Genomic DNA, 56859 nt, shown 5'->3' with positions numbered 1-56859 from the left:
ACCCGCATCGAGCCGGAGACGATGATCCGGCTCGCCGAGCACCCCCGGATCGTCGCGGTCAAGGACTGCTCCTACGACCTGCTCGGCGCCCAAAAGGTCCTGCACCGCACGGAGTTGGCGTACTACGCGGGCTGCGACGAGCACATCCTCGCCCTGTACGCGGTGGGCGGGACGGGCTACGTCAGCACGGTGGCCAACGTGGTCCCCGCCCAACTCCGGGCGGTCCTGGACACGTTCGAGGCGGGCGACACCCCCGTGTCCGCCCGCCTCCAACAACGGGCCACGCCGCTGATCGAGGCGATGATGTCGGCGGGTCTGCCCGGCACGGTCACGGCCAAGTCCCTCCTCAACGCGCTCGGTCTGCCCGCGGGCCCGGTCCGCTCCCCGCTGCGGCCCGCCGACCGGGAGACGGCCGACAGGCTGCTGGCGGAGTACGAACGGCTCGTGGCCGCCGCCTGATCAGGGCTGGGCGAAGAGCGGCTCCCATCGTCCGGCGTCCCCGTCGTTGCCCTGGCGGAAGCCGCTGAGCGGGACCTCCTTCTCGCTGCCGACGGTGACGAGCACGAGCCGCTGATGGAACTCGTTCTTGTCGTTCTTGCCGATGTCCCAGGCGATGAGCTGCCTGTTGCCCACCCAGGCGAGCAGTTGCTGGCCGCGCACCTCGGTCTTCGCGCCGGTCCCGGCATCGACGACGTACGAGGACGTCTTCCACTTCTTGCCCGCGAAGTCACCGGCGACGAGCTTGCCGTCGGGCGAGGTGCCGGCGTCGACGAACCACTCCAGGTACTTGTCGGCCGCCGGTGTGGAGACCTTGGTGCCCTTGAGGTCCCAGAACTCCTTGCCGATGTCGCCCATGGGATTCCCGGCCCAGACATGCCGGCCGTCACCGGTGAGGGCGAAGTCCTGGCGGGCGTTGAGGAAGGCATCGCCCGCGAGCTCGACCTCGCTCCAGGCGCCCTCCCCGGAGGCCACGTCGAGGACGTAGAAGCCGGTGCGGCTCGACGTCGAATCCGCGTCCCAGCCCTCGGAGCCCTGGCTCTTGACCCGCAGATCGGGGTTCTTGGCGTAGGTCGTCGCGACCAGCTTGCGGCCGTCGCGGGAGAAGGCGAGCCCGCCGACGCCGTGGTCGACCGGGATCCACCGCGCGACCTTGCCCGTGGCCAGGTCGAGCAGGCCGATCCGCGAGGCGGGCAGGTCCCGTTCGAGGACGGCGGCGGTCTTCCCGCCGGGGGCGACGGCGACCCAGGACCAGTCCGCGGCCTTGCCGTACGTGCCGCTCCTCGGGTTCAGCAGGTGGTAGGTGCGCTCGTACACAGCACTGTCCGCGCTCTTCTTGACCTGCTCCCCGATGGAGTACCCGACCAGGGTCGTGCCCCCGACGGAGATCCTGTCGCGCGGCGGCGACTGGTCCGGGTGGGACTCGACCTTCTTCGGGACCACGATGCCGCCGGAGGGCCGTACGTCCTCCTTGCCGGAGTCCAGCAGCGGTACGCACACCCCTACGGCGACCGCCACCACGGCGGCCACGGCGACGACCGCTGCCCTACGGGTCCGGCGGCGCCGCCGGACGGCGAGCACCCGGTCGGCGAACCCCGCCACCGCGGGGGGCTGTTCGGCGGCCTGCTCGCGCAAGGCGTCGCGCACGATGTCGTCGACGTTCACGGACGCACCTCCACGGGCGAATAGTCACGGGCGTCGAACCGCTCGGCCTCCGCGAGCCCGAGGGCGGCGAGTTCGGGAGCGAGCTGACGCAACCGGGCCAGCGAGCGGTGGGTGGTGGACCGTACGGTGCCGACCGAGCAGCCGAGCAGCCGTGCCACGTCGGCCTCGGGCAGGTCGTCGAAGTAGCGCAGCACGAGCACGGAGCGCTGACGTGCGGTGAGCCGGGACAGCGCCTGGCGCATCACCAGGCGCAGTTCGGCCGCGGCGGCCGTGTCGGCGCCGGGGTCACCGGTGCCCGGTGGCTCGGGCGGCTCGGCGACACTGACCTCCCGCCGGGGCCACTTGAGCCGCCAGCGGCTGACCTGCTGACGGTAGAGGATCCGCCGTACGTAGGCCTCGGGTTCGTCGATCCGCTGCCAGCGCCCGGCCGCCTTGAGCAGGGCGTTCTGGAGCAGGTCCTCACCGGCGTGCTGGTCTCCCCCGCACAGCAGCACAGCGGTCTTCAGCAGGACGGACGACCTGCTGTCGACGAAGTCCCGGAAACTCTCCAGCCCTTCGGCATTCATCGTCACCTTCTCTTCCCCGGCGACGCCTGTGCGTCACCCCTCCGCCTCTAGTGACGCGTGCCGTGGCCCGCCGCTATGCCACTGCCACGAAAAAAGTCGCCGCAGAGGAATGTGCTCCTCCACGGCGACTTCCGCAGCGTCTGCGCGGGCTCAGTTGTGGCTGTGCAGGACGTCGTTGAGGCCGCCCCAGACCGCGTTGTTCGGGCGGGCCTCCACCGTGCCGGTGACCGAGTTGCGGCGGAAGAGGATGTGCGAGGCGCCGTTCAGCTCACGGGCCTTGACGATCTGCCCGTCGGGCATGGTCACGCGCGTCCCCGCCGTGACGTAGAGCCCGGCCTCGACGACGCACTCGTCGCCGAGCGCGATGCCGACGCCCGCCTCGGCGCCGATCAGGCAGCGCTCGCCGATGGTGATACGGACGTTGCCACCGCCGGAGAGGGTGCCCATGGTGGAGGCGCCGCCGCCGATGTCCGAGCCGTCGCCGACCACGACACCGGCGGAGATCCGGCCCTCGACCATCGACGTGCCGAGCGTGCCCGCGTTGAAGTTCACGAAGCCCTCGTGCATCACGGTGGTGCCCTCGGCGAGGTGCGCGCCCAGCCGGACCCGGTCCGCGTCGGCGATCCGGACGCCCTTGGGGGCCACGTAGTCCGTCATGCGCGGGAACTTGTCGATGCTCGTCACGGCGAGGTGCAGACCCTCTGCGCGGGCGTTGAGACGCACCTTCTCGACGTCGTCGACGGCGACCGGGCCCAGCGAGGTCCAGGCGATGTTGGGGAGGAGGCCGAAGATGCCGTCCAGGCTCTGCCCGTGCGGCTTGACCAGGCGGTGCGAGAGCAGGTGCAGACGCAGGTAGGCGTCGTGGGTGTCGAGCGGCTTCTCGTCGAGCGAGGCGATGACCGTGCGGACCGCGATCACCTCGACGCCACGGCGCGCGTCCGGGCCGACCGCCTTGGCGGCGCCTTCGCCGAGCAGTTCCACGGCCGTCTCGGCCGACAGCCGCTCGGTACCGGCCGGGCCGGGTTCGGCGGAGAGCACGGGGGCGGGGAACCAGGTGTCGAGAACGGTGCCGTCGGCGGCGACGGTGGCGAGGCCTGCGGCGATGGCGCCGGTGGTGCGCGGAGCAGTCGTGTCGGTCATGAGGGCAACCTAACCGGCGGGGGGCGTGGGATGCGAACCCGTGCGCGGGGTGTCTCGGGTGGTGGGCGGCCCGCACTTCCCCGTGATGCGGGCCGCCCGGTTCACGGGGCGGGGTCAGCCGCGGTCGCCCGCCTTGTCGACCACGGCCCTGGCGAGGAGCGAGTTGCCGCCGACGACCTTGTCACCGACGACCAGGCGCATGCCGGCGATCCGGTAGGTCTGCGGATCGATCAGCCACTGGTCCCGCATCGTCTTTCCGGAGGTGGGGTCGGCGGGCCGCGTGTGGTAGGTCAGGGCGATCACCCGGCGGCCGGAGGCCGTTTCGACCAGATGGTCGGCGACCGTCCCGTCCGGCAGGGTCGCGAGCGCCCGGTAGAGCGAGGCCAGCCCCTTGGACGGCATCACGTCGGCGTCCAGGAGGACACTGATCTCGCTGTAGTCGTTCTCCGCCTGGGACACCCCTTTGGGGTCGGCGAGGGCGTTCTTCTCGCGCAGCACCTTCAGCGTCCCCGGGCCGTCGGCGGGCAGAGCGGCCAGGACCCGGTACATCTCGCGCGCCGACCGGTCGTCGCCCTCGGCGCCGTTCTCCAGCTGCATCGACCTGGTGCGGAGTTCGAGCTTCTCGCCCGTGTTGTCCAGCTCCATCGTGGCCATCGCGGTGCCGTCGTAACGCGTCCAGGTCTCCTGCGGTCCCGCCAGCAGCTTCATCGGGCCCTCGGCGTTCTGCGCCTGCTCGTCGAGCGGTTCCTGCGCCTGCTTGGTGTAGATCCACTGCTCGGCCGTCGGAGCCGGCCCGTCCTGCTCCGCGGCGACCACGTCCGCGGCCCGCCGCAGGAGCTCGGCCGCGCTCATTCCCTTCAGGGACACGGTGGGGGTGACGGCGGGCTGCACCTTCCGCCCACCACCGCCCCCGCCCACCAGCAGCGTCGCCGTCACGACGACGGCGGTCACCGCCGCCGCCACCGCGACGATCACGAACTCCCGTCGCCGCCACAGCGCCCGGCGCCGCTCCCCGGCTCGCGCCGCGTCGAGCAGCAGAGCCCGCCCCGGCGCGAGCCGCGCACGGTGGGGCACCGGCGCGTCGGCGCGCAGTTCACGCACCTTCGTCATCTCGTCCATCGCTACGCCACCTCCGCCGCGTCGCTCACGAATGCGGGATCGGCGCCCAGCGCCGTACGTACCTTGCGGCGGGCCCGGTTGAGCCGGGAGCGCACGGTGCCGACCGGGATGTCCAGCGCCTCGGCGACCTCCTGATAGGTGAGTTCGGCCCAGGCGACGAGCAGCAGGACGTGCCGGTCACCGGCCGACAGCGCGGCGAGGGCACCGGCCAGCGGGCCCTGTGCGGCTATCCTGCTGTCGGTGTCCTCGACCCAGGAGGCGCTCCAGGACGCGGCGACCGGGTCCTGACCGGTGCGGGCCAGCGCCCTGAGCGCCCGGACCTCGGCACGGCGCTGCTTCCCGATGAGGTTGCCCGCGATGCCGTACAGCCAGGGGCGGGCGTTGGGGCGCGCGAGGTCGTAACGGGAGCGGATCCGGAACGCGACAAGGAAGGTGTCCGACGTGATGTCGTCGGCCGCGCTGTCGCCGAGGCGGCGGGCGGCGTACCGGTGGATGTCCGGCGCATGGCGGTCGTAGAGCCGGGCGAACAGCTCCGGCTGCTCCAGCGACCGGGCGACGACCTCGGCGTCGTCCTCCGTCCGTGCCGTGGACGACGGTGGTCCACTCACAGGGCTCCCCCAGGTTCGTCGGTGTGTGCGTGACACCCCTTGTTTCCCGATGGACGGCGAAGAGTTCACGGACACCGCGAGGAAATCATCCCGGGCCGGTGATCACCCGGGACCGGATCATCCAGGACCGGTGGGGATCACCCGCGCCAGGACCTCCCGCGCGTACTCCTCGTCGTACGGCGCCCCCGTCAGCAGTACCTGAAGGCAGATCCCGTCCGTCAGCGCCACCAGCGCCCGTGCCGTGACCGGGTCCGTGCGGTGGGCGAGGCGTTCGGCGAGGTCGTCGGCCCATTCGGCGACGACGGGGCGCAGCGCGGGACGGCGCAGCGCGGCGAGATAAAGCTCGTACTCCAGCTCGACGCCGGCGCGGTCGCCGCCGAGCCAGTCGCCGAGGACCCGGGCGAGGTCTGCGGCCAGGTCGCCGCCGGGGTCGTCCAGGGCCCCGTGCGCGGCGACCGCCTTGGCGAAGCCCTCACTGGCCTGGCGGAGCGCGGCGACCATCAGCTCGTCGAGGCTCTTGAAGTGGTACGTCGTCGAACCGAGAGGCACGTCGGCCGCGGCGGCGGCACTGCGGTGGCTGAGCCCCGCGAGGCCCTTCTCGCCGACGACCCGAATGGCGGCGTCGATGATCCGCTGCCGGCGCTCGGGGTCGTGACGCCGCGCCATCAGTGTGCCCCTCCCAGGTTCAGCACCACGACCCCGACGATGATCAGCGCGATCCCGGCGGCCTTGGTGGCCGTCATGCCCTCCCCGAGGAAGAACATCCCGATCGCGGCGATCGCCGCGGTGCCGGCCCCGGCCCAGATCGCGTAGGCGGTGCCGACCGACACCGTCTTCAGGGTCTGGGCGAGCAGCGCGAAGGAGAGGACGTAGCCGAGCACGGTCAGCATCGAGGGCCCGAACCGGCTGAAGCCTTCGGTGTACTTCATGGCCGTGGTCGCTCCGACCTCGGCGGCTATGGCTCCGGCGAGCAACAGGTATCCCATGTGTACAAGCGTACATAACAGTTCGCCGAACCGGTGCCGGAAGAACGCCGTAGGGACAAGCCGGGGCAGAGGTGATCACATCGCCACACGGCCGTCGCCCCGGAGGCATATCCCGGGTCGGGCGAGAAGGGAATGTGGAAACCAGCCGGTTCAAAGGGCTGCTCGTGAGCCCCGGTAACCACTAGTGTTCCCCCGAAAGCACTAGCGTTTCACCATTCACATACCGTTCGCTCACCGCGCCACCACAGCAGCGGCCGCCGCATCCCGCCGCGCCGGAGGAACAGCGCATGCCCGAAGAAAAGCCCCGGCCGCCCCAGGACCGCCCCTGGGAGAACGGCTGGACGTTGGACACCGCCCGCACACCCGGCACCAGAAGGCTCTATCTGGCCGGGGCACTCGCGGTGGCCACGATCATCGCCTGCGTGGCCGCAGTGGTCGCCACGAACAACGCGATGGACACCCCGTCAAAAACCGCGCACGACGACGGCTCCGGCCTGATCTCCTTCACCTCGCAGCCCCCGACCACTGCCCCGGAGGGCGACAGCGGTCTCTCGTCGGTGTCGCCCAGCCCCCTGGACCCCCGACAGCAGGGCCCCAGCCCCACCGCCACCGTCACGGCCACCCCGAAGCCGCCGAAGTCGGCGCCTTCGAAGGGCACTTCGTTGAAGCCGAAGCCTTCCGCGACCTACCGCTCGGTCCGCTCGGTCAACTACCCCGACCGCTACTGGCACGTGACCCAGTACTACGTCGGCCTCGACGCGGTCCGCGGCTCGGAATCCCGCGAGGACTCGACCTTCAAACTGGTCAAGGGCCTGGCGAACGCCTCCTGTTACTCCTTCACCACGCACGACGGCAAGTACCTCCGCCACAGCAACTTCGTCCTGCGGGCCGCCCGCGACGACGGCTCGTCCCTCTTCAAGCAGGACGCCACCTTCTGCGCCCGCGACTCCTCGTACTCCGGCGCGAAGATGCTGGAATCGGTCAACTACCCCGGCTACTTCCTCCGCCACGAGAACTTCATAGTCCGCCTGGAACGCTTCGAGTACAGCCCCCAGTACCTCCAGGACTCGGCGTTCCAGCTGGTGGGCGGGCTGGCCTGAGCCGCGCATGAGCACGGGAAAGCGGCGGCACCCGAACAGGTGCCGCCGCTTTCCCGTGAACCCGTGAACGGGGTCTCTCAGACGTTGAACCCGAGCGCCCGAAGCTGCTCCCGGCCGTCGTCCGTGATCTTGTCCGGGCCCCACGGCGGCATCCACACCCAGTTGATGCGGAGTTCGTTGACGAGGCCGTCCGTGGCGGACTTGGCCTGGTCCTCGATGACGTCCGTGAGCGGACAGGCCGCGGAGGTCAGGGTCATGTCGATGGTCGCGATGTTCGCGTCGTCGACGTGGATGCCGTAGATCAGGCCGAGGTTGACGACGTCGATGCCCAGTTCGGGGTCGACGACGTCGTACAGGGCCTCGCGGAGTTCCTCTTCCGAGGCCGGCTTCATCTCAACGGTCTCGCTCATGCCGTCTTCCTTTCGGCGTCGGCGCCGGCGTCGAACGCCTGGGCCGTCGCGTCCTTCCACGCCATCCAGCTGAGGAGAGCGCACTTGACCCGGGCCGGGTACTTGGAGACACCGGCGAACGCGACCGCGTCCTCCAGCACCTCCTCCATCGCGTCGTCGGGCTCGATACGGCCCTTGGACTGCATCAGTTCCAGGAAGGTCTCCTGGATCCGCCGAGCCTGAGCCAGGTCCTTGCCGACCAGCAGATCGTTCAGGACGGAGGCGCTGGCCTGGCTGATCGAGCAGCCCTGACCCTCGTACGAGACGTCCTCGATCCTCGTGCCGTCGTACTTCACCCGGAGGGTGATCTCGTCGCCGCACGTCGGGTTCACGTGGTGCACCTCGGCGTCGCCGTCCCTAAGACCGCGCCCGTGCGGGTGCTTGTAGTGGTCCAGGATGACTTCCTGGTACATCGAATCAAGCTTCACGTCTCAGCCGCTCCTCAGCCGAAGAAGTTCCGTACGTGCTCCAGCCCGTCGATCAGTGCGTCGATCTCGGCCGGCGTGGAGTACAGATAGAACGACGCTCGCGTGGTCGCGGGAATTCCGTACCGCAGGCAGACCGGCCGCGCGCAGTGGTGGCCGACCCGGACCGCGATGCCCTGCTCGTCGAGGACCTGGCCCACGTCGTGCGGGTGGATGTCGCCGAGCGTGAAGGAGATCGCCGCGCCCCGGTCCTCGGCCGTGGTCGGGCCGATGATCCTGAGGTCGGGGACCTCCGTGAGGCGCTTCACCGCGTACTCGGTGATCGCGTGCTCATGGGCGAGGATCTTGTCCATGCCGATCGAGTTCAGATAGTCGATCGCCGCGCCCAGGCCGACCGCCTGCGCGATCGGCGGGGTGCCCGCCTCGAACTTGTGCGGGGCGGGCGCGTACGTCGACGAGTGCATCGACACGGTCTCGATCATCTCGCCGCCGCCGAGGAACGGGGGCAGGTCCTCCAGGAGTTCCTGGCGGCCCCACAGCACGCCGATGCCCGTCGGACCGCACATCTTGTGACCGGTGAAGGCCACGAAGTCGGCCTGGAGGGCCTGTACGTCCAGCGGCATGTGCGGCGCGGCCTGTGAGGCGTCGATGCAGACCAGGGCGCCGACCTCCTGCGCCCGGCGCACTATCGCCTCGACCGGGTTGACCGTGCCCAGGATGTTGGACACCAGCACGAAGGAGACGATCTTCGTCTTCTCGGTGATGATCTCGTCGATGTTGGACAGGTCGAGCCGGCCGTCGTCGGTCAGCCCGAACCACTTCAGCTTCGCGCCCGTGCGCTGCGCCAGCAGCTGCCACGGCACGATGTTGGAGTGGTGCTCCATCTCGGTGATGACGATCTCGGTCTCGTGGTCCACGCGGTAGGGCTCGTCGGCCCAGCCCAGCATGTTCGCCACGAGGTTGAGCGACTCGGAGGCGTTCTTGGTGAAGATCACCTCGTCGCGGCTCGGCGCGTTGATGAAGGCGGCGACCTTGTCGCGCGCTCCCTCGTACAGCGCCGTGGCCTCCTCGGCGAGCACATGCACACCGCGGTGGACGTTGGCGTTGTAGCGCTCGTAGTACTCGCTCAGGGCGTCCAGCACCTGGCGCGGCTTCTGCGAGGTCGCCGCGTTGTCCAGGTAGACGAGCTTCCGGTCGTCGTGGACCATGCGGTCCAGGATCGGGAAGTCCTTGCGGATCGCCTCTGTGTCGAGGAGGCCCGGCAGCTGTGTCACTCGGATGCGCCACCCTTCGTGTAAGCCTCGTAGCCCTCGTTCTCCAGCTTGTCGGCGAGCTCGGCACCGCCGGACTCGACGATCCGGCCGCCTGAGAAGACGTGCACGTGGTCGGGCTTGATGTAGCGCAGGATGCGCGTGTAGTGCGTGATCAGCAGGGTGCCGACCTCGCCGGTCTCGCGGACGCGGTTGACGCCCTCGGAGACCACCCGGAGCGCGTCGACGTCGAGGCCGGAGTCGGTCTCGTCGAGGATCGCGATCTTGGGCTTGAGCAGTTCGAGCTGGAGGATCTCGTGGCGCTTCTTCTCGCCGCCGGAGAAGCCCTCGTTGACGTTGCGCTCGGCGAAGGCGGGGTCCATGTGGAGACGCTGCATGGTCTCCTTGACCTCCTTCACCCAGGTGCGCAGCTTGGGGGCCTCGCCGCGGATGGCCGTGGCGGAGGTGCGCAGGAAGTTGGACACGGAGACGCCGGGGATCTCGACCGGGTACTGCATGGCCAGGAACAGGCCCGCACGGGCGCGCTCGTCGACCTCCATCGCCAGGACGTCCTCGCCGTCGAGGGTGACGGTGCCGCCGGTGACGGTGTACTTCGGGTGACCGGCCAGCGAGTAGGCGAGGGTCGACTTGCCGGAGCCGTTGGGGCCCATGATGGCGTGCGTCTCGCCCTGCTTCACGGTCAGGTCGACGCCCTTGAGGATCTCCTTCGTGGCGTTGTCGGCCTCGACGGTGACGTGCAGGTCGTGGATTTCAAGCGTTGCCATGGGTTCCTCAGGACTCCTGGTTGAGGGAGACGAGAACGTCGTCCCCTTCGATCTTTACGGGGTATACGGGGACGGGGCGCGTCGCGGGCAGGCCGGACGGCTTGCCGGTTCTGAGGTCGAACGCGGAGCCGTGCAGCCAGCACTCGATCTGGCAGTCCTCCACCTCGCCCTCGGAGAGCGAGACGTTCGCGTGGGAGCAGATGTCGTTGATCGCGAACACCTCTCCCTCGGTTCGGACGACCGAGACCGGCGTGCCGTCGAGTTCCACCCGTTTGGGGGTGTCCTCCTCCAGCTCGCTCAGCCCGCAGGCGCGTAGGTAGGCCATCAGACGGTGGCCTCCAGCTCCTCGTCGATCTTCACGAGAAGGCGCTCTTCGATGTCGGCGACGCCGATCTGCTGGACCAGTTCGGCGAAGAATCCGCGGACCACCAGGCGCCGGGCCTCGTCGGCCGGGATGCCGCGGGCCATCAGGTAGAAGAGCTGCTCGTCGTCGAAGCGGCCGGTCGCACTCGCGTGCCCCGCTCCGACGATCTCGCCGGTCTCGATCTCCAGGTTCGGCACGGAGTCGACCCGGGCGCCGTCGGTGAGCACGAGGTTGCGGTTCATCTCGTACGTGTCGGTGCCCTCGGCCTTGGCCTCGATGAGCACGTCGCCGATCCACACGGCGTGCGCGCCGTCGCCCTGGAGCGCGCCCTTGTAGACGACGTTCGACTTGCAGTGCGGGGTGTTGTGGTCGACCAGGAGGCGGTGCTCCTGGTGCTGACCCTTGTCGGTGAAGTAGAGCCCGAACAGCTCGGCCTCACCGCCGGTGCCGGCGTAGGAGACGCGCGGGTTCAGCCGTACGACGTCACCGCCGAAGGTGACGACGACCGACTTGAAGGACGCGTCCCGGCCGATCAGCGCGTTGTGCTGGGCCACGTGGACGGCCTTGTCGTCCCAGTCCTGGACGGAGACGACGGTCAGTTTGGCGCCGTCACCGAGGACGTAGTCGACGTTGGCGGCGATCACGGCGTCACCGGTGTGGTCGATGACGACCACGGCCTCGGCGAAGGCTCCCAGCTCGATCATCTGGTGGCCGAAGCGGGTGCCGCCCTCGCCGTGCACGGCGATCCGGATCGGCTCGGTGAGGACCGTCTCCTTGGGGACGGTGATCACGGAGGCCTTCTCGAACGCCGAGTACGCCTGGGCGGCGATGCGGTCCACCGGGGTGCCCGCCTTGCCGAGGCGCGCGTCGTCACGGCCGACGGTCTCGACGGTGACGCCCTCGGGGGCCTGGACGTCGACCTTCACGCCGTCGCCGGAGGCGATCGCGGTGCCGTCGTGCAGCCCGCGCAGGCGCTCCAGCGGGGTGAACCGCCACTCCTCCTCGCGTCCGTGCGGGACCGGGAAGTCCGCCACGTCGAAGGACGGGGGCGCGCTCATGCGGGTGGCGACGGTCGACTCGGCGGCCACCGCGATCGAGCCTGCGGTGGTGGAACCCACCGGGATGTTCTGAGCCTCAGCCATGGCTGTCGGTCTGCTCTCTTCCTACGTCAGAAATTCGCTAGCTGCTTACGAAGGCGGCCTCAGCCGACCGCGCCTTCCATCTGCAGCTCGATCAGCCGGTTGAGCTCGAGGGCGTACTCCATGGGCAGCTCCTTGGCGATCGGCTCGACGAAGCCGCGCACGATCATCGCCATCGCCTCGAACTCGCTCAGACCGCGGCTCATCAGGTAGAAGAGCTGGTCGTCGGAGACCTTGGAGACGGTCGCCTCGTGGCCCATGGACACGTCGTCCTCGCGGACGTCCACGTAGGGGTACGTGTCGGAGCGGGAGATGGTGTCGACGAGCAGCGCGTCGCACAGCACGTTCGACTTGGAGCCGTGGGCGCCCTCGCCGATCTCGACGAGACCGCGGTAGGAGGTACGGCCGCCGCCTCGCGCCACCGACTTGGAGACGATGTTGGAGGAGGTGTTCGGCGCCATGTGGACCATCTTGGAGCCGGCGTCCTGGTGCTGGCCCTCGCCCGCGAAGGCGATGGAGAGGGTCTCGCCCTTGGCGTGCTCGCCCATCAGGTAGACGGCCGGGTACTTCATGGTGACCTTGGAGCCGATGTTGCCGTCGATCCACTCCATGGTCGCGCCCTCGTACGCCACGGCGCGCTTGGTGACCAGGTTGTAGACGTTGTTCGACCAGTTCTGGATGGTCGTGTAACGGCAGCGGGCGTTCTTCTTGACGATGATCTCGACGACCGCGGAGTGCAGCGAGTCCGACTTGTAGATCGGAGCCGTACAGCCCTCGACGTAGTGCACGTAGGCGCCCTCGTCGACGATGATCAGGGTCCGCTCGAACTGGCCCATGTTCTCGGTGTTGATGCGGAAGTAGGCCTGGAGCGGGATCTCGACGTGCACGCCCTTCGGCACGTAGATGAAGGAACCGCCGGACCACACCGCGGTGTTCAGCGACGCGAACTTGTTGTCGCCGACCGGGATGACGGTGCCGAAGTACTCCTTGAAGAGCTCCGGGTGCTCCTTCAGCGCGGTGTCGGTGTCGAGGAAGATGACGCCCTGCTCCTCCAGGTCCTCACGGATCTGGTGGTAGACGACCTCCGACTCGTACTGGGCGGCGACACCGGCGACGAGGCGCTGCTTCTCGGCCTCCGGGATGCCCAGCTTGTCGTAGGTGTTCTTGATGTCCTCGGGCAGGTCCTCCCAGGACTCCGCCTGCTTCTCGGTGGAGCGCACGAAGTACTTGATGTTGTCGAAGTCGATGCCCGACAGGTCGGAGCCCCAGTTCGGCATGGGCTTCTTCCCGAAGAGCTTCAGGCCCTTGAGGCGCAGCTTCGTCATCCACTCCGGCTCGGACTTCTTGGCGGAGATGTCCTTGACGACGTCCTCGTTGATACCGCGCTTCGCAGAGGCGCCGGCGGTGTCGGAGTCGGCCCAGCCGTATTCGTACTTGCCCAGGCCCTCGAGCTCAGGGTGGGCAGTCTCCGTGGGGAGAGTCATGCGGGGTTCCTCCCGGCCGTGCTTGCGGATGCGTTGAGGGTGTTCTTGGAAATCTTGGGGATGAACGTCGTGCAGACGCCGTCGCCGTGGGCGATGGTCGCGAGCCGCTGGACGTGCGTGCCGAGGAGCTGGGAGAAGATCTCCGTCTCGGCGTCGCACAGCTGCGGGAACTTCTCCGCGACATGGGCCACCGGGCAGTGGTGCTGGCAGAGCTGCTCGCCGACCGGTGCGCTGCGCGCCGTAGCAGCGTACCCGTCCGCGCTCAGCGCCTTGGCCAGGGCTTCGGTGCGCCCCTCGGGGGCGGCGGCCTCGACGGCCTCGCGGTACCCGGCGGCCTGCTCGGCGATCCGGGCGCGGGCGAAGGCGACGACCGCCTCGTCCCCGCCGAACCGCTCCTGGATCCAGCGCAGGGCGTCCGCGGCGAGCTTGTCGTAGGACTGGTCGAAGGCGTCCCGGCCGCAGTCGGTGAGCGCGAAGACCTTGGCGGGACGGCCGCGCGTCCGCGCGCCGTACACCCGCTGCTCGCGCGCCTCGACGACGTCGTCGGCCACCAGTGCGTCCAGATGGCGTCGTACGGCCGCGTGCGTCAGGCCCAGCCGTCCGGCCAGCTCGGCGACGGTCGAGGGGCCGTGGTCCAGGATGGATCGCGCGACGCGGTTGCGGGTGGACCGCTCACCGGTCGCGAGCTCCTCCTGCGGGACCCCCGTGGGGGTCTCCCGAGCCTCGCCGACGTTTTTCACAACGCCATTGTTGCGTAATTCCTCAGGACCGGGCAAGCCGCGTCCCGCCCGCCGGACGGTGCCCTGCATCACTTAGGCACCCCTAACCTGACCTGCGGGAATGATCTTTGATCGATCAAACCGGTGGTTTTTCCGCGCCCGTTCGGGGACACTCCCGAAGCATGCCGAAACCCCCTCCCACCGGCCCTCTTGTCACCCGCGGCACCATCGCATCGGAGCTGCGTGAGCTGGGTGTCCGCAGCGGCGAGACCCTCCTCGTGCACTCCTCCCTCAGCTCCCTCGGCTGGGTCTGCGGAGGCCCCGTAGCGGTGGTCCAGGGACTACTCGACGCCCTGGCCCCGGACGGCACCCTCGTGGTCCCCACCCAGACCGGCGACCTCTCGGACCCGGCACTGTGGAGCAACCCGCCGGTGCCCGAGGACTGGTGGGACACGATCCGGACGGCGATGCCCGCCTACGACCCCCTCGTCACGCCCTCCCGCGGGGTCGGTGTGATCCCGGAGACCGTCCGCACCTGGCCCGGCGCCCTGCGCAGCGCGCACCCGCAGACCTCCTTCGCGGCGATCGGCGCCCGCGCCCACGAAGTCGTCGACGGCCACGCCCTCGACTGCCGACTGGGCGAGCACAGCCCGCTCGCCCGTCTGGAGGCCCTCCACGCGCGCGTGCTGCTCCTCGGCGCGGGCTACGACACGTGCACGAGCTTCCATCTCGCCGAGTACCGCGTCCCGACCCCGCGCGTACGGGTCGGCCGCCCGGGACCGGCCGGCTGGGAGGTGGTGACGGAGGTGTCGATCACCTCCGACCGCTTCGACGAACTGGGCTACGACTTCGAGCGGGACCGCGGGCCCGTCGTCACACAGGGGAAGGTGGGCGCGGCCGACGTGCGGCTGTTCCCGGTGGCGGACGCGGTGCGGTACGCGGAGCGGTGGCTGACGCTGCACCGCTCGCGGGAGGACGTGCCCGGGAATCCCCTCGGCGTGGACCCGGGTGGAGATCCTGCACCCGGCCGTCTGCGGCGCGAGCGGCGAACCTAGACTCGGGCCCATGCGAAGTGAGCCCGTGGTCCAGGTCCACGCCCTGGTGAAGCGGTACGGCACGAAGACCGCCGTGGACGGCCTCGACCTGGTGGCCCGGGCGGGCGTGACCGCCGTACTCGGGCCCAACGGCGCGGGCAAGACGACGACCGTCGAGACCTGCGAGGGATACCGCAGGCCGGACTCCGGCACGGTGCGCGTCCTGGGCCTGGACCCGGTGCGACAGGCCCGCGAGCTGCACCCCAGGATCGGTGTGATGCTCCAGTCCGGCGGTGTGTACTCCAGTGCCCGGGCCGACGAGATGCTGCGACACGTGTCCCGGCTGCACGCGCACCCGCTGGACGTGGACGCGCTGGTCGAGCGCCTGGGCCTCGGCGGCTGCGGCAGGACGACGTACCGGCGCCTCTCCGGCGGCCAGCAGCAACGCCTGGCACTGGCCATGGCGGTCGTGGGCCGCCCGGAACTGGTGTTCCTGGACGAGCCGACGGCGGGCCTGGACCCCCAGGCCCGCCACGCCACCTGGGACCTGGTCCGCGACCTGCGCGCGGACGGTGTCTCGGTCATCCTCACCACGCACCACATGGACGAGGCCGAGCAGCTCGCCGACGACGTGGCGATCATCGACGGCGGCCGGGTCATCGCCCAGGGCACGCCGGAGGAGCTGTGCCGCGGCGGCGCCGAGAACACCCTGCGCTTCATGGGCCGACCAGGCCTGGACGTGGGGTCCCTGCTCAAGGCGCTCCCGGCGGACTGCACGGCGGTCGAGCTGACCCCCGGCTCCTATCGGGTCGGCGGCAAGGTCGACCCGCAGCTGCTCGCGACGGTGACGTCGTGGTGCGCGCAGCACGGGGTGATGCCGGAGCGGATCTCGGTCGAACGGCACACGCTGGAAGACGTATTCCTGGAACTGACGGGCAAGGAGCTCCGCTCGTGACGGCCACCGGTCTCTACACCCCGAAGCCGGGGGCGGCACCCCTGGGACGCATGATCGCGACCCAGGCCGCCCTGGAGACGAAGATGCTCCTGCGCAACGGCGAGCAGCTCCTGCTGACGGTGGTGATCCCGACCCTGCTCCTGGTCCTGTTCAGCTCGGTGGACATCGTCGACACGGGCGCGGGCAAGGCCGTGGACTTCCTCGCCCCCGGCATCCTCGCCCTCGCGGTCATGTCCACGGCGTTCACGGGCCAGGCCATCGCCACGGGCTTCGAACGCCGCTACGGCGTCCTGAAGCGCCTGGCGTCCTCCCCGCTCCCCCGCTGGGCCCTGATGACCGCGAAAACGGCGTCGGTCCTGGTCACGGAGATCCTTCAGGTCCTGCTGCTGACGGTGATCGCCCTCGCCCTGGGCTGGAAGCCGCACGGCAACCCGCTCGCCGTCCTCCTGCTCCTGCTCCTGGGCACGGCGGCCTTCTCCGGCCTCGGCCTGCTGATGGCGGGCACCCTGAAGGCCGAAGCCACACTGGCCGCCGCCAACCTGGTCTTCCTGCTGCTGCTGGTCGGCGGCGGGGTGATCGTCCCCCTGTCCAAGTTCCCGCAGGGCGCCCAGGACGTCCTCGGCCTGCTGCCGATCTCGGCACTCTCGGACGGCCTGCGGGACGTACTGCAGCACGGGGCCGGAATGCCCTGGGGGGACCTGGGGATCCTGGCCGTGTGGGGGGTCGTGGGGCTGGCCGCGGCGGGGCGGTTCTTCCGCTGGGAGTGAGGCACGCGCCGTAGCGCAGACCGGCGCGCACGCGCGAACGGGCGTGAATGAGGGGCGCGGGCGCGGGGAAGACCTCCTCGTGGTCGAATCGGCGAACTCCCCGGCACCGCGGGCGCTGCAACCGCTCCTCCACGACGTGGTCATGTGTGTGGCCGCACCCGCGTTCGCGGCCTCACCACGCGATGGGCAACTGCGCGGCGACCGGGCCGAGGGCTTCTACGACCACGATCGGCGGCTGCTGCACACCCTGTGTCTCTTCCTGGACGAGCGCGAGCCGGAACCGATAGGCGTCCAGCCTCTGGGACCCCATCAGGTGAGATTCACCGCGGTGCACCGCTATGACCGCGACGGTACGAACGACCCCACGCTGATCATCGAGCGCGTCCGTACCGCCGGCGAAGGCGAGACGATCACCTTGCGGAACGTCGGCACGATCGAACGGCCCTTGCACATCGAACTGGCCGCCGCCACCGACCTGGCCGACATAGCCGACGTCAAACGTGGCAAGCAGCGGCCTCCCCTGGTGTGCACCGGTCACCCGCAGCCGCACGAAGAGACGTCACGAGCCTCGCTCAGTTGGACCGGGTCGACCGGACAGGCCCGGCTGACCGTCGCCACCGGCCCGGCTCCCGAGGTGTCCGCCGGTCCCGAGGGAGGCACCTTCACCTGGCCCCGCCTGGTCCTGTGTCCCGACGAGTCCTGGCAGGTCCAACTCGTCGTCACCGGGCAGGCGATCCCGGAACCCTCCGGTCACCCGGTGGCGCCCCGCGGACCGGCGCCCTGGAGCCGGCCCACGATCAAGAGCGACGACGTACGGCTGCGGGATCTCGTACGACAGGGGTTGTGGGACCTTGACTCCCTGCGCCTGGCGGATCCCCTGGGCGCTGTCGAACAGGGCGCCGAGGACCAGTTCATCGCCGCCGGATGCCCTTGGTACCTCACGCTGTTCGGCCGGGACAGCATCTGGGCCGCGCGGATGCTGCTCCCGCTGGGCACGGACATCGCCAAAGGGACCCTCTCGGCCCTGGCTCGGCGGCAGGGCCGGGTGAACGACGTGTTCCGGGAGGAGGCACCGGGCCGTATCCTGCACGAACTGCGCCCGGCGACCGCGCAGCACGGGAATGGACTGCTGCTGCCGTCGCACTACTACGGCTCCGTCGACGCCACCCCTTTGTTCGTGACGCTGCTCGTGGAGGCGTGGCACTGGGGCCTGCCCGACACCGAGGTCGACGCCCTGCTCCCGTACGCCGAACGCGCGATGGCCTGGGTGCGGAAGACCAGCGACAAGGACAAGGACGGCCTGCTGCGCTATCACGCGCGAGCCGGCGGTCTGCGACACCAGTCCTGGAAGGACAGCGAGGACGCGGTGCGCGACGCGGAAGGCCGGCACATCGGGCCACCGCTCGCCCTCTGCGAGGTCCAGGGGTATGCGTACGAGGCCGCCACCGGCCTGGCCACGCTGCTCACGGCACGTGGGCGTACGAAGGAGGCCGCGCACCTGCGCGACTGGGCGTGGGCACTGCGCAAACGCTTCGCCGAACTGTTCTGGATCCCCGCACGCACCGGGCCGGCACCGCGCTATGTCGCCATCGCGGTGGGGCAGGAGTCGAGACCTGTCAGCGGACCCGCGTCGAACATGGGGCAGTTACTGTCCACCGGCATCCTGGACGAGGACGGTTGCCGCGACACCGCGGCCTGGCTGGCCTCTCCCGGCCTGTCCTCCGGCTGGGGACTGCGCAGCCGGTCCAAGGACGTGCCCGGCTTCAACCCCCTCAGCTACCACGGCGGTTCGGTCTGGACCCACGACACGGCGATCGCCATCCGCGGACTGTGCGCGACAGGCCATCACGAGGAGGCGACGGTCCTGGCCGAGGGCCTGCTGGACGCGGCGACGAGCTTCGACTACCGGATGCCGGAGCTGTACGGCGGGGACGGCCGTACACCGGGCTCACCGGCGCCGCTCGCCTATCCCGCGGCGTGCCGACCACAGGGGTGGTCCGCGGCGTCCGGGGTGGCTGTGCTCTCGGCTCTGCTCGGTCTGCGGCCGGACATCACCCGACGGACACTCGTCGCGCAGCCCGCGGTGCCGGTGGCCATGGAGGTGCAGGGTCTTACCCTCGCGGGTCAGCGGCTGTCGGTGGCAGTCACCACTTCCGGAGAGTGCGCGTTTACCGAACTGCCTGACGGCTGGCGGGTCATGTCGGACTGAGGAGCACCGTCCAGCAGACGCTGGTACTCCGTGAGCATCTGGTCGACGTACACCTCTTCCAGATCGAAGTGCTTCTGCACATGCTCCCGGCCCCTGAGCCCGGCGGCCCTCGCCTCGGCCGGATCCATCAGCAGCTGCCACACCTCGTCCGCGAACCGCTGTACCAGCGCCGGCTCGTCGTCTCTCTCCTGGAACTCGACGAGAGCGCTGCCGCCCTCCCCTAGGCCCCCGATCCCGGTCGCCACGACGGGCCGAGCGGCGCACATGGCCTCCAGCGGCGCGAGGCCCATGGGTTCGTTGAACCGGGAAGGGTAGATAACGACAGAGGCTTCCTCGTAGAGGCCGCGCATGTCGTCGATGCCGGCGGCCCGGAATTCGACGTCGTCGCTTTCCAGGTCACGGCGCTTCATCAAATCGAGAAGACGCTCCTTGAACCCCCAGGCCTCGTCATGGAAGTCGACCGTGTCCCCTGGATTCGTGAGGACCAGGCGGGGGCGTAGTGCCCTCGCCGACTTCTTTGCACGCTCGATGAGTTCGGCCAGCATCTCGACCGCCACCACCGCGCCCTTGTTGGGAATCAGCCGAGCAGGCAGCAGGATCACCGGCCGGTTGTCGTTCTGCTCCAGCGGACCCACATCGAGGTAGGTGCTCGCGTCGATACCCAGATAGGTGCGGGTGACAGGCTCCTTCAGCTCTGTCAGCACCTCGGAGCATTCATGCACCAGGAAGTCCGACACCGCGTGATGGGCGTCCCAGACGGCACATTCGCGCGCCAGTTTCTCGTTGTCGGGATCCCGCCAAATGCTGTGGTACGTGTGTGGAAGGACCAGCCCGAGACGCCCGCGCAGGGAATCGAGCGCGAGCGCGGGGACGTTCGAGAAGTGGTGCAGATTGTGCCCGTGGACCAGGCGGACCGCCTGCCCGCCCGCGGTGAGGTGGTCGGCGAACCATTCGCTCAACTGCCGTACCGACGCGTCGCTGTCCACTCGGTCCACCGAAAGATCCAGCAGCGGGTGGTAAAACACGTCGACACCGGAACACGGGGGCCGGGAATCAGCCGTACCGGTGAAGATCGTGACCCGGTGGTTCCGGCGGGCCAACGCCCGCGAGTACTCCCAGAGATGGGTCTCCACTCCGCCGACGCTCGGCGGAAAGGCCCAGTGGACCAGCGCGATGTGCAGGCCGGACCCGTCCAGGCCCCCCGCTGGTGACTCACACTCGGATTGCTGCTGCTCCACCGCGCCTCCGCAGGCCGTTGTCAGTGTCGGAAACGCTGGGTCAACGACCTGTTACCAGGTAAGGACACTCGTGGACGCCGAACAGGTTCCGTGGGTTGTCTGGATGCCGGCGCACCCGACGAGGAAAATGGAGCGTACAGCGCCGCGTCGCTCAGGGGGATCACAATGGGATTACTGGACCGCATCCGCGTTCGCGTGGCCCGACGTCAACTCAGGAACGCCCTCAGTTGGGTCACCGCGGCCGGAGCGGTCTTCCTGTCCGTCATGGCCCAGGACACCGAGGGGGCCAGCCTGATGCTGCTGGCATCGAGCGCCGGTGTGCTGGGTGGGGTGTCCGCGATCTCCAGTTACTTCTCCGTCCAGCGCACGCGTGGCACACGATCCATCACACGCTCCACGGACGAGGATTCGGTGTACATACCGCCCTCCAACGTCCCGAACCCTTCCCGCTTCTTCACCGGCCGCAAAAAGGAACTCTCCGCGATATCGGCCGCGTTGAAGCCACGCGATCGCAACGGCGGCCTGCGCGTCGCCGTCGTCCACGGGCTCGGCGGCATCGGGAAGAGCCAACTCGCGGCCTCCCACGCGGAGGAGCGGCTGAAGGGGGACCGGGCCCTCGTGTGGTGGCTGTCGGCCACCAGCTACGAACGGCTCAGGAGCGAGTTGTTGGAGCTTGCCGCTTGTCTGGACATCCCCGGACACAAATCCAAAGCCGTGGTGTTGAACCGGCTTTGGGGCCATCTGCGTGACAATCCCGGCTGGCTCCTGATCTACGACGACGTACAGAACGACAGTCTGGGGCCGCTGCACGACGACCCCGACGACCCGCGCCCGTCCCTGCTGCCCCGGACCGGACAGGGCGAGGTCCTCGTCACCACACAACGCCGCGAGGGCTGGGACGAACTGCGCGCCAGGACGACGGTGATCGAGTTGCACGACCTCGGAGCGGAGGACGGACTGGCCTTTTTGCGCGCCAGGACGAAGGCGCCGCAGGCCGATGTCGAAGCCGTGCGGGAGCTGGGCAAGCAACTTCACTGGCTCCCGCTCTCCCTCGAACAGGCCGGCGCCTACATCGCACAGGCGCAGATCTCCGTGCGCGAGTACCAGCAGCGTCTGCCCGACCGTCCCGCCGACCGCGCCGCCGCCGCGTTCGGACTGGCCATCAAACGCGTGGCGGCCGTCGAGGAAGCGGCCGAGGACCTCATGCGGCTGTGCTGCCTGCTGGCCTCGGAGGACGTCAGGCGGGACAGGCTGACGGGCCGGCCGGAGATGATCCCGTCGCCGCTGCACGAGGTCGTCAGGGACCGGGCGGCCCTCGATCGCGTCGCACGGCGGCTGTCCGACTACTCGCTGCTGCGACGCACCGAGGACGAGGAGAGCGGCACCGTCGCGTACAGCATGCACCCACAGGTTCAGAAGTTCGTCCGGCAGCGCATGGACGAACAGGCCCGGCTGCTGTGGTCCCAGACGGCGGTCCGGCTGCTGGAGGCCGCGTTCCCCCAGGAGCCGAAGTGGTTCCAGCACCGGGCCGACTGCGAGGAGCTGATGCCACACGTCGAGGCGCTCATGGACGAGCTGGTGTGGGCCGCGGAGGACGGCGACCAGATCTACGGGGCGGCAGTCGATCCACACGCTCTGGCCCGGCTGCTGCACCGGGTGGGCGAGTACCAGGAGCATCGCTGCGACTGGTCGGGCGCTCTCGGCCTCTTCGAGCGGGAAGCGACGCTGCGCGAACTCTACGTCTACGACGCCGACGACCTCGGCCGCACCACCGCCCTGCTCGCCGTGGCCCGCCAACGCTATCTGCTCGCCGACCTCGACACCGCCGAGGAGGAGTGCCGCAAGGCTCTGGAGGAGTGCGTCGGGCACCAGGACGACCCGCGGTTCCTGCCCTTGCAGGCCGAGTGCCTGCGGCAGCTCGGTGACATCCTGCGCGAACACGTCCGCTTCGACGAGGCGCTGAGCGCGGTGAGCCGGGCCATCGCCATCTACGAAGGCCCCGGGGCCGACTGGGAGGGGCTCGACCGGGCCGTCGCCGAGCAGGAGGCGGGAATGATCCACCGAAACGCCGGTCAACTGCCCCAGGCGCTCGAACGCTACCGGCGCGCTCAGGACCAGATTCCCCAGACCGGCAGCGATGAGCCACGCGAACACACGGTCTTCAAGGCGATGCTCCAACGCGACATCGGTATCGTCGCCCAGGACCGCGGCGACCTGGACATCGCGGAGCAGGCACTGGACGACGCACTGAGGTCCTTCAGGACCCTTCGCTGGCCAGATGACTTCGAGACCTCCCAGATCGCGAAGTTCCTCGCCGACGTGATCCGGCGCCAGGGTGAGGAACTGCGTGAGCAGGCCCGGACTTCCCGGCGACCGCTTCGCCGCAACCACCTCACCCGGCTGGCCCGCGCCAAGCTGGACGCTGCGGACGCTCTACTCATCCCGGTCGTGGAACTGCATCGCAAGCGCCGCGACACCGAGAGGCACAAGTACGCGGCCTGCCTGAACAAACTGGGCTCCTTGCGCAATGCCCAGGGAAGGGCCGCCGAAGCGATCGACATCCTCCTGGAAGCGGAGAAGATCTACGTCGACACATACGGCCCGGATCACCACTACCGCGCCAAGACCCTCTCCCGTCTGGCCGCCGCGCTCATCACCACCGGCGGCACAGCCACCCTCAACACGGGCGAGGAGGTCAACGCCGAAGCAGCCCTGCGTCTCGCCGAGGAAATCTTCCGCACCCGGCTCGGCGACGCCCACCCTTCCCTCATCGCGGTGTACGAGCGGCTGGCCCTCTGCACCTCCGACGAAGCCGAAGCGGCAGAGCACCGCGCCCGGGCCCGCCATATCAAGGAGGCGCTGAGCAGCGACGCACCGACCCCGACACAGCCGACGGCACCCGTCTCGACCCCCTAGTGAACGCGTGCACAAGCGTCACCCCTACGATGGACGGGTGCCGAACGTGACCCGCGCCGACGCCGTAGCGGCTGTCCGCAACCCCCTCGCCTTCATCGCCGCACGCTGGACCCCGACGCCTCGGACGGTTCAGCGGGCGGCTCTCTCCGCGCTCGTCATGGCGGTGGTCATCGTGGTCACCGGCGGGGCGGTGCGCCTGACCGGCTCGGGGCTCGGCTGCCCGACCTGGCCCACGTGCACCGACACCTCGCTGACCACGACCAGCGCGATGGGGATCCACGGCGCCATCGAGTTCGGCAACCGGATGCTGACGTACGTGCTGTGCGCCGCCGTCGGGTGGGCGATCATCGCGGCGCGTTCCGAGAAGCCGTACCGGCGCAGCCTGACGCGGCTCGGCTGGGCGCAGTTCTGGATCGTGATGAGCAACGCGATCCTCGGTGGCATCGTCGTGCTCGTCGGGCTCAACCCGTACACCGTCGCGGCCCACTTCGTCGCCACGACGGCCCTGATCACGGTCGCCGCGGTGATGTGGCAGCGCACCCGCGAGGGCGACGAGGCACCCCGCCCGCTGGTCGGCAAGCCGGTCCAGCAGCTGGTGTGGTTCATGGTCGCGGCCGCCGCCCTGCTGATCCTCGTCGGCACGGTCGTGACCGGCGCCGGACCGCACGCCGGTGACTCCAGCGAGGTCGAGCGGATGCCGCTGGACTGGGAGACCGTGAGCAAGGTGCACGCGGTCCTGGCCTGGATCGTGGTGTCGCTGACGTTCGCCCTGTGGTTCATCCTCAAGGCGGTCGACGCCCCCAGGAACCCCCTGGACCGCACCCGCGACCTCTTCCTGGTCCTGCTCTCCCAGGGCGTCATCGGCTACGTCCAGTACTTCACCGACCTCCCCGAGTTCCTGGTCGGCCTGCACATGCTCGGCTCGGCCCTGGTGTGGATCGCGGTGCTCCGCGTACTGCTGGCCCTGCGTGAGCGGACCGGGGGCGAGCTGCCCGAGGTGCCCGCTCAGCCGTACGCCGCCACCAGCTCGTCGATCGCCGGGCCCAGGTAGGTCCGGGTCAGCGCCGCCCTGTCCTCGACGGTGGACACAGGACCGCCGTAGCGCCGCCCCCGGATGTCCTCGACGACCTCCACGGGCGCCCCGAGACCGGGCAGCAGTTCCAGTGCCTCGCGCTTCGAGATCAGTCGGCCCTCCCGCAGGGTCACGCTCGCGCGGGCGAAGGTCAGCAGCCCCAGGTCGACCCACACGTCCCGGGCCCACAGCGGGGCGTTGTCGAGGGCCGGTCGCCAGAAGTCGCGCTGGTCACGGACGACGAAGTCGGTGAGCTCGCGGTCCGACACCGGCGGCAGCAGTTCCGCGGGCGGCCTCCCGAGCAGCACCCGCCCGAACGCGTGCAGTTCGCGCCGGGTCACCGGGCTGACAGGGCGCTTGAACAGCTCCTCGTACCCCCAGGTGAGGTGACGGCGGCCCATGTCGGCCGAGGGCGTCAGGTAGGTGCAGTGGAGCTGCCCGGACAGCGGCTCCACCCGCAGCCGGGCGTGCGCCTTCGCCAGCCGCCAGACCGTGCGGGGTGTCAGCGAGGGCAGTACGGCGATCAGGTCCAGGTCGCTGCGGCCCTCCTGGTAGTCGCCGCCGGCCAGCGAGCCGTGGGCCCAGACGGCGACGGGGGCGAGCGGGGCCAGGCCGGTGACGAAGCGGTCCAGTAACACCTCGGTCTGCATGCACCCATCCTGTACAGCTCAGTCCAGCCCGTACACCCGGCGTGCGTTCCCCGCCGCGATCAGCCCGGCCACCCGCTGCGCGTCCGCCGACGACCAGGCGCCCTCCGTGACCCAGCCGCCCAGCACCCGGGCCAGCGCGTCACGGAAGAGGCGGGCGCCCACCACATGCAGTTCGGGCAGGCTGTGGGCCCCGCTGGAGAAGACGATCTTGCCGAAGGGGGCCAGCTCCAGGATCTCCGCGAGGACGGTCGCCGCGCGGGCGCCGGTGCGGACCAGGGCGGCGCCGGAGTCGGCGTAGACATGCGGGAACACACCGGCGAGGTGGGCCGCGTGCCGGTGGTAGGGGTAACTGTGCAGCAGCACGAGATCGGTGCCGAGGCCGGCGGTGGCCCGGACGAAGTCGGTGAGCAGGACGGGGTCGGTGCGGTCGATGCGCAGGCCCGGTTCGCCGAGCCCGGCGTGCAGTTGGAGCGGCAGGCCCGAGGCGACGGCGATCCACAGCAGGTGTCGTAGGAGGACGGGGTCGGACAGCTCACCGCCCACCCGGCGGCCCGCGAGCCACCGGCCCGCCGCGCCCCGCACCTCGCCCGGCCCCGGCGGCTCGGGCGCCAGCGCGAGGCCGTGCCGTACACCGGCCACCGAGGTGAACGCGACCGCGTTCGCTGCGGCTCCGTGCACCGATTCGGCGAGGTTGGCGAGGAAGGACTCGACGGTGCCGGAGGTGTCGGCGACCTGTTCGGCGAGGAGTTCCAGGCGGATGATCTCGCGGGTCTCGGCGTCCGCCGCGGAGGCCAGCTCGGTGGGCCCCGTGAGGTCGCCCGGCAGCCCGGTGTCGACCAGATAGGTCGTGATCCCGCTGCCGCGCAGCAGCCTGCGGCCGGATTCCAGTACGCCCAGTTCACGGCGCCGGGCCAGATAGCGGGCGGGCGCGCAGTGCGGTTCCAGGCCGAGTAACGGCGGGCACCAGCGTCGTACGGCGAAACCCGTCTGGGTGTCGAACAGTGTGGTCCCCGGGGCGGGCGGGCCCTCGGTGCGGGCCAGCTGGGCCTCGAAGGTGCCGAGACCCAGCTCTGTTCTCAGTACGCCGTGGCAGTACTGGTCCACGAGGGACGGCGTTTCGATCATCCGGGCTCCCGCGTCTGGACCGTGTCGCTGTCACAGGTCCTAACGGGTGAACCGGGCATCAGGTGCTGCTGTCACACACCCCGTGCGAAGCGCTCCGCTGGGTTGAGCCGTTTCGCCCACGGTGCGGAGACACCGGCCCTCACGCGACTGTGGCCCCGCCGTGGCTGGTCGCGCCGTTCCCCGCGCCCCTTTGAGGTGGGCTCGACCAGCCGTTGGACGGGCCGCCGACCTGGATGCCGACCCACGCGCGACCGCGGACCCGCCGTGGCTGGTCGCGCCGTTCCCCGCGCCCCTTCGAAGCGGGCTCGACCAGCCGTTACCCGGTCCGCCGACCCACGCGCGACTTCGGACCCGCCGTGCCCCGCGCTCCTTCGAGGCGGGCTCGATCAGCCGTTGGACGGGCCGCCGACCTGGATGCCGGCCATTCGGCTCCACTCGTACGGGCCGGTCTTCACCTTCGCGGCGAACTCGCCGTCGAACTCTTCGTGAACAGTGATGCCGGACTTCTCGACGGCCTTCTCGGCGATCTCGTACGAGGGGGCCATCAGGTCGCCCCAGCCGCCGTCCTCGCCCACCAGGACGATCCGGGCACCGCGCTCGCCGACGTGGGCCAGCTGGCCCTCGGCACCGCCGTGCGCCTTGGAGAAGGAGCTGATCTGCTTGGCGAGCCGGGCGACCTTGCGCTCGGCCTTCGCGTCAACCTGCTGCGTCGTGTCTGCCATGACCAGGATGCTACCGATCAGTAGAGGCGGCGACGACGTGACCCTTACCTCAGGAAGGGGTCCACCGCGACGGCCACGAAGAGGATCGACACATAGGTGATCGACCAGTGGAACAGCCGCATCTCCTTGAGCTTGCCGCCCGTCACCTCGGCCTTGGCGCGGTTCTGCAGTCCGTGCGCCTCCCACAGCCAGAAGCCGCCGGCCAGCAGCGCGACCGCCGAGTAGAACCAGCCGGTGTAGCCGAGCGGCTGAAGCAGCAGCGACACGCCGACCATCACCCAGCTGTAGATGACGATCTGCTTGGCGACCACCTTGTTGGAGGCCACGACCGGCAGCATCGGCACACCCACGCGCGCGTAGTCCTCCCGCACCTTCATGGACAGCGGCCAGTAGTGCGGCGGCGTCCAGAAGAACATGACAAGGAAGAGGACGACCGGCGCCCACGACATGGAGTTGGTGACCGAGGACCAGCCGATCAGGACCGGCAGACAGCCGGCGATGCCGCCCCACACGATGTTCTGCGAGGTACGGCGCTTGAGGATCATCGTGTAGACGACGACGTAGAAGAGGAGCGCTCCGAGCGACAGCCAGGCCGACAGCCAGTTGACGGCGAGGCCGAACAGCAGCGTCGAGACGACCGCCAGCGTGATGCCGAAGGCCAGACACTCGCGCGGCGACACCATGCCGGTCACCAGCGGGCGCTGCGAGGTGCGGTCCATGAGCGCGTCGATGTCACGGTCGATGTACATGTTCAGCGCGTTGGCGCCGCCCGCCGAGAGGTAGCCGCCGAGGCAGGTCAGCAGCACCAGCTTCAGGTCGGGCACGCCCTGCTGCGCCAGGAACATCACCGGAACGGTGGTGATGAGCAGCAGCTCGATGATCCGCGGCTTGGTCAGCGCCACGAACGCCTTGACACGGGCCCCGAACGGCCTGTGACTCGGGCTCTGGCTCGCTCCGAGTACCCCCGCTGGACGGGATTCGACGGCCGTCACGCACACCCCTACAGAGACATCCCAGCAAGCCTCGCCCGTGTGAAGTCCCGGTAAAGGCCCGCGCGTACCACGCCACTGTAGACGTTGCCCATACCCCGACATTCGCGGGGGTCGGGTCGTGTCCGAGGACGCCCCCGGAAGAGCTCGGCGTCACTCGGTTGAGCACTCCGATGAGCAGCTCCGTATTCAGTTGCCGAATGCGTTGCGGGCCCAGTCAGGAGGCGGATCCCCGAGACTCCCGCCAGTCTGGAATGACTCGAAAAAACGCACGTACTTGCGGGGGTAGGCTCGACAAAAGACCGGGCGTCCCGTGCACCGGCATCCGACATGCGTGACATGTGGAAAGGAGCCCTGACCCAGGGTGAGCACCAAGCCGACCACCACAGACCTCGAGTGGACCGAGCTGGACCAGCGGGCCGTCGACACCGCCCGAGTCCTGGCAGCCGACGCCGTACAGAAGGTCGGCAACGGCCATCCCGGTACGGCGATGAGCCTGGCCCCCGCCGCGTACACCCTCTTCCAGAAGGTGATGCGGCACGACCCGGCCGACCCGGAGTGGGTCGGGCGCGACCGCTTCGTGCTGTCCGCCGGCCACTCGTCCCTGACCCTCTACACCCAGCTCTACCTGGCCGGTTTCGGCCTGGAGCTGGACGACCTGAAGGCGTTCAGGACCTGGGGTTCCAAGACCCCCGGCCACCCGGAGTACGGCCACACCAAGGGTGTGGAGACCACGACGGGACCGCTCGGCCAGGGTGTCGCCAACGCGGTGGGCATGGCGATGGCCGCCCGCTACGAGCGCGGTCTGTTCGACCCGGAGGCCCCGGCCGGCGAGTCGCCGTTCGACCACTTCGTGTACGCCATCGCCGGTGACGGCTGCCTCCAGGAGGGCATCTCCGCGGAGGCGTCCTCGCTGGCCGGCCACCAGCGGCTCGGCAACCTGGTCCTGCTGTGGGACGACAACCACATCTCGATCGAGGGCGACACCGAGACGGCCGTGTCCGAGGACACCGTCAAGCGGTACGAGGCGTACGGCTGGCACGTCCAGCGGGTCGCCCCGAAGCCGGACGGCGACCTGGACCCGCACGCCCTCTACGACGCGATCGAGGCCGCGAAGCGGGTGACGGACCGCCCGTCCTTCATCGCGATGCGCTCGATCATCGCCTGGCCCGCCCCGAACGCGCAGAACACCGAGGCCGCGCACGGCTCGGCGCTCGGCGACGACGAGGTCGCGGCCACCAAGCGGGTGCTGGGCTTCGACCCGGAGCAGTCCTTCGAGGTCTCGGACGCCGTCCTGAACCACACCCGCGAGGCGCTGGAGCGCGGCCGGCAGGCCAAGGCGGAGTGGGAGAAGTCGTTCCAGGAGTGGCGCAACAACAACGCCGGGCGCGCCGCCGAGTTCGACCGCATCGCCGCGGGTGAACTGCCCAAGGGCTGGGAGGAGAAGCTCCCGGTCTTCGAGCCGGGCAAGGGTGTCGCCACGCGTGCCGCCTCCGGCAAGGTCCTGCAGGCCCTCGGCGCGGTGATCCCCGAGCTGTGGGGCGGCTCCGCCGACCTCGCGGGCTCGAACAACACCACGATCGACAAGGACAGTTCGTTCCTCCCGGCGGACAACCCGCTGCCGGAGGCGGACCCTTACGGCCGCACGATCCACTTCGGCATCCGCGAGCACTCCATGGCCGCGGAGATGAACGGCATCGCGCTGCACGGCAACACCCGTATCTACGGCGGTACGTTCCTCGTCTTCTCCGACTACATGCGCAACGCCGTCCGGCTCTCGGCGTTGATGCACCTGCCGGTGACGTACGTGTGGACGCACGACTCGATCGGCCTCGGCGAGGACGGCCCCACCCACCAGCCGGTCGAGCACGTCGCCGCGCTGCGCGCGATCCCGGGCCTGAACGTGGTCCGCCCGGCGGACGCCAACGAGACCGCGATCGCCTGGCGCGAGATCCTGGGCCGGTACACGAAGGTGTTCGGCAAGGGCGCCCCGCACGGCCTGGCGCTGACCCGTCAGGGCGTGCCGACGTACGCGCCCAACGAGGACGCGGCCAAGGGCGGTTACGTCCTCTTCGAGGCGTCGAACGGCGCCCCCGAGGTCGTCCTCATCGCCACCGGTTCCGAGGTGCACGTCGCCGTCGAGGCGCGCGAGCAGCTCGAGGCCGACGGTGTGCCCACCCGTGTGGTGTCCATGCCGTGCGTGGAGTGGTTCGAGGAGCAGGACCAGGGGTACCGGGACAGCGTCCTGCCCCCGGCCGTGAAGGCCCGAGTCGCGGTCGAGGCGGGCATCGGCCTCACCTGGCACAAATACGTCGGGGACGCCGGTCGCATCGTTTCCCTGGAGCACTTCGGTGCTTCCGCGGACGGCAAGGTCCTTTTCCAGGAGTTCGGTTTCACTGGCGAGAACGTGGCCGCCAAGGCCCGGGACTCGCTTGAATTCGTTAACGGGCTCACCACCGCCCAGCGCTGACGCTCACACACGACCGTAGGAGATGTAATTCCATGACAGACGCACTCAAGCGCCTCTCCGAGGAGGGCGTCGCGATCTGGCTGGACGACCTGTCGCGCAAGCGGATCACGTCCGGCAACCTCGCCGAGCTGATCGACCAGCAGCACGTCGTGGGCGTCACCACCAACCCGTCGATCTTCCAGAAGGCGATCTCGGAGGGTGACGGCTACGACCAGCAGGTCTCCGACCTCGCGTTCCGCAAGGTCTCGGTCGAAGAGGCCATCCGCATGATCACGACGGCGGACGTCCGGGACGCCGCCGACATCCTGCGCCCGGTCTACGACGCCACCGACGGCCAGGACGGCCGCGTGTCGATCGAGGTCGACCCGCGCCTGGCGCACAACCTCAAGGCGACCGTCGCCGAGGCCAAGCAGCTGGCCTGGCTGGTCGACCGCCCCAACACCCTCATCAAGATCCCCGCCACCCAGGCGGGCATCCCGGCGATCACCGAGGTCATCGGCCTCGGCATCAGCGTCAACGTCACGCTGATCTTCTCGCTGGAGCGCTACCGCCTGGTCATGGACGCGTTCATCGCGGGCCTGGAGAAGGCCAAGGAGCGCGGCCTGGACCTGTCGAAGATCCACTCCGTGGCGTCCTTCTTCGTGTCCCGCGTGGACACCGAGATCGACAAGCGGCTCGACGCGCTCGGCACCGACGAGGCCAAGGCCGCCCGCGGCAAGGCCGGTCTCGCCAACGCGCGTCTGGCCTACCAGGCGTACGAAGAGGTCTTCGCCACCGAGCGCTGGGCCGCGCTGGAGAGCGCGGGCGCCAACAAGCAGCGTCCGCTGTGGGCCTCGACCGGCGTCAAGGACAAGGCGTACAAGGACACGCTGTACGTCGACGAGCTGGTGGCGCCGAACACGGTGAACACCATGCCGGAGGCCACCTTGTTCGCCACCGAGGACCACGGCCAGATCCGCGGCGACGCGGTGTCCGGCACGTACGAGCAGGCCCGCGCCGAGCTCGACGCGCTGGAGAAGCTCGGGATCTCCTACGACGAGGTCGTCGAGCTGCTGGAGGAAGAGGGCGTCCAGAAGTTCGAGGACGCGTGGAACGACCTGCTCAAGTCGACCGAGGCGGAGCTCCGGCGCCTCGCCCCTTCGGAGGGCTGAACTCTTGTCGAGCAGCAACCCGCTGCGTGACCCCGCCGACCGACGGCTCCCGCGTATCGCGGGGCCGTCGGGCCTGGTCATCTTCGGCGTCACGGGCGATTTGTCACGAAAGAAGCTCATGCCCGCCGTGTACGACCTCGCGAACCGGGGTCTGCTGCCGCCGGGCTTCTCGCTGGTCGGCTTCGCGCGGCGCGAATGGCAGAACGAGGACTTCGCACAGGAGGTCCACGACGCCGTCAAGGAGCACGCCCGTACGCCGTTCCGCGAGGAGGTCTGGCAGCAGCTCATCCAGGGGATGCGCTTCGTCCAGGGCACCTTCGACGACGACGACGCGTTCGAGCGGCTGCGCGCCACCATCGAGGAGCTGGACAAGGCACAGGGCACGGGCGGCAACTTCGCCTTCTACCTGTCCGTGCCTCCGGGCGCCTTCCCGGTGGTCATCCAGCAGCTGAAGAAGCACGGTCTCGCCGACCAGTCGAGCGGCTCCTGGCGCCGCGCGGTCATCGAGAAGCCCTTCGGCCACGACCTGAAGTCGGCCGAGGAGCTCAACGCGACCGTCGAGGACGTCTTCGCCCCGGACCAGGTCTTCCGCATCGACCACTACCTGGGCAAGGAGACCGTCCAGAACATCCTGGCGCTGCGCTTCGCCAACACGATGTTCGAGCCGATCTGGAACCGGTCCTTCGTGGACCACGTCCAGATCACGATGGCCGAGGACATCGGCATCGGCGGCCGGGCCGGCTACTACGACGGCATCGGCGCCGCCCGTGACGTCATCCAGAACCACCTGCTCCAGCTGATGGCCCTGACCGCCATGGAGGAGCCGGCGTCCTTCGACGCGGACGCGCTGGCCGCCGAGAAGACCAAGGTGCTCGGCGCGGTGAAGCTGCCGAAGGACCTGGGCCGCGACACCGTGCGCGGACAGTACGCGGAGGGCTGGCAGGGCGGCGAGAAGGCGGTCGGCTACCTCCAGGAGGAGGGCATCGACCCCCAGTCGAAGACCGACACCTACGCGGCCATCAAGGTGGAGATCGACAACCGGCGCTGGGCGGGTGTGCCGTTCTACCTGCGCACCGGCAAGCGCCTGGGCCGCCGGGTCACCGAGATCGCGGTGGTCTTCCAGCGGGCCCCGCACTCCCCCTTCGACACGACGGCCACCGAGGAGCTCGGCTCCAACGCGATCGTCATCCGCGTCCAGCCCGACGAGGGCGTCACCGTCCGCTTCGGCTCCAAGGTGCCGGGCACCTCGATGGAGATCCGGGACGTGTCCATGGACTTCGCCTACGGCGAGTCGTTCACGGAGTCCTCCCCCGAGGCCTATGAGCGCCTCATCCTCGACGTCCTGCTCGGCGACTCGAACCTCTTCCCGCGCACGGAGGAGGTCGAGCTGTCCTGGAAGATCCTCGACCCGATCGAGGAGTACTGGGACCGGCACGGCAAGCCCGCCCAGTACCTCTCCGGCACCTGGGGCCCGGTCGAGGCGGACGAAATGCTCGCGCGAGAGGGACGGAGCTGGCGCCGGCCATGAAGACAGACCTCACGGACACCACCGCCAGCAAGATCAACAAGGCGTTGGTGAAGGCCCGCCGGGCCATCGGCACACCGGCCGTCGGCATGGTGCTCACGCTGGTCATCGTGACCGACGAGGAGAACGCTTACGACGCCCTGAAGGCCGCGAACGACGCGTCCCGCGAGCACCCCTCGCGCACGCTCGTGGTCATCAAGCGGGTGTCAAGGAGTTCCCGCGACCGCACCCAGTCCCGCCTCGACGCCGAGGTACGGGTGGGCGCGGACGCGGGCACCGGCGAGACGGTGGTGCTACGGCTGTACGGCGACGTCGTCGACCACGCCCAGTCGGTCGTCCTTCCGCTGCTGCTGCCGGACGCCCCGGTCGTCGTCTGGTGGCCGGTGGACGCGCCGCTGGACCCGGCCGGCGACCCGCTCGGCGCGCTCGCCCAGCGCCGGGTCACCGACACGTACGCCTCCGAACAGCCGGTGAGCGAGCTGACGGCGCGCGCCGACACCTACACCCCGGGCGACACCGACCTCTCCTGGACCCGCATCACGCCGTGGCGCTCGATGCTGGCCGCCGCGCTCGACCAGGTCACCTGCGAGGTGGCGGCCGTCGAGGTCGAGGGCGAGGAGTTCAACCCGAGCTGCGAGCTGCTGGCGATGTGGCTGGCGGACCGGCTGGACGTGCCGGTGAAACGGTCGCTGTCGAGCGGTCCGGGCCTCACGGCCGTACGGCTGCACACGGACAGCGGTCCGATCGTCCTGGACCGCGCGGACGGCTCGCTCGCCACGCTCTCCATCCAGGGGCAGCCCGACCGTGCGGTGGCGCTGAAGCGCCGGGACACGGCCGAGCTGATCGCGGAGGAGCTGCGCAGGCTGGACCCGGACGACACATACGCGTCGGCACTGCGGTTCGGGGTGGAGAAGCTGAACACGTCGGCGCCCTTTCCGGAACCGGCTGCCAAAGGAGAACCCGGCGTCGGCGCCGGAGAATCCGTCTCCGGAGATGCCGTCTCCGCAGAGCGGGCCACAGCCGGAGCCTCCGCGGAAGTCGCCGTCAAAGCCCCTGTCGAAGGCCCTGCGAAAGCTGCCGGGAAGGAAGGGCCGGTGGCGCCACCGCTGAAGCCGGTCCCCTCCGGGCTGTCCGGGAAGGCGGGGAAGTGAGCACCCCGCAGCTGGTCGTGCACCACGACAAGGAACTGATGGCCCAGGCCACCGCGGCCCGTCTGATCACGAAGATCGTGGACGCGCAGGCCTCCCGGGGCTCGGCGTCGGTGGTCCTCACCGGCGGCCGTAACGGCAACGGCCTGCTGGCCGCCCTGGCCGCGGCACCCGCCCGGGACGCCGTCGACTGGAGCCGCCTGGACCTGTGGTGGGGCGACGAGCGCTTCCTGCCCGAGGGCGACCCGGAACGCAATGTCACGCAGGCCCGCGAGGCCCTGCTGGACGCCGTACCGCTGGACCCGAAGCGCGTGCACGCCATGCCCGCGTCGGACGGTCCCCACGGCGACGACGCCGAGGCCGCGGCCGCCGCCTACGCCGAGGAACTGGCCCGCGCGGCCGGTCCCGAGAACCATGGCTCGGTCCCGACCTTCGACGTGCTGATGCTGGGCGTCGGCCCGGACACGCACGTCGCGTCCCTGTTCCCGGAACTCCCGGCGGTACGGGAGACCGAGCGCACGGTCGTCGGGGTGCACGGCGCCCCGAAGCCGCCGCCGACCCGGGTCACCCTCACGCTGCCCGCCATCCGCGCGGCCCGCGAGGTCTGGCTCCTGGCGGCCGGCGAGGACAAGGCACGGGCCGCGGCGATCGCGCTGTCCGGCGCGGGTGAGATCCAGGCCCCGGCGGCCGGAGCCCGTGGCCGGGCCCGCACCCTGTGGCTGCTGGACTCGGCGGCGGCCTCCCAGCTGCCGAGGTCGCTGTATCCGCCGGCTTCCCTGTAACACCCGCCTTCAAGAAGGCAGTCGACGCCGGGCCCCGCTCAAGGGCCCGGCGTCGATGTTGTTTGCGGCAAAGCCCCCGCCGCTGCATGGCGCGCACCCGCCCGCGGCCTCGACCGACAGGTCGGCAGCCGTGAAACGGCTCCGGCCAGTCACCTCTCGGTGCCCGGCCGGTTCTCGACTTCTAGATCTCGCCCCGCAGTTTGGCGAGCGCCTCGGCGAGGATCGCCTCGCCGTCCGCGTCGCTGCGCCGCTCCCGTACGTACGCGAGGTGCGTCTTGTACGGCTCGGTGCGCGGCGGGGCCGGTGGGTTGTCCCGGTCCTGTCCGGCGGGAAAGCCGCACCGCGGGCAGTCCCAGGTTTCGGGCACCTGCGCGTCGCTGGCGAAGCTGGGTACCGTTTCGTGCCCGTTGGAGCACCAGAAGGAGATGCGCAGACGCGGGGCGGACTCGCCCCGCTCGGCCTCGCCCATCGGCCCCGCCCCGACCCGGCTACCACGGATCGCGTTGCCACTTGCCACGGTCGTAACTCCCTGCGTGATGGTGCCGCGAAGCGAGTCGGCGTTTTCGCTTCGTTGCGAGCGCCTCAGTCTACGTAAGGCCCAACGCGCGTCCAGTGGTTGGAGTTACAGCCCCCACACCTAGACGCAAGCCCCATGATAGGCCGCGCTCAGCTGCGCGTACCGAACATGGGGCCTTACGTGCGGAATGTACGTGCTGTGTGTGGCGTGGCCGCTCAGTTGTTCGTCTTCATGAGGAGAGCGAGCACGATGATGCACACGAACCACAGCAGACCGACCACGATGGTGATCCGGTCGAGGTTGCGCTCGGCGACGGAGGAGCCGCCGACGGAGGACTGCATGCCGCCGCCGAACATGTCGGAGAGGCCGCCGCCCTTGCCCTTGTGCATCAGCACCAGCAGCATCATCAGCCCGCTGAAGACGATCAGGGCGATCGAGAACCCCATAACCACGGCTGGACCAACTCTCTCGGATTCGGATGAACGACGGGGGCACGGCCTTCAGGGCCATGCCCCCGCAAGGGTACGACGTATTACCGCCGGGGCCTACTCACTGATCCCGGAAGCGCACGATCTTGACGAACTCTTCGGCGTCCAGCGAGGCACCGCCGACGAGGGCGCCGTCGATGTCGGCCTTGGACATGATCTCGGCGACGTTGCCGGCCTTGACGGAGCCGCCGTACTGGATGCGGACCTGGTCGGCCAGTTCCTGGGTGTACAGCTCGGCGAGCTTGCCCCGGATCGCGGCGCAGACCTCCTGGGCGTCGTCCGCGCCGCAGACCTTGCCGGTGCCGATGGCCCACACGGGCTCGTAGGCGATCACGACGGACTCGGCCTGCTCGGCCGGGAGGTCCTTGAGGCCGCCCTCGACCTGGGCGAGGGTGTGGGAGACGTGGTTGCCCGCCTCGCGGACGTCCAGCTCCTCGCCGACACACAGGATCGGGGTGAGGCCGTGCTTGTAGGCGGCCTTCACCTTGGCGTTGACGATCTCGTCGGTCTCCGCGTGGTACTGGCGGCGCTCGGAGTGGCCGACCGCCACGTACGTGCACTTCAGCTTGGCCAGCATCGAGCCGGAGATCTCGCCGGTGTAGGCGCCCGAGTCCTGGGCCGAGATGTCCTGGGCGCCGTACTTGATCCTGAGCTTGTCGCCGTCGACCAGGGTCTGCACGGAGCGCAGGTCGGTGAAAGGCGGCAGGACGGCGACCTCGACGGCCTCGTAGTCCTTGTCCGCGAGGGCGAAGGCGAGCTTCTGGACGTGTGCGATGGCCTCGAGGTGGTTGAGGTTCATCTTCCAGTTACCCGCCATGATCGGCGTGCGAGTGGTCATGCGGGGTCAGTCCTCCAGTGCGGCGAGGCCGGGGAGCGTCTTGCCCTCGAGGTATTCGAGGGAGGCGCCGCCGCCGGTCGAGATGTGGCCGAACGCGTTCTCGTCGAAGCCCAGGATGCGGACGGCCGCGGCGGAGTCGCCACCGCCGACGACCGTGAAGGCCGGGGAGTCGAGGAGTGCCTGGGCGACCGCCTTGGTGCCCTCGGCGAAGTCGGGGTGCTCGAAGACGCCCATCGGGCCGTTCCAGAAGACGGTGGCGGCGTCGGTGATCTTCGAGGCGTAGAGCTTGCCGGACGCCGGGCCGATGTCCAGGCCCAGCTGGTCGGCCGGGATCGCGTCCGCGGCGACGGTGGTGGCGCCGCCGGGGGCCTTGGTCTTCAGGTCCGGGAACCCGGGGGCGACCACGGCGTCGACCGGCAGCACCAGCTCGACGCCGGTCTTCTCGGCGCGCTCGATGTACTCCAGGACCGCCGGGATCTGGTCCTCCTGCAGGAGGGACTTGCCGACCTCGTACCCCTTGGCCTTGAGGAAGGTGTACGCCATGCCGCCGCCGATGAGGATGCGGTCGGCCTTGCCGAGCAGTTCGTCGATGACGGCGAGCTTGTCGGAGACCTTGGCGCCGCCGAGCGCGACCACGTACGGGCGCTGGACGTCGTCCGTGAGCTTCTTCAGGACGCCGACCTCGGTGGCGATGAGGTAACCGGCGTAGTGCGGCAGCTTGCCCGGCAGGTCGAAGACCGAGGCGTGCTTGCGGTGCACCGCGCCGAAGCCGTCGCCGACGTAGACGTCGGCGAGCGCGGCGAGCCGGTCCGCGAAGGCGCTGCGCTCGGCGTCGTCCTTGGAGGTCTCGCCGGCGTTGAAGCGGAGGTTCTCGACGACCGCGACCTGGCCGTCGGCGAGGCCCGCGACCGTGGCGGTGGCCGACTCGCCGACCGTGTCGGTCGCGAACGCCACGGAGGCGTCCAGGAGTTCACCGAGGCGGGCGGCGGCCGGGGCGAGCGAGAAGGCCGGGTCCGGGGCGCCCTTGGGGCGGCCCAGGTGGGAGGCGACGACCACGCGGGCGCCCGCCTCGGCGAGCGCCTTGACGGTGGGCAGGACGGCGCGGATACGGCCGTCGTCGGTGATCGTGGTGCCGTCGAGCGGCACGTTGAGGTCGGCGCGGACGAAGACCCGCTTGCCTGCGACGCCTTCGGCGAGAAGTTCGTCGATCGTCTTCATTGAGAGGGCTCCCGAATGACTGGTGGTGCTCGTGATCGTAAGAGGGCCGGTCCGTACGCGAGTCAGGGCCCGGACGGCGCGTCCCTGCGCCGCCCGAGCCCTGCTCTCACATCAAGTGCCTGCTCTGTTGATCAGAGCTGGTTGCCGACGAAGACCGTGAGGTCGACGAGGCGGTTGGAGTAGCCCCACTCGTTGTCGTACCAGCCGAGGATCTTCACCGTGTTGCCCTCCTGGACCATGGTCAGGGAGGAGTCGAAGGTGCAGGAGGCCGGGTCGCTGACGATGTCCGAGGAGACGATCTCGTCCTCGGTGTAGGCCAGGTAGCCCGCGAGGTCGCCGTCCTCGGAGGCCTTCTTGAACGCGGCGTTGACCTCGTCCTTGGTGACCTCGCGCTGCAGCGTCACGACCAGGTCGGTGGCCGAGCCGGTCGGGACCGGGACGCGCATCGCGATGCCGTCCAGCTTGCCCTTGAGCTGCGGGAGGACCAGGGCGGTGGCCTTGGCGGCACCGGTCGTGGTCGGGATGATGTTCTCGGCGGCGGCGCGGGCGCGGCGCAGGTCCGAGTGCGGGAAGTCCAGGATCCGCTGGTCGTTCGTGTACGCGTGGACCGTCGTCATCAGGCCCTTGACGATGCCGAAGTTCTCGTCGAGAACCTTCGCCATCGGCGCCACACAGTTCGTGGTGCAGGAGGCGTTGGAGATGACGTGGTGGTTGGCCGCGTCGTACTTGTCCTGGTTGACGCCCATCACGATGGTGATGTCCTCATCCTTGGCCGGAGCCGAGATGAGGACCTTCTTGGCGCCGCCGGCGATGTGCTTCGCGGCGTCGGCCTTCTTCGTGAAGATGCCGGTCGACTCGATGACGATGTCGACGCCGAGCTCACCCCACGGGATGTCGGCGGGGTTGCGCTCGGACAGCACCTTGATGGTGTGACCGTCGACGGTGATCGTGTCGGCGGTGTGCGACACCTCCGCCTTCAGGCGGCCCAGGATGGTGTCGTACTTGAGCAGGTGAGCGGTGGTCGCGGTGTCACCCAGGTCGTTGACAGCCACGATCTCGATGTCAGCACCCTGCTCCAGCAGCGCGCGGAAGTAGTTACGACCGATGCGGCCAAAGCCGTTGATGCCTACGCGGATCGTCACGAAACCGATCTCCTCGTTGGTACGCCGGGTTCGAGTCCGGCGAGCTGTATGGGATGTCCCCGACCACCCCCGACCCTACCTCCCTGAGGCAGGCGGGGTGACATCGAGATGCCCCATACACGGCAGGGCGGTCCGTACCCGTCAGTAGGGGTACGGACCGCCCCGGACCGAAAGCTCCGGTCACCCGGAACCACCGCGTCGGGTCACCTCCGGTTCACCCGTCGATGGCCGCGAGCGCCTTGCCGAGCAGGGCCGTGCGGTCGGCCGCCGCGGCGACGTGCTCCAGGCCGAAGCCCAGCAGCACGGTGTCGTCCGTGGTGACCGCGCCGTACGTCTTGAACAGTTCTCCGGCGCGCCCCCAGTCCTTCACCACCGCGGGGCTGCCCGCGGGCGGCCCGGGCACGCTCCACGCGCCGAGCGAGCTCTCGAAGCCCTCGGTCTCGACGGCCTGGCCACCGATGACGACGGAGGTGTTGTCGAGCAGGACGCCGCGACCGCCGGAGCCGGGGTCGGTGATGTAGCTGAAGGACACCTCGACCTTTTTGCCGGCGTACGCGGACAGGTCGAAGGAGACCTCCTGCCAGCCCGCCGACGCCCCGGTGAGGCTGTTCCACTGGCCGCTGGTGCCGGAGGCCGTGCAGCCGTCGGCGCCCTGCGTCAGATACCGCTTGAGCGCGGGGTGGGCCGCGATGAAGAACCCGGCCTCGCACTCGGCGGGCACGGCACTGGTGGTGGCGCCGCCCTTCTCCGGGAGCGTGGTCCAGTCCTCGGCCCCGGCGGTGTGCGCCTCCAGGACGGCGTGGTCGTAGCCCTCCTCGGTGTCCCACAGCATCCGGGTGCGCAGGGTGGGCGCCTGTGCCGCGGTCACCGCCGTGAGGTCGACGGTGCGGGTGAGACGGTTCCAGGCGTAGTCGCTGTGCGTGACCGCCGCCATGGAGGAACCCTCGTACGGCCCGTACGGGTTGGGCGTGCCGGGATAGCTGCCCGCTCCCGCGCTCGCGAACTGCGGGTAGGTCGCCACGGGCAGGTTGTCCGAGGTGACGCTGAAGGATCCGGCCGCGTCCAGCGGGTTGCCGGGGGCGGCGCCGAGGGCTCCGGAGGCCCCGGCGAGCTTGCCGGTGCCCTGGAAGGCGGTGGCGCCCGGCAGGGTCGTACGGGTATAGGCGCCCAGGTAGTACTGGCTGAAGTCGTTGGACAGGGTGCCGCCGCCCAGGTCGACGTTGCCGCCGGCCCGCTCGCCCGCCTCGACCAGCTTGCCGCCCTCGTTGAGGTAGGCGCGCAGCTGGAGCTGGGTGGCGTTGCCCGGGACGGTGGCGCCCGTGTAGTGCACGACCGACCTGAAGTGGTCCAGCACGCCGAGCGCGTCGGGCGCGCCCTGTGCGGCGACGTTCCAGACGATCGCCTTGCGGCCGTTCGCCTTCAGCGCGTCGACGTAGCCTTGCGCCTGTGTGGCGGTCGGGCCCTCTTCGGCGACCACGAGGACGTCCGCGCGCGGGCGTTCGGCGACCGTGTAGGTGAAGTGCGCGCTGGAGGTGGGCTTTTTGCTCTTCGTGTCGCCGGTGAACCAGACCTCGACCTTGTCGCCCGGATCGGCGTCGGCGACCTTGGCGCGGTACTCGTCGAAGTAGAGGTTGTCCTCACCGCCGTAGGTCTCGCCGCCCTTCCACGCCCTGAGCGCCGTGTGCTGTGTACGGCCGCCGTTGACGCGGTACCTGAGTTCCTTGTCGCGCACGGCCTTGCGTACGACGACGGCGACCTCCTGGTCGGCGCCGCGCGCGTAGGACGTGGTGAACGGCTTGGGGGTGAAGTCGGCGGTCTTCAGGCCGAGGGAGGACTTCGGCTGGTCGGGCCGGGCGGCGGACTCGGCGACGGAGAGCGCGAAGGGGATGTTCTTCTCGAACTCCTGCTGGATCAGCTTCTCGTCGTCCGGGAAGTTGAAGACCGACTGGCAGTCGGCGGCGTTCCACTGGTCGCCGGGGTCGAGGTTCGAGGCGGTCTGGCAGGTCGACATCTCGGGGGTGAACATCGCCAGGCCGTTGACGTTCGACGCGTGGCCGTCCGCCTCGCCGTTGGTGGTGTACAGCTCGGAGGAGACCTGCGGACGGTAGCCGGGGATCGCCGAGTTGTCCGGGGTGCCGGCGAGCGCCTTGTACATGACGTCGTCGGGGGTGTCGGTGGCCACCTGCCAGCCGACGCCGTAGAGGAGGAGCTCGGCGGCGGAGTGGTAGTTGATGCCGTACGTGAAGCCGATCCGCTTCTCGAAGGCGTCCAGCGCCTTGGTCTCGGGCTCGGAACCCGGGCTCGCGCCGCGGTAGGTCTCGCTGGTGGGGTTGGGGGACGAACCCTCGTTGTCGTAGCCCCACTTGTAGGAGAAGTTGCGGTTGAGGTCGACGCCGTCGCCGACGGCGATGGTGCCGTCGCCGTTGTTGTCGTGCAGGTTCTTGCGCCACAGGCGGTTGTCGGTGCTCTGGAAGGTGTAGTCGTAGCCGTCAGGGTTGGCCGACAGGACGAACCACAGCTCGGTGGAGTCGACGATCTTCTTGACGCGCTGGTCGCTCTTGTAGCTGTCGACGTAGTGGTGGAGCAGCCGGCGGGTCATCTCCGGCGTGATCCACTCACGCGCGTGCTGGTTGGACATGTACAGGACGGCGGGTTTGGCTCCGTCCTTGGACTTCTTCGCGTTCTTGGTCAGTTTGAGCGCGAGGATGTCCTTGCCGTTCACGGTCTTGCCGATGGAGACGACCTTGGCGAGGCCGGGGTTGGCCCGGGCGGTGGCGAGGATCTCCTCCTGGAGCCCGCCGCTGCCGCTGTACGGCCGGAACACGCCCTCGGCGGCCTTGTCCACGCGGGCCTCCGCCTTGGCGGTCAGCGTGTGCTCGGTGAGCTCGACGCCCTGCCCTTCGAGCTTCTGGGCCTCCCGGTCGGTGAGGTAGACCTCGACGGTCGCGGTGCCCTTCGCGGGCACCTGCTCGCTCAGTTCGTGGCCGTCCTGCCCGGCCGCCAGCAGCAGGGGTACCTGCCCGCTGGTGACCTCGGCACGGAAGACCTTGACTTCGTTCGGATCAGGAGAACCTGCGCCCTGCGCGGCATGGGCGACGGGCGCGAGGCCCGCGCCGCCGAGCAGGAGTGCGCCAACAGCGAGGATCGGTCTCGCTCTTCGTCTCATGAGCCCCCCTTGCGGTGGTCCGCCACAGCAGCGAACAGATGCCAGGCTCATGACAGTTCATGATCGAGTCAAGGGGGCCTCATGGATACGCAAACGCCGGTGCCGACGCCCCAAGTGGGAGTCGGCACCGGCGTGGTGACCGCTGGTCAGCCGACCAGGTTGTCGGCCATCTCCTCGGTGATGCTGGATTCCGTGCCCGGGATGCCGATGTCGGAGGCACGCTTGTCGGCCATCGCCAGCAGCCGCCGGATACGGCCGGCCACGGCGTCCTTGGTCAGCGGCGGGTCGGCGAGCGCGCCCAACTCCTCAAGGGAGGCCTGCTTGTGCTCGATGCGCAGCCGCCCGGCGGCGGCGAGGTGCTCGGGCACGTCGTCGGCGAGGATCTCCAGGGCGCGCTGGACCCGGGCTCCGGCAGCGACGGCCGCGCGCGCGGAGCGGCGCAGGTTGGCGTCGTCGAAGTTGGCGAGACGGTTCGCCGTCGCGCGCACCTCGCGGCGCATCCGGCGCTCCTCCCAGGCGAGCACCGACTCGTGGGCGCCGAGCCGGGTGAGCAGGGCGCCGATCGCGTCGCCGTCCCGGACCACGACCCGGTCGACCCCGCGGACCTCGCGGGCCTTGGCGGCGATCGAAAGCCGGCGGGCGGCGCCGACCAGGGCGAGCGCCGCCTCCGGACCCGGGCAGGTCACCTCCAGGGAGGAGGAGCGGCCGGGCTCGGTGAGCGAGCCGTGCGCCAGGAAGGCGCCGCGCCAGGCGGCCTCGGCGTCACAGGTGGCACCGGAGACGACCTGCGGGGGCAGACCCCGGATCGGGCGGCCGCGGCCGTCGACCAGGCCGGTCTGGCGGGCCAGCTGGTCACCGCCGGCGACCACCCGGACGACGTAACGCGAGCCGCGGCGCAGTCCGCCCGGCGCCATCACGATCAGTTCGGAACTGTGGCCGAAGATCTCCAGGATGTCCCGCTTGAGCCGCCGGGCGGCCATCGCGGTGTCCAGCTCCGCCTCGATCACAATGCGCCCGCTCACCAGGTGAAGGCCGCCGGCGAACCGCAGAACAGCGGAGACCTCCGCCTTTCTGCAGCAGGTACGGGTGACGGGGAGCCGGGAGATCTCGTCCTTCACCGCTGCCGTCATCGCCATGGGCCGATCCTTCCATGCATCCGAAAAATACGGTCGTACGCGGCGGCCAACAGCTCCGGGTCATGCCTCGGGGTCCCGTCGGGCCGGGCCACCGGCGCCAGCTCGACCGCGGCGCCGAACCGCTTGGCGGCATCGGTGAGGGAATCGCGGTCGGGCACGGCGGCCTGGTCGGCCAGCACCACGTCCAGGGCGAGTTTAGGGGCGTGTCGTCCCAAAACCTCCAAATGACGCTGCGGGGAGAAGCCATCGGTTTCTCCCGGCTGCGGAGCGAGGTTCAGGGAGAGCACCCGGCGCGCCTTCGTCTGGGTGAGCGCGTCCAGGAGTTCCGGCACCAGCAGGTGCGGGATGACCGAGGAGAACCACGAGCCGGGACCGAGGACCACCCAGTCCGCGTCCCGCACGGCCTCCACCGCCTCGGGAACCGCCGGCGGGTCGTGCGGCACGACGTGCACGGACTGCACCTCGCCCGGGGTCAGGGCCACGGTCGCCTGCCCCCGTACGGTGTCCACGTCCTCGGGCCGCTCCGGGTCGTGCCCCTTGACCAGGGCCTGGAGCTCCAGGGGTACGGCGGACATGGGCAGCACGCGCCCGTGCGCGCCCAGCAGCCTGCCGACCAGGTCGAGGGCCTGGACGTGGTCTCCGAGCTGCTCCCACAGGGCGACGATCAACAGGTTGCCGACCGCGTGTTCGTGCAGGTCGCCCTTGGACTGGAAGCGGTGCTGGATGACCCGGGCCCAGGTCTGGCCCCAGTCGTCGTCCCCGCACAGAGCGGCCAGCGCCTTGCGCAGGTCGCCGGGCGGCAGCACGCCCAGCTCGTCACGGAGCCGGCCACTGGAGCCGCCGTCGTCGGCCACGGTGACGACTGCGGTCAGGTCACCGGTGATCCGGCGCAGGGCGGCGAGCGAGGCGGACAGACCCATGCCGCCGCCGAGCGCGACCACCTTGGGCTGGGCACCGCGACGGCGCGGTTTGGCACCGCGGGCCTCGACGGGACGGCTCACGCGGCCCTCGGGCACCGCCCGGCGCAGCCTGCTCAGCCGGGAAGAACGTCCTGTCATTCCCGTCCCATGTCCCGGTGTACGACCACCGTCTCCACACCCTCGGCCGCGAGGCGCGCGGCGAGCTTCTCCGACGTGGCCACCGAGCGGTGCTTGCCGCCGGTGCAGCCGATCGCGATGGTCACATAGCGCTTGCCCTCGCGGCGGTAGCCGGCCGCGACGAGCCGCAGCAGCTCGGAGTACTGGTCGAGGAACTCCTTGGCACCGGGCTGGTTGAAGATGTACGCCGCCACCTCCTCGTTGAGGCCGGTGAAGGGGCGCAGCTCCGGGACCCAGTGCGGGTTGGGCAGGAACCGCATGTCCGCGACCAGGTCGGCGTCGACCGGGAGGCCGTACTTGAAGCCGAAGGACATGACGGTGGCCCTGAGCTCGGGCTCCTCCTCGCCGGCGAACTGGGCGTCCATCTTGGCGCGCAGTTCGTGGACGTTGAGGCTGGAGGTGTCGATGACCAGGTCGGCGTCGCCGCGCAGCTCGCGCAGCAGTTCGCGCTCGGCGTCGATGCCGTCGACGATGCGCCCGTCGCCCTGGAGGGGGTGCGGGCGGCGCACGGACTCGAAGCGGCGCACCAGGGCGTCGTCGGAGGACTCCAGGAAGACGATCCGCCGGGTGACGTGCTTGGCCGCCAGGTCGGCGAGGGAGTCACGGAGGTTGTCGAAGAAGCGCCGGCCGCGGACGTCGACGACCACCGCGATCCGGGCGACGTTGCCCTGGGAGCGGGCACCGAGCTCCACCATGGTGGGGATCAGCGCGGGCGGGAGGTTGTCGACGACGAACCAGCCGAGGTCCTCCAGACACTTGGCGGCGGTCGAGCGGCCGGCGCCGGACATCCCGGAGATGATCACCAGCTCGGGGATGGCGGCCTCCGGGACTCCGGCCGTGTCGTGGGGCGCGCCCGTGCTCACCTGTGCGTCGTCTCCGCTCTGGTCCTGTTGTTCTTCGTGCTCGTTCACATTCATGTCTCCTGCCCCCGTCGTTCGTCCGGGGCACCCGCCGTCACGGGCTCCCCACCGGAACCCGTGGTGCCGGGTTCCTCCTCATCCATGATCTCTCCAGTCGCCGTGTTCACGGCGGGCGCGGCCGGGGCCGCCTGGGCGAGGGCCACGGCGATCGTCTCGGCCGTCTTGCGGCCTATACCGGGGACCTCGCAGATCTGGTCGATGGTGGCGGATCGTAGTTTCTTCAGGGACCCGAAATGTTTCAGCAGGGCCTGCTTTCGCGTGTCCCCGAGGCCGGGCACGTCGTCGAGGGGGCTCGACCGGAAGCGCTGGGCGCGCTTGGTGCGCTGGTAGGTGATCGCGAAGCGGTGGGCCTCGTCGCGGACCCGCTGCAGAAGGTACAGGCCTTCGCTGGTGCGGGGGAGCACGACCGGGTCGTCGTCGTCCGGGAGCCAGACCTCCTCCAGGCGCTTGGCGAGGCCGCAGACGGCGATGTCGTCGATACCGAGCTCGTCCAGGGCCCGCTTGGCGGCGGCGACCTGGGGCTGTCCGCCGTCGACGACGACGAGCTGGGGCGGGTAGGCGAACTTCTTGGGGCGGCCGTCCTCCTCGGTGAAGGTGTCCTCGCCGTCGGTCCACTCCCCCGTCTTCTCCTTCTCGGCGAGATAGCGCCGGAAGCGGCGGGAGATCACCTCGTGCATGGACCGAACGTCGTCCTGCCCCGCGAATCCTTTGATCTGGAAGCGCCGGTACTCGCTCTTGCGCTGCAGGCCGTCCTCGAAGACGACCATGGAGGCGACCACGTCGTCGCCCTGGAGGTGGGAGATGTCGTAGCACTCGATCCTGAGCGGGGCGCTGTCCAGGTCGAGGGCCTCGGCGATCTCCTCCAGGGCACGCGAGCGCGTGGTCAGGTCGGAGGCGCGCTTGGTCTTGTGGAGGGCGAGTGTCTGGAGGGCGTTGCGCTGCACGGTCTCCATGAGGGCCTTCTTGTCGCCGCGCTGCGGGATGCGCAGCGAGACGCCCGACCCGCGCCGCTCCGTCAGCCACTCCTGGACCGGCTCCACCGGGTCGGGCAGGGCCGGGACGAGCACCTCCTTGGGGACCGAGTCGCCCTTCTCCTCGCCGTAGAGCTGCTGGAGGGCGTGCTCGACGAGGGCGCCGGTGGTGATCTCCTCGACCTTGTCGGTGACCCAGCCGCGCTGGCCGCGGACGCGTCCGCCGCGGACGTGGAAGATCTGGACGGCGGCCTCCAGCTCGTCCTCGGCGACCGCGATCAGGTCGGCGTCGGTCGCGTCGGCGAGCACGACCGCGCTCTTCTCCATGGCCTTCTTCAGGGCCCCGATGTCGTCCCGCAGACGGGCCGCCCGCTCGTACTCCATGTCCTCGGCCGCGTCCGCCATCTGCTTCTCGAGGCGGCGGATGTAGGTGCCGGTGCGGCCGGCCATGAAGTCGCAGAACTCCTCGGCCAGATCCCGGTGTTCGTCTGCCGAGACGCGGTCGACGCAGGGCGCCGAGCACTTGCCGATGTAGCCGAGGAGGCAGGGGCGGCCGGTGCGGGTGGCGTTCTTGAAGACGCCGGCGGAGCAGGTGCGGACGGGGAAGACGCGCAGCAGGAGGTCGACGGTGTCGCGGATCGCCCACGCGTGGCCGTACGGTCCGAAGTACCTGACGCCCTTGCGTTTGTGGCCGCGCATCACCTGCACGCGCGGGAAGTCCTCGTTCATCGTCACGGCGAGGTACGGGTAGCTCTTGTCGTCGCGGTACTTGACGTTGAACCGGGGGTCGTACTCCTTGATCCAGGAGTACTCCAGCTGGAGGGCCTCGACCTCCGTGGACACCACCGTCCACTCCACGGACGCGGCCGTGGTCACCATCGTGCGGGTGCGGGGGTGCAGGCCCGCCAGGTCCTGGAAGTAGTTCGCCAGGCGCTGGCGGAGGCTTTTCGCCTTTCCGACGTAGATCACCCGGCGGTGCTCGTCGCGGAACCTGTACACCCCGGGAGAGTCCGGGATCTCCCCTGGTTTGGGGCGGTAGCTGGAGGGGTCGGCCATGTCTCACACCCTACTGGCGAGGGCTGACACTCCGACGAGCCTGTGGACAACGGCTAGCGGGACTCCAGGAACGTCAGCACGGCCAGGACACGGCGGTGGTCGTCGGTGTCCTCCGTGAAACCGAGTTTGCCCAGAATGCTGCGGACGTGCTTCTCGACGGTGCCCTCGGTGACCCACAGGCGGCGGCCGATGCCCGCGTTGGAGCGGCCCTCCGCCATCAGGGCCAGGACCTCGCGCTCCCTGGCGCTGAGATGCGCGAGGGGGTCGTCGCGGCGCTGCGCGGAGAACAGTTCCTGCACCAGGGACGGGTCGACGACCGAGCCGCCCCGGCGGATGCGCTCCAGGGCTTCGAAGAACTCGTCGACGACCGTGACCCGGCTCTTGAGGAGGTAGCCGACCTTGCGTCCGCTCGCCAGCAGTTCCAGGGCGTCCTCGACCTCGACGAACGCCGACAGGACCAGGATGCCGGTGGCGGGGTGGCGTTCGCGGATCGCGCGGGCCGCCTTGAGGCCCTCGGTCGAGTGGTCCGGGGGCATCCTGATGTCGACGATCGCCAGTTCGGGGCGTTCCTCGTCGACCAGTTCCAGGAGCCGGGCCGCGTCGCCGGCCTGACCCGCGACCTGGTACCCGAGGCGCTCGCACAGGCTGGCCAGGCCCTCCCTGAGCAGGATGTCGTCGTCGGCGAGGACGACCCGTCCCCGTGCCGGCCGTTGCGATACGTCGTCCATGACCCCGGCCCCCTGCCCGGCCTCCGCGGTGCGTCGTCCCGGGCCGGCGCTGTCCCGGCCCGGCCCGCTGCCTGCGCCCCAACAGCCTGCCCCACCCATGGGGTTACGGCTAGCCGGAAGCGGAATTGGCGGCTTGCCGTGACGACACGCGGACGTGTCCGGGCGATTCTCGAACCAGTGCAGTTGCAGTCCGACCGGCCGTCCCGGGCGAGGGACGCGGGTCGCACGGCCGAAGGGTGCTGGAGATGCGGCGGACACGGATCGAGAAGCAGCGGCGACCGGCCCGTGCCCGCCGGCACCCGGACGAGGCGTACGGCGTGATCGACGACCTGGATCCCAGGGATCCCGACATCGTGCGCGCCAAGCGTCTGCTGACCGCACGGAACGGCGGAACCCACCGCCTCCAGAACCTGTCGTCACCTTCGCGCCGCCCGCCCGGAGGCGGGCGGGAACGCGACGACAGGCCATAGAGCCGGACGGATGCCTCTCCGTCCGACAGGACCGCCCGCGGCGTGCACGACGTCACCGAGTTCAGGCTCCCCCACTTGGACGGACTCCCCGGTGTGCGCCTCGGGCGGTCACAAGTCCGGCGAGGGCCCGCCCAAGGGCAGCCGCACGTCCAGGGTCGTGCCCTCGCCGGGCGGGCCGGCGACGGCCAGTTTGCCGCCGATCGCCTCGACCCGGTCGGTGAGCCCGATGAGACCGGAGCCGCGACCCGGGTCGGCGCCGCCGACGCCGTCGTCGCGGATGGTCAGCTCCAGGAACCCGTTCCGGGTCTGCGCCGCCACTTCCACCACACGCGCGTGCGCGTGCTTCGCCGCGTTGGTCAGGCACTCGGAAACCACGTAGTAGGCGGCCACCTCCAGCGGCTCCGGCAGCCGGGCCGCGGGGAGCCTCAGGTCGAGCTCCACGGGGACGGCGGAGCGGCGGGCCAGGGAACGCAGTGCGGGGCCCAGGCCGCCCTTGGACAGGATGGCCGGGTGGATGCCCCGGGCCACCTGGAGCAGGTCCTGGAAGGCCTCGTCGAGGCCCTTGCCGACGTGCGCCAGCTGCTCGGCGAGTTCCGCGGACGGGTCGGTCACCAGGGTCTCGGCGAGCCGCAGCTCCAGCTGGCAGGCGACGAGCCGTTGCTGGACCCCGTCGTGCAGATCGCGCTCGATGCGCCGCCTGGAGGCGTCCGCAGCGGCCACCACACGCGCGCGTGAGGCGGTCAGCTGGTCGCGGCTGTCGGCGTTGGCGATGGCGGTGGCGACGAGTTCGGTGAAGTCGGCCAGCCGCGACTCGGTGCCGGCGGGCAGCGGGTCCAGCCGGGAGGCCGCGAGGACGAAGCCCCACAGCCGGTCGTCGACGACGATGGGAGCGCCCACGGCGTGGCCGACATGGGCGGCCCGCCGGGTCCGGGTGACCTCGTCGACCGCCTCCCGCCCCGCCTTTCGGCGCTCCTCGCGCGTGGCCTCTTCGACTGCCTCCGGGAGGCCGAGCACGGTGCCGAGGACGGTCTGGCTGCCGTCGGGTTCCTGCCGCAGCACGGCCGCGGTGGTGTCCAGCAGGTCCCCCACCTCCTCTGCCACCCTCGCGAACACCTCTGCGGGCGGGGCACCGTGGGCCACCAGGGTGGCGACCCGGCGCAGGGCGGCCTGCTCCCGCGCGGTGCGGCGGCTCTCGGTGACATCGCGGGCGGTGGCATAGACGAGGCCTTCCTCCGGGACCGGCCGGGCGCTCCACTGGAGCCAGCGCTCGGTGCCGTCCGCGCGCAGGTAGCGGTTCTCGAACTCGGCCACCTCGACTCCGTCCGCGAGCCGCGCGAGGGCCTCACGGGTGGTGTTCCGGTCCTCCTCGTGCACGAACTCGATGAACGGTGTCGTCAGGATCGTCGCGCGCGAGTGACCCAGGAGGCGTTCGAAGGCCGGGTTGACCCGCTTGAAGTAGCCGTCGACCCCGCTGATGCAGAGCAGGTCCAGGGAGAGGTTGAAGATGCTCGCCAGTTCCTGTTCGGCCTTCTCGCGCCGCCCGTGCGCCGCCGCGAAGGACGCCATGGTGGCGTTCATGCCGCCGAGCAGCTGACTCCAGGTGCCCTCGAAGGAGGCCTCGTCGGCGCGGTGTTCGAGGCGGTTGTGGTCGATCGCCGTGTTCATGGCGCGGATCTCGGCGGCCAGCCGCTCGGTGGTCACCCGCAGCTCGCGGAAGGTGTCGGCGACCTCGCCCAGTTCGTCACGGCCCGCGTAACGGATGTCGTACGAGAGATCGCCGTACGACAGTGCCCGGGCGCCCGCGGAGACCTGGTCCAGGGGCCGGGTGATCGACCGGCTGAGCGCGAGGGCGAGGAAGGTGACGAGGGCGAGCACGGTCAGGGAGAGGGTGAGGTCGCGCACCACCCGGGTCTCCGCGCTGCGGCGGTCGTGGCCGGCGGTGGTGTCGAGTTCGCCCGCGGCCCGGTCCTGGATGCCGCGCAGGGCGTCGACGCGGGCGCCGGAGTCGGCGAGCCAGCGCTCGTACGAGGGCCAGGAGGCGTTCTCCGGGCGGGCGGTGGCGAGCAGGTCGCGGACCCTGCGGACGGCCCGGCCGGGGTCCTGGAACTGGATGACGTAGAGCCGGGTGCGCAGTTCGGCCGAGGTGTTCTCCCGGAAGGCGTCGAGCTGGGCCGTCTCCAGGGCGGGCCAGCGTCCGGCGCCGGTGGGCCGGCCGGTGGGCCCGGCGAGCAGGGCGGCCACCTCCGCCTGTTCCCGTTCGGCGGCCTCGATGGCCCGGAGCAGCGCGATGTGGGCGTCGGCCGCGCGGCCCGACGCCCGGGTGGGGCGGCCGGACTCGAGCGCGGCGACGTCGTGGAGCAGGGTGCCCTCGACGTTGCCGTACTGCTCGGCGATGTCCGGGGCGGTGAGCGAGCCGGTGGCCGTCTGGACGCGCAGGGAGTGCAGTTGACGGCCGAGGGCGTCGAGGTCGCCGGCCACGTCGGATCCGGACCACGAGGCGGTGTGGGCCGCCGCCCGCTCCAGGACCCGGCCGGTGGTGCGCTCGGCTTCGGCCCGCTCCGCCAGGGTGCCCGGGCCGGGGCGCAGCCGGGCCTCGACTGCGACGAGCCGTTCGCGCGCGACGGCGGCGGTGACCCCGGTCGTCGCGAACGACACCTCGGCCCCGGTGTGGAAGTCGCGCAGGGCCCGCGCCTCCCGCCACTGGGCCACGGAACTGAACGCGGTGAAGACCAGCAGCCCGGTCACCGGCAGCAGGACCAGCAGCATCAGTTTGCGGCCCACGCGCAGCCGGGCGAGGAGCGGGACGCGCTGCGGGGCCCGGGGGTTTCTTCGTCTGAGCGGTGAGCGGCGCATGACAGGGCCTCAGACGGCGTCTCTTCCGGGTGTCGTGCCGTGGGTTTCCGTCATGCGAAACACCTCTTCCTGGACGGCGCCGCGCGCACTCACGCGTCGTCGGCGTACCGCCTGTCGGCGTCGAACGGGCCGGCGTGGCCGGGCTTCCGCGACCTCTCCAGCATGCTCGTGAACTCCACTGCCGTCCACGTGTTCCGAGAGCCGGTCCATGTACGGAAAGGACCGGCCACGCGACGTCGGAAGGCAGCGGCTCATGATCCGCCCTTCGGATAACCGTCATGAGCGGCAAGGTCCTTGTCGATGGCCTCGACCGCTTCGTCCAGTGTCGGCTTCACCGGTGCCCTGTCGATCATGATCTTCGGGAAGGCCCGGGAGAACGCCTCGGTGATCGCCGGATAGGCGGGTGTCCGCGGCCTCGGCCGGGCCACTCCGTCCGTCAACTGCTCGATGAACAGGCGCTCGGCACCGCCTTCGGCATACTCCGGTGAGAGCTTCACCGCGCTGTCCGTGGCCGGGATCGCGCCGTTGGCCTCGGTCATCCGGTGGATCTGGTCCGGCTTCAGCAGATAGGCGAGGAAACGCCATACGGCGTCGCCGTCGGCCCCGCCCGAGGGCACGCCCCACTGCCAGGAGCCCATCCCGGTCACGGTGCCCGCACCGAAGTCGGGCAGCGGCACGATCGCCACGTCGCCGGGGAAGCGCCTGGTGTAGTCCGGGTACCTCCAGTGGCCGGTCCAGGAGATGATGCTGAGCCCCTGCTCGAACGCCTGGTCGGTCCTGCCGGGCTCGACGAGTCCCTCCTCGACCCAGTTCTGCAGGGTGGTGAGCGCCCTGACCGACTCGGGTCCGTTGAGGAAACCGTCGGCGGTCCGGAACGTCCTGGGGTCGATGAGCTCCCCGCCCGCCGACCACACCGCCGGTGCGAAGCCGTAGGTGTTCCACTCCTCGCCGGGTTTCGCGTGGACGAGGCCCAGATCGAGCGGGTACCGGTATCCCGCCCCGCGCAGCATGCGCAGGACGGCCGTGAACTCGTCGGCGGTCCAGGCGTCCGCGGGACCCTCGGGAATGCGGATGCCGGCCTGCCGCAGCGCCGACGGCCGCACGTAGAGCCCGAGCCCCGAGTCGAAGGTGCCGATGCCGAACAACCGCCCTGCGTAGGTGCCCTGCTGACGGATCGACGGCAGCAGATCCTCCCGGAGCCCGTCGGACAGGCAGGAGTCGATCGGCTTGATCCTGCCGGACCAGGCGTAGCTGTAGAGCCGGGGCCCGTCGAAGTCGAGCAGGTCCGGCAGATCGCCGCTGGCCGCGGCGGAGAGCACGAGTTCGTTGTACGACCGCTGCTCGGGAAGGGTGACGACCTCGACCCGTACCTGCCGCTGTGCCCTGTTGAAGTCCTGGACCTGGCGGCGCAGGGTGGCGGACTCGGCGCTCGGCCCGGCGTGGAACCACACTGTGACCTGCGCGGTGCCGTCGATCCTGCCGTCGCAGGTGGTGTCCGTACGCGCCCGCTCGCCGTTGCCCCCGTCGCCTCCGGCACCGCACGCGGCGAGCAGCAGCGCGGCCGCCACCAGCACCGAGACCAGGGCGCGACGCCCTCGGCGCCCTGCGACGTCTTCGACTTCCTCGAGCGGCGCCGTCATCGCACACCCCCACTCGACCGGCCTTCCGCGGCCTCCTCAGGGCAGCCCACATGCTACCGCCCGTCACCTTCCGCTGCGCTGGGTGAGCGGGAACTGGCTTGTTCGGCAAAGGACTTGAGCACATTCCAGGTGCCGGGAAGCAATCCGGCCCCACTCTTTCCGGGTAGCCGGAAAGCGCGATCATCCAACGGTTGGGACCCTGTCCGCATGTCCATGCGCTGTCTTCTCGTCGATGACAGCATCCGGTTCCTGGAGGCCGCGCGAAGCCTGCTGGAACGCGACGGGATACCGGTCGTCGGCGTCGCACTGTCCGGTACGGAGGCTCTGGTACGGGCCGCGGAGCTGACCCCGGACGTCGTCCTGGTCGATCTCGATCTCAACGGCGAGAGCGGTCTCGACGTGGCGGTGGAGCTGGCCCGCAGTGTCTCCGCGGTCGTCATCCTGATCTCCACGCACATGCTGGAGGACTTCGAGGAGCTGATCGCGGGCAGTCCGGCGCGCGGCTTCCTGCCCAAGTCGGCGCTGTCGGCGCGGGCGATCCGGGAGCTGCTGGGCAACGACGGCGAGACCACACCCACCTGAGCGCGCGGGCCGCGGGACGCGGTCCTCGGTCCGACGGGGAATGTCCCACCGACAGGCCGTGAACGTGCCGTCGTCGGGTCGTCAACAGGCCCGCGGACCGCCCCTTCGTGCACCGCTGTTCGGCGACAAGTGTTGTCGGGACTTGGTCAACACGCTTCAATGCGGGGGAACTCGGGGCCGGGAACGACGGCGTACGGATGTGAAGCCTCCTCCGGTACGGCTGCGGACGGCCCCGACGCACCCTCACGAACGGCCTGACCAGCCGCCCGGACCTGCACAGAAAGGCCCCTGCATGCCGCACGCCACACAGCACGCGGAACTGGACACGGCCCTGCGAGGCGGCCCCTTCCATGTCGCGCTGCGTGCCGCGATCGCCGCCCGGGGGCTGCCGCTGCAGCGTGTCCAGCACCATCTGTCGCGGTACGGGGTCAAGGTCGGTGTCACCAGCCTGAGTTACTGGCAGCAGGGTGCCCGACGCCCGCAGCGCCCCGAGTCGCTGCGGGCCGTACGGGCGCTGGAGGAGATCCTTCAGCTGCCGGAGGAGTCACTGATCCGGCTGCTCGCCGAACACGAGGACCGGTCGGCGGGCGAGCGGCCCGCAGCCCGTTCCTACCGCTCCCTCCTCGCGGCCTCGGACGTCCTCGCACAGTTGCTGGACGAGCTGGACTCGCCCCTCGACGGCGGGCTGCACACCCTCGGGCACCACGAGCGGATAGACATCGGGGCGCGTCGCGAGCTGGGCAGCCGCGAGTCGCACCACATCGTGCGCGCCCACCGGGAGGGCGTGGACCGCTTCATGGCCGTCCACCACGGCGACCCGGGGTGCGTGCCGGAGCTCATGACCGTGCACGCCCTGGAGAACTGCCGTACGGGGCGCGTCCGTTCGCACCACGACACCGGAGTCCTGGTGGCCGAGCTGCTCCTCGACGCGCGGCTGCGGGCGGGGGACACCTTCCTCTTCCGGTACCGCATCGAGGACGGCACGGCGGGTGCGTCCCGCGAATACGTCCGCGGCTTCGGCGTGCCGGGCGGTCAGTACGCGCTCCAGGTCCGTTTCGACGCGAACGCCCTGCCCCTGCGCTGCCACCGCTTCGCCCAGCACTCCCCCGCGGCACCCCGCAGCGGCCGCCAGGAGCTCTCCCTCACCGGCCACCACCACTCGGTCCACCTCGTCGAGCCGCGGGTGCGGTCGGGGATCGTGGGGATCGGATGGGACTGGGAGTGAGCGCTGTGACGTCGGGTCGGTGACTGGACGTAAACGCTTGCGCAAGCGTTTACGTGTGCACTCCGATGGGATACCTTCCGGCCGTGGGCCGCCGTTCCGGAAGGGGGAATCGATGCCGACCATGGCCGACGTGGCACGCAGCGCGGGAGTGTCCGTGGCGACCGTCTCGCACGTCCTCAACGACACCCGGCCGGTCCTGCCGCACACCCGCCAGGCCGTGCTGGACGCCGTCGAAGAGCTCGGCTACACCCCCAACACCCTCGCCCGCTCCCTGGTGACCTCCCGCACCCGCTCCATCGGGCTCGCGGTGTCGGCGATCAGCAATCCGTACTTCACGGAGATCCTCCAGGGCGTCGAGGCGAGCGCCCTGGAACACGGCTACAGCCTGCTCATCGCCGATCCGCACGACGACCCCGAGCACGAGCGCAAGGTCGTCCAACTGCTGCACGAGCGGCGCGTGGACGGCATGATCGTCGCGCCCTCGGTGGACCCGCGCGAACTCGTCGCCTACCTCGGGCGCCACGAGGTCCCCACCGTGTTCCTCGACCGGCTGGTCGACGCCCCCGGGGACGGCCCGCAACGCTTCGACCAGGTCTGCGCCGAGAACACCGAACCGACGGCCCGGCTGGTCACCCATCTCGCCGGACTCGGCCACCGGCGCATCGCCCTGGTGGCCGGCCTGCCGGGGCTCAGCACCACCGCCGAGCGGATCGCCGGATACCGGCAGGGCCTCACGGCCGCCCGCCTCCCCTACGACGATCACCTCGTCGTCCACGGCGACTCCGAGTCGGCCGGAGCCGAACGGGCCACGGCCGCCCTGCTCGCCCTGGCCGCACCGCCCACCGCCCTCGTCACCGCCAACAACACGATGACCATCGGCACCCTGCGTGCCCTGCGCGAACGCGGCCTCTGCGTACCGGACGACCTCGCCCTGTGCTGCTTCGACGACTTCGCCTGGGCCGATCTGTTCTCGCCCCGGCTCACCGCGATCGCCCAGCCCAGCAGGGAGATCGGCGCCCAGGCGGTCCGGGTGCTCCTGGACCGCCTCGCCGCACCGGACCGGCCCGCCCGGACCGTGCGTCTCGCCTGCACCTTCGTCCACCGCACGTCGTGCGGCTGCACCGACTCCGGGGAGCGGCCCGCGCGCTCCGGGCCGGCCCCGGAACACCCGACTCCCTCGCAGTTCACGAAAGGAACCGTCTCGTGATCGTCGTCGCCGGTGAGGCCCTGATCGATCTGGTACCGCAGGACAGGGGCGCCCTCGCCGGTCTCAAGCCCGCGCTCGGCGGTGGCCCGTACAACACCGCTGTGGCCCTCGGCCGCCTCGGCTCCCCCACGGCCTTCTGCTCCCGGATCTCGCTCGACGCCTTCGGCGACGCCCTGGTTCAGGGGCTGCGGGAGGCCAAGGTGGACGTGTCCACCGTGCAGCGGGGCGCGGAACCCACCACGCTCGCCGTCGCCACGATCGACGCCGGCGGCTCGGCCGCCTACTCCTTCTACGTCGACGGCACCGCCGACCGCCTGTTCGAGGCGCCCGCCGAACTCCCCGCCGGTACACGCGCGATGTCCTTCGGCACTTGCTCGCTCGTCCTGGAACCGGGGGCGAGCGCGTACGAGGAGTTGCTGCGGACCGCTGCCGCGCAGGGTGTGTTCACCGCGCTCGACCCGAACATCCGGGCCGGGCTGATCCCCGACGCGGACGCCTACCGGGCCCGGTTCAGGAGCTGGCTGCCCTCGGTGTCCCTGCTCAAGCTCTCCGAGGAGGACGCACTGTGGCTGGGCGGTACCCCGCGCGAGTGGCTGGCCGCGGGGCCCTCGGCCGTCGTGATCACCCACGGCGGTGACGGACTGACCGTGTTCACCCGGGACGGGGCGGCCCTTCCGGTGCCGGGCGAGAAGGTCGACGTCGTGGACACCATCGGCGCCGGCGACACGGTGAACGCGGCGCTGCTGCACGGCCTCGCCACCCTGGACGCACTGTCCCCTGCGGCGCTCGCCGGGCTGGGCGTCGACGACTGGACCCGGCTGCTGCGATTCGCGGCGCGCGCGGCGGCGGTCACCTGCTCACGGGCGGGGGCGGAACCGCCGTACGCGTCCGAAGTCGGCGCTCTCTGAGGACGCCGTCCGGCCGTGGTAGTCACGGTCGCCGCAGGTGGAACGGGCGGGGGGCCCCCGGGGGGTGCCCCCGGGGCCCCCCCCCGGGGGGGGGGGGGGGGGGGGGGGGGCGGGGAAGGCGGGGGGGGGCCGGGCGGGGTTGTTGGGG

Annotated in this window: 51 protein-coding genes (1 of these 51 running past the window's edge); 18 read left to right on the top strand and 33 right to left on the bottom strand. The window is 70.3% G+C overall.

The features are described 5' to 3' along the window. Window positions 1–459 carry the 3' portion of a 4-hydroxy-tetrahydrodipicolinate synthase gene (gene dapA, locus ACFYRX_RS35580; RefSeq protein ID WP_389109058.1) on the top strand. The gene continues 438 nt to the left of window position 1, outside the view, so only the last 459 of its 897 coding nucleotides appear in the window; its start codon lies beyond the left edge, outside the window; it ends in the stop codon at window positions 457–459. Here the strand turns inward: dapA and ACFYRX_RS35575 are convergent, their stop codons facing one another. The 7 genes from ACFYRX_RS35575 to ACFYRX_RS35545 all read right to left on the bottom strand — a co-directional run bounded on the left by ACFYRX_RS35575 (window position 460) and on the right by ACFYRX_RS35545 (window position 6081). Continuing rightward, window positions 460–1662, bottom strand: a complete 1203-nt coding sequence (locus ACFYRX_RS35575; RefSeq protein ID WP_389109055.1) for a WD40 repeat domain-containing protein — start codon at window positions 1660–1662, stop codon at window positions 460–462. Further along, complete coding sequence (locus ACFYRX_RS35570) at window positions 1659–2228, bottom strand: SigE family RNA polymerase sigma factor (protein WP_389109052.1); 570 nt, start codon at window positions 2226–2228, stop codon at window positions 1659–1661. The genes ACFYRX_RS35575 and ACFYRX_RS35570 overlap by 4 nt, the downstream gene beginning before the upstream one ends. Window positions 2229–2378: 150 nt before the next feature. After that, complete coding sequence (gene dapD / locus ACFYRX_RS35565) at window positions 2379–3368, bottom strand: 2,3,4,5-tetrahydropyridine-2,6-dicarboxylate N-succinyltransferase (protein WP_389109049.1); 990 nt, start codon at window positions 3366–3368, stop codon at window positions 2379–2381. Between the two features lie 114 nt (window positions 3369–3482). Continuing rightward, complete coding sequence (locus ACFYRX_RS35560) at window positions 3483–4487, bottom strand: CU044_5270 family protein (protein ID WP_389109047.1); 1005 nt, start codon at window positions 4485–4487, stop codon at window positions 3483–3485. A gap of 2 nt (window positions 4488–4489) precedes the next feature. Then, window positions 4490–5095, bottom strand: coding sequence for an RNA polymerase sigma factor (locus ACFYRX_RS35555; RefSeq protein ID WP_389109044.1), 606 nt, complete (start codon window positions 5093–5095; stop codon window positions 4490–4492). Window positions 5096–5212: 117 nt separating this feature from the next. Further along, a complete protein-coding gene (locus ACFYRX_RS35550; RefSeq protein ID WP_389109041.1) occupies window positions 5213–5761 on the bottom strand; it encodes a TetR/AcrR family transcriptional regulator in 549 nt (182 codons plus the stop codon). Next, window positions 5761–6081, bottom strand: coding sequence for a DMT family transporter (locus ACFYRX_RS35545; RefSeq protein ID WP_389109038.1), 321 nt, complete (start codon window positions 6079–6081; stop codon window positions 5761–5763). The genes ACFYRX_RS35550 and ACFYRX_RS35545 overlap by 1 nt, the downstream gene beginning before the upstream one ends. Before the next feature lie 287 nt (window positions 6082–6368). Between ACFYRX_RS35545 and ACFYRX_RS35540 the strand changes: the two genes are divergently transcribed. Further along, the gene (locus ACFYRX_RS35540) at window positions 6369–7181 is read left to right on the top strand and encodes an AbfB domain-containing protein (protein WP_389109035.1); all 813 of its coding nucleotides are present in this window, start codon (window positions 6369–6371) and stop codon (window positions 7179–7181) included. 77 nt (window positions 7182–7258) lie between these two features. Here ACFYRX_RS35540 and ACFYRX_RS35535 read toward each other — a convergent pair whose 3' ends face one another. The 8 genes from ACFYRX_RS35535 to ACFYRX_RS35500 are packed head-to-tail and all read right to left on the bottom strand — an operon-like array spanning window position 7259 to window position 13817. Further along, window positions 7259–7591, bottom strand: coding sequence for a metal-sulfur cluster assembly factor (locus ACFYRX_RS35535; RefSeq protein WP_030677253.1), 333 nt, complete (start codon window positions 7589–7591; stop codon window positions 7259–7261). Further along, complete coding sequence (gene sufU, locus ACFYRX_RS35530) at window positions 7588–8058, bottom strand: Fe-S cluster assembly sulfur transfer protein SufU (protein ID WP_389109032.1); 471 nt, start codon at window positions 8056–8058, stop codon at window positions 7588–7590. Before sufU ends, ACFYRX_RS35535 begins: the two co-directional genes overlap by 4 nt. 14 nt (window positions 8059–8072) lie before the next feature. Then, window positions 8073–9329 (bottom strand): cysteine desulfurase, encoded by a 1257-nt coding sequence (locus ACFYRX_RS35525; protein ID WP_389109030.1) that lies wholly within the window; start codon window positions 9327–9329, stop codon window positions 8073–8075. Next, the gene (gene sufC, locus ACFYRX_RS35520) at window positions 9326–10090 is read right to left on the bottom strand and encodes a Fe-S cluster assembly ATPase SufC (protein ID WP_389109028.1); all 765 of its coding nucleotides are present in this window, start codon (window positions 10088–10090) and stop codon (window positions 9326–9328) included. The genes ACFYRX_RS35525 and sufC overlap by 4 nt, the downstream gene beginning before the upstream one ends. 7 nt (window positions 10091–10097) lie before the next feature. Next, the gene (locus ACFYRX_RS35515; protein WP_389109025.1) at window positions 10098–10415 is read right to left on the bottom strand and encodes a bifunctional 3-phenylpropionate/cinnamic acid dioxygenase ferredoxin subunit; all 318 of its coding nucleotides are present in this window, start codon (window positions 10413–10415) and stop codon (window positions 10098–10100) included. Further along, entirely contained in the window at window positions 10415–11596 is a 1182-nt protein-coding gene (gene sufD / locus ACFYRX_RS35510; protein ID WP_389109022.1) for a Fe-S cluster assembly protein SufD, read from the bottom strand. The genes ACFYRX_RS35515 and sufD overlap by 1 nt, the downstream gene beginning before the upstream one ends. A 59-nt stretch (window positions 11597–11655) precedes the next feature. Beyond that, window positions 11656–13077, bottom strand: coding sequence for a Fe-S cluster assembly protein SufB (gene sufB, locus ACFYRX_RS35505; protein WP_389109021.1), 1422 nt, complete (start codon window positions 13075–13077; stop codon window positions 11656–11658). Next, a complete protein-coding gene (locus ACFYRX_RS35500) occupies window positions 13074–13817 on the bottom strand; it encodes a helix-turn-helix transcriptional regulator (protein WP_389109018.1) in 744 nt (247 codons plus the stop codon). The genes sufB and ACFYRX_RS35500 overlap by 4 nt, the downstream gene beginning before the upstream one ends. A gap of 161 nt (window positions 13818–13978) precedes the next feature. Here ACFYRX_RS35500 and ACFYRX_RS35495 point away from each other — a divergent pair, with 161 nt between their 5' ends. The 4 genes from ACFYRX_RS35495 (at window position 13979) to ACFYRX_RS35480 (ending at window position 18761) form a co-directional block, all read left to right on the top strand. After that, window positions 13979–14851: an aminoglycoside N(3)-acetyltransferase gene (locus tag ACFYRX_RS35495; protein ID WP_389109015.1), complete on the top strand. Its 873-nt coding sequence runs from the start codon at window positions 13979–13981 to the stop codon at window positions 14849–14851. A 10-nt stretch (window positions 14852–14861) separates the two neighbouring features. Next, complete coding sequence (locus ACFYRX_RS35490) at window positions 14862–15785, top strand: ABC transporter ATP-binding protein (RefSeq protein WP_389109012.1); 924 nt, start codon at window positions 14862–14864, stop codon at window positions 15783–15785. Further along, window positions 15782–16552, top strand: a complete 771-nt coding sequence (locus tag ACFYRX_RS35485) for an ABC transporter permease (RefSeq protein WP_389109009.1) — start codon at window positions 15782–15784, stop codon at window positions 16550–16552. The genes ACFYRX_RS35490 and ACFYRX_RS35485 overlap by 4 nt, the downstream gene beginning before the upstream one ends. A gap of 79 nt (window positions 16553–16631) precedes the next feature. Then, window positions 16632–18761 carry a glycogen debranching N-terminal domain-containing protein gene (locus tag ACFYRX_RS35480; protein WP_389109006.1) on the top strand — a complete coding sequence of 710 codons (2130 nt, stop codon included), beginning with the start codon at window positions 16632–16634 and terminating at the stop codon, window positions 18759–18761. On the opposite strand, the gene ACFYRX_RS35475 is transcribed toward ACFYRX_RS35480, so the two are convergent. Continuing rightward, on the bottom strand, window positions 18677–19999 hold the full coding sequence (locus tag ACFYRX_RS35475; protein ID WP_389109003.1) for a glycosyltransferase family 4 protein: 1323 nt from the start codon (window positions 19997–19999) through the stop codon (window positions 18677–18679). The genes ACFYRX_RS35480 and ACFYRX_RS35475 overlap by 85 nt on opposite strands. Window positions 20000–20164: 165 nt before the next feature. Here ACFYRX_RS35475 and ACFYRX_RS35470 point away from each other — a divergent pair, with 165 nt between their 5' ends. Both ACFYRX_RS35470 and ACFYRX_RS35465 read left to right on the top strand, forming a co-directional pair. After that, window positions 20165–22915, top strand: coding sequence for a tetratricopeptide repeat protein (locus ACFYRX_RS35470; RefSeq protein ID WP_389109000.1), 2751 nt, complete (start codon window positions 20165–20167; stop codon window positions 22913–22915). Between the two features lie 37 nt (window positions 22916–22952). Next, window positions 22953–23966 carry a heme A synthase gene (locus tag ACFYRX_RS35465; RefSeq protein ID WP_389108998.1) on the top strand — a complete coding sequence of 338 codons (1014 nt, stop codon included), beginning with the start codon at window positions 22953–22955 and terminating at the stop codon, window positions 23964–23966. Here ACFYRX_RS35465 and ACFYRX_RS35460 read toward each other — a convergent pair. The 4 genes from ACFYRX_RS35460 to ACFYRX_RS35445 form a co-directional block, all read right to left on the bottom strand. Continuing rightward, window positions 23921–24637 (bottom strand): nucleotidyltransferase domain-containing protein, encoded by a 717-nt coding sequence (locus tag ACFYRX_RS35460; RefSeq protein ID WP_389108996.1) that lies wholly within the window; start codon window positions 24635–24637, stop codon window positions 23921–23923. The genes ACFYRX_RS35465 and ACFYRX_RS35460 overlap by 46 nt on opposite strands. A gap of 18 nt (window positions 24638–24655) precedes the next feature. Beyond that, the gene (locus tag ACFYRX_RS35455) at window positions 24656–25762 is read right to left on the bottom strand and encodes an amidohydrolase family protein (protein ID WP_389108993.1); all 1107 of its coding nucleotides are present in this window, start codon (window positions 25760–25762) and stop codon (window positions 24656–24658) included. Between the two features lie 386 nt (window positions 25763–26148). Then, window positions 26149–26484 (bottom strand): hypothetical protein, encoded by a 336-nt coding sequence (locus tag ACFYRX_RS35450; RefSeq protein WP_389108991.1) that lies wholly within the window; start codon window positions 26482–26484, stop codon window positions 26149–26151. Between the two features lie 44 nt (window positions 26485–26528). Continuing rightward, window positions 26529–27482, bottom strand: a complete 954-nt coding sequence (locus ACFYRX_RS35445) for a heme o synthase (protein ID WP_389108988.1) — start codon at window positions 27480–27482, stop codon at window positions 26529–26531. 355 nt (window positions 27483–27837) lie between these two features. On the opposite strand from ACFYRX_RS35445, the gene tkt reads away from it, so the two are divergent. From tkt to pgl, 5 genes are read left to right on the top strand one after another with little or no spacing between them, the layout of a single operon-like run. Continuing rightward, entirely contained in the window at window positions 27838–29943 is a 2106-nt protein-coding gene (gene tkt / locus ACFYRX_RS35440; RefSeq protein ID WP_389108986.1) for a transketolase, read from the top strand. 32 nt (window positions 29944–29975) lie between these two features. Further along, entirely contained in the window at window positions 29976–31094 is a 1119-nt protein-coding gene (tal, locus tag ACFYRX_RS35435) for a transaldolase (RefSeq protein ID WP_389108984.1), read from the top strand. Window positions 31095–31098: 4 nt separating this feature from the next. Further along, window positions 31099–32622, top strand: a complete 1524-nt coding sequence (zwf, locus tag ACFYRX_RS35430; protein ID WP_389108982.1) for a glucose-6-phosphate dehydrogenase — start codon at window positions 31099–31101, stop codon at window positions 32620–32622. Next, entirely contained in the window at window positions 32619–33770 is a 1152-nt protein-coding gene (opcA, locus tag ACFYRX_RS35425; protein WP_389108979.1) for a glucose-6-phosphate dehydrogenase assembly protein OpcA, read from the top strand. Before zwf ends, opcA begins: the two co-directional genes overlap by 4 nt. Then, window positions 33767–34549: a 6-phosphogluconolactonase gene (gene pgl, locus ACFYRX_RS35420; RefSeq protein ID WP_389108976.1), complete on the top strand. Its 783-nt coding sequence runs from the start codon at window positions 33767–33769 to the stop codon at window positions 34547–34549. Before opcA ends, pgl begins: the two co-directional genes overlap by 4 nt. Before the next feature lie 181 nt (window positions 34550–34730). Here the strand turns inward: pgl and ACFYRX_RS35415 are convergent, their stop codons facing one another. From ACFYRX_RS35415 to ACFYRX_RS35365, 11 genes are all read right to left on the bottom strand, one after another. Continuing rightward, window positions 34731–35066, bottom strand: coding sequence for an RNA polymerase-binding protein RbpA (locus ACFYRX_RS35415; protein ID WP_082412914.1), 336 nt, complete (start codon window positions 35064–35066; stop codon window positions 34731–34733). A gap of 215 nt (window positions 35067–35281) precedes the next feature. After that, window positions 35282–35512 carry a preprotein translocase subunit SecG gene (secG, locus tag ACFYRX_RS35410; protein WP_389108972.1) on the bottom strand — a complete coding sequence of 77 codons (231 nt, stop codon included), beginning with the start codon at window positions 35510–35512 and terminating at the stop codon, window positions 35282–35284. A 103-nt stretch (window positions 35513–35615) separates the two neighbouring features. After that, window positions 35616–36392: a triose-phosphate isomerase gene (tpiA, locus tag ACFYRX_RS35405; protein WP_389108969.1), complete on the bottom strand. Its 777-nt coding sequence runs from the start codon at window positions 36390–36392 to the stop codon at window positions 35616–35618. A gap of 6 nt (window positions 36393–36398) precedes the next feature. Next, a complete protein-coding gene (locus tag ACFYRX_RS35400; RefSeq protein ID WP_389108966.1) occupies window positions 36399–37610 on the bottom strand; it encodes a phosphoglycerate kinase in 1212 nt (403 codons plus the stop codon). A gap of 131 nt (window positions 37611–37741) precedes the next feature. Then, on the bottom strand, window positions 37742–38752 hold the full coding sequence (gap, locus tag ACFYRX_RS35395) for a type I glyceraldehyde-3-phosphate dehydrogenase (protein ID WP_389108963.1): 1011 nt from the start codon (window positions 38750–38752) through the stop codon (window positions 37742–37744). A 214-nt stretch (window positions 38753–38966) separates the two neighbouring features. Beyond that, window positions 38967–41918 (bottom strand): M14 family zinc carboxypeptidase, encoded by a 2952-nt coding sequence (locus ACFYRX_RS35390; RefSeq protein WP_389108961.1) that lies wholly within the window; start codon window positions 41916–41918, stop codon window positions 38967–38969. A gap of 146 nt (window positions 41919–42064) precedes the next feature. After that, on the bottom strand, window positions 42065–43054 hold the full coding sequence (gene whiA / locus ACFYRX_RS35385; protein WP_389108959.1) for a DNA-binding protein WhiA: 990 nt from the start codon (window positions 43052–43054) through the stop codon (window positions 42065–42067). Then, window positions 43045–44112: a uridine diphosphate-N-acetylglucosamine-binding protein YvcK gene (gene yvcK / locus ACFYRX_RS35380; protein ID WP_389108956.1), complete on the bottom strand. Its 1068-nt coding sequence runs from the start codon at window positions 44110–44112 to the stop codon at window positions 43045–43047. The genes whiA and yvcK overlap by 10 nt, the downstream gene beginning before the upstream one ends. Beyond that, window positions 44109–45068 carry an RNase adapter RapZ gene (gene rapZ, locus ACFYRX_RS35375; protein ID WP_389108953.1) on the bottom strand — a complete coding sequence of 320 codons (960 nt, stop codon included), beginning with the start codon at window positions 45066–45068 and terminating at the stop codon, window positions 44109–44111. Before rapZ ends, yvcK begins: the two co-directional genes overlap by 4 nt. Continuing rightward, window positions 45065–47098, bottom strand: a complete 2034-nt coding sequence (gene uvrC, locus ACFYRX_RS35370) for an excinuclease ABC subunit UvrC (protein WP_389108950.1) — start codon at window positions 47096–47098, stop codon at window positions 45065–45067. Before uvrC ends, rapZ begins: the two co-directional genes overlap by 4 nt. A gap of 53 nt (window positions 47099–47151) precedes the next feature. After that, window positions 47152–47826 carry a response regulator gene (locus ACFYRX_RS35365; RefSeq protein ID WP_389108948.1) on the bottom strand — a complete coding sequence of 225 codons (675 nt, stop codon included), beginning with the start codon at window positions 47824–47826 and terminating at the stop codon, window positions 47152–47154. 245 nt (window positions 47827–48071) lie between these two features. On the opposite strand from ACFYRX_RS35365, the gene ACFYRX_RS35360 reads away from it, so the two are divergent. Further along, a complete protein-coding gene (locus ACFYRX_RS35360) occupies window positions 48072–48296 on the top strand; it encodes a hypothetical protein (protein WP_389108945.1) in 225 nt (74 codons plus the stop codon). Window positions 48297–48404: 108 nt separating this feature from the next. Here ACFYRX_RS35360 and ACFYRX_RS35355 read toward each other — a convergent pair whose 3' ends face one another. Both ACFYRX_RS35355 and ACFYRX_RS35350 read right to left on the bottom strand, forming a co-directional pair. Next, on the bottom strand, window positions 48405–51149 hold the full coding sequence (locus ACFYRX_RS35355; protein ID WP_389108942.1) for a PAS domain S-box protein: 2745 nt from the start codon (window positions 51147–51149) through the stop codon (window positions 48405–48407). A 251-nt stretch (window positions 51150–51400) separates the two neighbouring features. Next, window positions 51401–52789 carry an ABC transporter substrate-binding protein gene (locus ACFYRX_RS35350; protein WP_389108940.1) on the bottom strand — a complete coding sequence of 463 codons (1389 nt, stop codon included), beginning with the start codon at window positions 52787–52789 and terminating at the stop codon, window positions 51401–51403. A gap of 207 nt (window positions 52790–52996) precedes the next feature. On the opposite strand from ACFYRX_RS35350, the gene ACFYRX_RS35345 reads away from it, so the two are divergent. The 4 genes from ACFYRX_RS35345 (at window position 52997) to ACFYRX_RS35330 (ending at window position 56711) form a co-directional block, all read left to right on the top strand. After that, entirely contained in the window at window positions 52997–53371 is a 375-nt protein-coding gene (locus ACFYRX_RS35345) for a response regulator (protein ID WP_389108937.1), read from the top strand. Window positions 53372–53663: 292 nt separating this feature from the next. Next, window positions 53664–54596 (top strand): hypothetical protein, encoded by a 933-nt coding sequence (locus ACFYRX_RS35340; RefSeq protein ID WP_389108934.1) that lies wholly within the window; start codon window positions 53664–53666, stop codon window positions 54594–54596. A 112-nt stretch (window positions 54597–54708) separates the two neighbouring features. Beyond that, the gene (locus ACFYRX_RS35335; protein ID WP_389108932.1) at window positions 54709–55803 is read left to right on the top strand and encodes a LacI family DNA-binding transcriptional regulator; all 1095 of its coding nucleotides are present in this window, start codon (window positions 54709–54711) and stop codon (window positions 55801–55803) included. Next, window positions 55800–56711, top strand: coding sequence for a carbohydrate kinase (locus ACFYRX_RS35330; protein WP_389108929.1), 912 nt, complete (start codon window positions 55800–55802; stop codon window positions 56709–56711). Before ACFYRX_RS35335 ends, ACFYRX_RS35330 begins: the two co-directional genes overlap by 4 nt. The last annotated feature ends 148 nt before the right edge of the window (window positions 56712–56859 follow it).

The organism is Streptomyces sp. NPDC005374, assembly GCF_042872225.1.
Classification (GTDB): Bacteria; Actinomycetota; Actinomycetes; order Streptomycetales; family Streptomycetaceae; genus Streptomyces.
Note: the sequence above shows the minus strand (reverse complement) of the source record. Positions and strands in the feature narration are given on the sequence as shown.

Coding starts and splice junctions, on each gene's coding strand:
- secG (WP_389108972.1), bottom strand. CDS start 35,512: ATGGGGTTCTCGATCGCCCTGATCGTCTTCAGCGGGCTGATGATGCTG.
- ACFYRX_RS35495 (WP_389109015.1), top strand. CDS start 13,979: ATGCCGAAACCCCCTCCCACCGGCCCTCTTGTCACCCGCGGCACCATC.
- ACFYRX_RS35365 (WP_389108948.1), bottom strand. CDS start 47,826: ATGGACGACGTATCGCAACGGCCGGCACGGGGACGGGTCGTCCTCGCC.
- sufC (WP_389109028.1), bottom strand. CDS start 10,090: ATGGCAACGCTTGAAATCCACGACCTGCACGTCACCGTCGAGGCCGAC.
- yvcK (WP_389108956.1), bottom strand. CDS start 44,112: ATGACAGGACGTTCTTCCCGGCTGAGCAGGCTGCGCCGGGCGGTGCCC.
- ACFYRX_RS35560 (WP_389109047.1), bottom strand. CDS start 4,487: ATGGACGAGATGACGAAGGTGCGTGAACTGCGCGCCGACGCGCCGGTG.
- ACFYRX_RS35490 (WP_389109012.1), top strand. CDS start 14,862: ATGCGAAGTGAGCCCGTGGTCCAGGTCCACGCCCTGGTGAAGCGGTAC.
- ACFYRX_RS35470 (WP_389109000.1), top strand. CDS start 20,165: ATGGGATTACTGGACCGCATCCGCGTTCGCGTGGCCCGACGTCAACTC.
- ACFYRX_RS35390 (WP_389108961.1), bottom strand. CDS start 41,918: ATGAGACGAAGAGCGAGACCGATCCTCGCTGTTGGCGCACTCCTGCTC.
- ACFYRX_RS35460 (WP_389108996.1), bottom strand. CDS start 24,637: ATGCAGACCGAGGTGTTACTGGACCGCTTCGTCACCGGCCTGGCCCCG.
- rapZ (WP_389108953.1), bottom strand. CDS start 45,068: ATGAATGTGAACGAGCACGAAGAACAACAGGACCAGAGCGGAGACGAC.
- tpiA (WP_389108969.1), bottom strand. CDS start 36,392: ATGACCACTCGCACGCCGATCATGGCGGGTAACTGGAAGATGAACCTC.
- sufD (WP_389109022.1), bottom strand. CDS start 11,596: ATGGCTGAGGCTCAGAACATCCCGGTGGGTTCCACCACCGCAGGCTCG.
- ACFYRX_RS35400 (WP_389108966.1), bottom strand. CDS start 37,610: ATGAAGACGATCGACGAACTTCTCGCCGAAGGCGTCGCAGGCAAGCGG.
- ACFYRX_RS35540 (WP_389109035.1), top strand. CDS start 6,369: ATGCCCGAAGAAAAGCCCCGGCCGCCCCAGGACCGCCCCTGGGAGAAC.
- uvrC (WP_389108950.1), bottom strand. CDS start 47,098: ATGGCCGACCCCTCCAGCTACCGCCCCAAACCAGGGGAGATCCCGGAC.
- ACFYRX_RS35545 (WP_389109038.1), bottom strand. CDS start 6,081: ATGGGATACCTGTTGCTCGCCGGAGCCATAGCCGCCGAGGTCGGAGCG.
- ACFYRX_RS35335 (WP_389108932.1), top strand. CDS start 54,709: ATGCCGACCATGGCCGACGTGGCACGCAGCGCGGGAGTGTCCGTGGCG.
- ACFYRX_RS35550 (WP_389109041.1), bottom strand. CDS start 5,761: ATGGCGCGGCGTCACGACCCCGAGCGCCGGCAGCGGATCATCGACGCC.
- opcA (WP_389108979.1), top strand. CDS start 32,619: ATGAAGACAGACCTCACGGACACCACCGCCAGCAAGATCAACAAGGCG.
- ACFYRX_RS35360 (WP_389108945.1), top strand. CDS start 48,072: ATGCGGCGGACACGGATCGAGAAGCAGCGGCGACCGGCCCGTGCCCGC.
- ACFYRX_RS35350 (WP_389108940.1), bottom strand. CDS start 52,789: ATGACGGCGCCGCTCGAGGAAGTCGAAGACGTCGCAGGGCGCCGAGGG.
- ACFYRX_RS35345 (WP_389108937.1), top strand. CDS start 52,997: ATGTCCATGCGCTGTCTTCTCGTCGATGACAGCATCCGGTTCCTGGAG.
- ACFYRX_RS35535 (WP_030677253.1), bottom strand. CDS start 7,591: ATGAGCGAGACCGTTGAGATGAAGCCGGCCTCGGAAGAGGAACTCCGC.
- tal (WP_389108984.1), top strand. CDS start 29,976: ATGACAGACGCACTCAAGCGCCTCTCCGAGGAGGGCGTCGCGATCTGG.
- sufB (WP_389109021.1), bottom strand. CDS start 13,077: ATGACTCTCCCCACGGAGACTGCCCACCCTGAGCTCGAGGGCCTGGGC.
- whiA (WP_389108959.1), bottom strand. CDS start 43,054: ATGGCGATGACGGCAGCGGTGAAGGACGAGATCTCCCGGCTCCCCGTC.
- dapD (WP_389109049.1), bottom strand. CDS start 3,368: ATGACCGACACGACTGCTCCGCGCACCACCGGCGCCATCGCCGCAGGC.
- ACFYRX_RS35570 (WP_389109052.1), bottom strand. CDS start 2,228: ATGAATGCCGAAGGGCTGGAGAGTTTCCGGGACTTCGTCGACAGCAGG.
- ACFYRX_RS35450 (WP_389108991.1), bottom strand. CDS start 26,484: ATGGCAGACACGACGCAGCAGGTTGACGCGAAGGCCGAGCGCAAGGTC.
- ACFYRX_RS35455 (WP_389108993.1), bottom strand. CDS start 25,762: ATGATCGAAACGCCGTCCCTCGTGGACCAGTACTGCCACGGCGTACTG.
- ACFYRX_RS35340 (WP_389108934.1), top strand. CDS start 53,664: ATGCCGCACGCCACACAGCACGCGGAACTGGACACGGCCCTGCGAGGC.
- ACFYRX_RS35515 (WP_389109025.1), bottom strand. CDS start 10,415: ATGGCCTACCTACGCGCCTGCGGGCTGAGCGAGCTGGAGGAGGACACC.
- ACFYRX_RS35355 (WP_389108942.1), bottom strand. CDS start 51,149: ATGCGCCGCTCACCGCTCAGACGAAGAAACCCCCGGGCCCCGCAGCGC.